This is a genomic window from Streptomyces sp. NPDC001903, from assembly GCF_042891345.1.
Classification (GTDB): Bacteria; Actinomycetota; Actinomycetes; order Streptomycetales; family Streptomycetaceae; genus Streptomyces.
The window spans coordinates 1-56596 of record NZ_JBIASZ010000019.1 but is presented as its reverse complement, the minus strand read 5'-3'; the positions used below and the strand labels follow the sequence as shown (position 1 = coordinate 56596).

At 74.5% G+C, this 56596-nt stretch carries 49 protein-coding genes and 1 pseudogene (1 of these 50 cut by a window edge); 31 read left to right on the top strand and 19 right to left on the bottom strand.

What is annotated here, in order from left to right:
* From ACFYZS_RS32485 to ACFYZS_RS32470, 4 genes and pseudogenes are all read left to right on the top strand, one after another.
* Positions 1-2535, top strand: the final stretch of a protein-coding gene (locus tag ACFYZS_RS32485; protein ID WP_389020480.1) for an amino acid adenylation domain-containing protein. Its footprint begins 2955 nt before the window's first position; the window shows 2535 of its 5490 coding nt (coding positions 2956-5490); its start codon lies beyond the left edge, outside the window; it ends in the stop codon at positions 2533-2535.
* Positions 2532-5861 (top strand): amino acid adenylation domain-containing protein, encoded by a 3330-nt coding sequence (locus tag ACFYZS_RS32480; protein WP_389020477.1) that lies wholly within the window; start codon positions 2532-2534, stop codon positions 5859-5861. Before ACFYZS_RS32485 ends, ACFYZS_RS32480 begins: the two co-directional genes overlap by 4 nt.
* Positions 5858-7375, top strand: a complete 1518-nt coding sequence (locus tag ACFYZS_RS32475) for an amino acid adenylation domain-containing protein (RefSeq protein WP_389020474.1) — start codon at positions 5858-5860, stop codon at positions 7373-7375. Before ACFYZS_RS32480 ends, ACFYZS_RS32475 begins: the two co-directional genes overlap by 4 nt.
* A 3-nt stretch (positions 7376-7378) precedes the next feature.
* Positions 7379-8128 (top strand): annotated as a pseudogene (locus ACFYZS_RS32470) (glycosyltransferase family 2 protein); the annotation flags it as partial.
* 53 nt (positions 8129-8181) lie between these two features.
* Here ACFYZS_RS32470 and ACFYZS_RS32465 read toward each other — a convergent pair.
* Positions 8182-8913 carry a sulfotransferase family protein gene (locus tag ACFYZS_RS32465; protein WP_389020471.1) on the bottom strand — a complete coding sequence of 244 codons (732 nt, stop codon included), beginning with the start codon at positions 8911-8913 and terminating at the stop codon, positions 8182-8184.
* A 260-nt stretch (positions 8914-9173) separates the two neighbouring features.
* Here ACFYZS_RS32465 and ACFYZS_RS32460 point away from each other — a divergent pair, with 260 nt between their 5' ends.
* The 4 genes from ACFYZS_RS32460 to ACFYZS_RS32445 are packed head-to-tail and all read left to right on the top strand — an operon-like array spanning position 9174 to position 14732.
* A complete protein-coding gene (locus tag ACFYZS_RS32460; protein ID WP_389020468.1) occupies positions 9174-11876 on the top strand; it encodes a penicillin acylase family protein in 2703 nt (900 codons plus the stop codon).
* 17 nt (positions 11877-11893) lie between these two features.
* Entirely contained in the window at positions 11894-12499 is a 606-nt protein-coding gene (gene cysC / locus ACFYZS_RS32455; protein WP_389020734.1) for an adenylyl-sulfate kinase, read from the top strand.
* Entirely contained in the window at positions 12496-13431 is a 936-nt protein-coding gene (gene cysD, locus ACFYZS_RS32450; protein WP_389020466.1) for a sulfate adenylyltransferase subunit CysD, read from the top strand. Before cysC ends, cysD begins: the two co-directional genes overlap by 4 nt.
* 2 nt (positions 13432-13433) lie before the next feature.
* The gene (locus ACFYZS_RS32445) at positions 13434-14732 is read left to right on the top strand and encodes a sulfate adenylyltransferase subunit 1 (protein WP_389020463.1); all 1299 of its coding nucleotides are present in this window, start codon (positions 13434-13436) and stop codon (positions 14730-14732) included.
* Here ACFYZS_RS32445 and ACFYZS_RS32440 read toward each other — a convergent pair.
* From ACFYZS_RS32440 to ACFYZS_RS32425, 4 genes are all read right to left on the bottom strand, one after another.
* Complete coding sequence (locus ACFYZS_RS32440; RefSeq protein WP_389020460.1) at positions 14713-15525, bottom strand: thioesterase II family protein; 813 nt, start codon at positions 15523-15525, stop codon at positions 14713-14715. The genes ACFYZS_RS32445 and ACFYZS_RS32440 overlap by 20 nt on opposite strands.
* Positions 15522-15896, bottom strand: coding sequence for a VOC family protein (locus tag ACFYZS_RS32435; protein WP_389020457.1), 375 nt, complete (start codon positions 15894-15896; stop codon positions 15522-15524). The genes ACFYZS_RS32440 and ACFYZS_RS32435 overlap by 4 nt, the downstream gene beginning before the upstream one ends.
* 61 nt (positions 15897-15957) lie before the next feature.
* Complete coding sequence (locus ACFYZS_RS32430) at positions 15958-18690, bottom strand: LuxR C-terminal-related transcriptional regulator (protein WP_389020454.1); 2733 nt, start codon at positions 18688-18690, stop codon at positions 15958-15960.
* Positions 18687-18932, bottom strand: a complete 246-nt coding sequence (locus ACFYZS_RS32425) for an MbtH family protein (protein WP_389020452.1) — start codon at positions 18930-18932, stop codon at positions 18687-18689. Before ACFYZS_RS32425 ends, ACFYZS_RS32430 begins: the two co-directional genes overlap by 4 nt.
* 323 nt (positions 18933-19255) lie before the next feature.
* Here ACFYZS_RS32425 and ACFYZS_RS32420 point away from each other — a divergent pair, with 323 nt between their 5' ends.
* The 4 genes from ACFYZS_RS32420 (at position 19256) to ACFYZS_RS32405 (ending at position 24363) form a co-directional block, all read left to right on the top strand.
* A complete protein-coding gene (locus tag ACFYZS_RS32420; RefSeq protein ID WP_389020449.1) occupies positions 19256-22399 on the top strand; it encodes a BTAD domain-containing putative transcriptional regulator in 3144 nt (1047 codons plus the stop codon).
* A 125-nt stretch (positions 22400-22524) separates the two neighbouring features.
* Positions 22525-22671 carry a hypothetical protein gene (locus ACFYZS_RS32415; RefSeq protein ID WP_389020446.1) on the top strand — a complete coding sequence of 49 codons (147 nt, stop codon included), beginning with the start codon at positions 22525-22527 and terminating at the stop codon, positions 22669-22671.
* The gene (locus ACFYZS_RS32410; protein ID WP_389020443.1) at positions 22668-23870 is read left to right on the top strand and encodes an enoyl-[acyl-carrier-protein] reductase FabV; all 1203 of its coding nucleotides are present in this window, start codon (positions 22668-22670) and stop codon (positions 23868-23870) included. The genes ACFYZS_RS32415 and ACFYZS_RS32410 overlap by 4 nt, the downstream gene beginning before the upstream one ends.
* Positions 23871-23985: 115 nt before the next feature.
* Positions 23986-24363, top strand: a complete 378-nt coding sequence (locus ACFYZS_RS32405) for a hypothetical protein (protein ID WP_389020441.1) — start codon at positions 23986-23988, stop codon at positions 24361-24363.
* Between the two features lie 234 nt (positions 24364-24597).
* On the opposite strand, the gene ACFYZS_RS32400 is transcribed toward ACFYZS_RS32405, so the two are convergent.
* Both ACFYZS_RS32400 and ACFYZS_RS32395 read right to left on the bottom strand, forming a co-directional pair.
* Positions 24598-25026 carry a carboxymuconolactone decarboxylase family protein gene (locus ACFYZS_RS32400; protein WP_389020438.1) on the bottom strand — a complete coding sequence of 143 codons (429 nt, stop codon included), beginning with the start codon at positions 25024-25026 and terminating at the stop codon, positions 24598-24600.
* Positions 25023-25694 (bottom strand): class II aldolase/adducin family protein, encoded by a 672-nt coding sequence (locus tag ACFYZS_RS32395; RefSeq protein ID WP_389020435.1) that lies wholly within the window; start codon positions 25692-25694, stop codon positions 25023-25025. The genes ACFYZS_RS32400 and ACFYZS_RS32395 overlap by 4 nt, the downstream gene beginning before the upstream one ends.
* 128 nt (positions 25695-25822) lie before the next feature.
* On the opposite strand from ACFYZS_RS32395, the gene ACFYZS_RS32390 reads away from it, so the two are divergent.
* From ACFYZS_RS32390 to ACFYZS_RS32360, 7 genes are all read left to right on the top strand, one after another.
* Positions 25823-26221 (top strand): MerR family transcriptional regulator, encoded by a 399-nt coding sequence (locus ACFYZS_RS32390; RefSeq protein WP_389020433.1) that lies wholly within the window; start codon positions 25823-25825, stop codon positions 26219-26221.
* A gap of 140 nt (positions 26222-26361) precedes the next feature.
* Entirely contained in the window at positions 26362-27102 is a 741-nt protein-coding gene (locus ACFYZS_RS32385) for an SAM-dependent methyltransferase (protein ID WP_389020430.1), read from the top strand.
* Positions 27103-27134: 32 nt separating this feature from the next.
* On the top strand, positions 27135-28190 hold the full coding sequence (locus ACFYZS_RS32380) for a helix-turn-helix domain-containing protein (RefSeq protein WP_389020428.1): 1056 nt from the start codon (positions 27135-27137) through the stop codon (positions 28188-28190).
* 65 nt (positions 28191-28255) lie between these two features.
* A complete protein-coding gene (locus ACFYZS_RS32375; RefSeq protein ID WP_389020426.1) occupies positions 28256-28696 on the top strand; it encodes a hypothetical protein in 441 nt (146 codons plus the stop codon).
* Between the two features lie 173 nt (positions 28697-28869).
* On the top strand, positions 28870-30129 hold the full coding sequence (locus tag ACFYZS_RS32370; RefSeq protein WP_389020424.1) for an FAD-dependent oxidoreductase: 1260 nt from the start codon (positions 28870-28872) through the stop codon (positions 30127-30129).
* Positions 30126-31346, top strand: a complete 1221-nt coding sequence (locus tag ACFYZS_RS32365; RefSeq protein WP_389020421.1) for a cytochrome P450 — start codon at positions 30126-30128, stop codon at positions 31344-31346. Before ACFYZS_RS32370 ends, ACFYZS_RS32365 begins: the two co-directional genes overlap by 4 nt.
* A gap of 96 nt (positions 31347-31442) precedes the next feature.
* Positions 31443-33332, top strand: coding sequence for an ABC transporter ATP-binding protein (locus tag ACFYZS_RS32360; protein WP_389020418.1), 1890 nt, complete (start codon positions 31443-31445; stop codon positions 33330-33332).
* Here ACFYZS_RS32360 and dacB read toward each other — a convergent pair.
* Both dacB and ACFYZS_RS32350 read right to left on the bottom strand, forming a co-directional pair.
* The gene (dacB, locus tag ACFYZS_RS32355; RefSeq protein ID WP_389020415.1) at positions 33311-34966 is read right to left on the bottom strand and encodes a D-alanyl-D-alanine carboxypeptidase/D-alanyl-D-alanine-endopeptidase; all 1656 of its coding nucleotides are present in this window, start codon (positions 34964-34966) and stop codon (positions 33311-33313) included. The two genes, ACFYZS_RS32360 and dacB, sit on opposite strands and share 22 nt — an antisense overlap.
* 143 nt (positions 34967-35109) lie before the next feature.
* Positions 35110-35844, bottom strand: coding sequence for an SDR family oxidoreductase (locus ACFYZS_RS32350; RefSeq protein ID WP_389020413.1), 735 nt, complete (start codon positions 35842-35844; stop codon positions 35110-35112).
* Between the two features lie 142 nt (positions 35845-35986).
* Between ACFYZS_RS32350 and ACFYZS_RS32345 the strand changes: the two genes are divergently transcribed.
* Entirely contained in the window at positions 35987-36568 is a 582-nt protein-coding gene (locus ACFYZS_RS32345; protein ID WP_389020410.1) for a TetR/AcrR family transcriptional regulator, read from the top strand.
* On the opposite strand, the gene ACFYZS_RS32340 is transcribed toward ACFYZS_RS32345, so the two are convergent.
* Positions 36543-37571, bottom strand: coding sequence for an alpha/beta hydrolase (locus ACFYZS_RS32340; RefSeq protein WP_389020408.1), 1029 nt, complete (start codon positions 37569-37571; stop codon positions 36543-36545). The genes ACFYZS_RS32345 and ACFYZS_RS32340 overlap by 26 nt on opposite strands.
* A 156-nt stretch (positions 37572-37727) precedes the next feature.
* Here ACFYZS_RS32340 and ACFYZS_RS32335 point away from each other — a divergent pair, with 156 nt between their 5' ends.
* Positions 37728-38183, top strand: a complete 456-nt coding sequence (locus tag ACFYZS_RS32335; RefSeq protein ID WP_389020405.1) for a hypothetical protein — start codon at positions 37728-37730, stop codon at positions 38181-38183.
* Here the strand turns inward: ACFYZS_RS32335 and ACFYZS_RS32330 are convergent.
* Positions 38180-38572, bottom strand: a complete 393-nt coding sequence (locus ACFYZS_RS32330) for a nuclear transport factor 2 family protein (RefSeq protein ID WP_389020402.1) — start codon at positions 38570-38572, stop codon at positions 38180-38182. The genes ACFYZS_RS32335 and ACFYZS_RS32330 overlap by 4 nt on opposite strands.
* A gap of 121 nt (positions 38573-38693) precedes the next feature.
* On the opposite strand from ACFYZS_RS32330, the gene ACFYZS_RS32325 reads away from it, so the two are divergent.
* From ACFYZS_RS32325 to ACFYZS_RS32305, 5 genes are all read left to right on the top strand, one after another.
* Positions 38694-39137: a MarR family winged helix-turn-helix transcriptional regulator gene (locus tag ACFYZS_RS32325; RefSeq protein ID WP_389020400.1), complete on the top strand. Its 444-nt coding sequence runs from the start codon at positions 38694-38696 to the stop codon at positions 39135-39137.
* 323 nt (positions 39138-39460) lie between these two features.
* Complete coding sequence (locus ACFYZS_RS32320; RefSeq protein WP_389020398.1) at positions 39461-40159, top strand: VanZ family protein; 699 nt, start codon at positions 39461-39463, stop codon at positions 40157-40159.
* Between the two features lie 9 nt (positions 40160-40168).
* Positions 40169-40867 (top strand): response regulator transcription factor, encoded by a 699-nt coding sequence (locus ACFYZS_RS32315; protein ID WP_389020395.1) that lies wholly within the window; start codon positions 40169-40171, stop codon positions 40865-40867.
* A 4-nt stretch (positions 40868-40871) separates the two neighbouring features.
* Positions 40872-41951, top strand: coding sequence for a sensor histidine kinase (locus ACFYZS_RS32310; protein ID WP_389020393.1), 1080 nt, complete (start codon positions 40872-40874; stop codon positions 41949-41951).
* Positions 41952-42123: 172 nt separating this feature from the next.
* On the top strand, positions 42124-42522 hold the full coding sequence (locus tag ACFYZS_RS32305; protein ID WP_389020390.1) for an ATP-binding protein: 399 nt from the start codon (positions 42124-42126) through the stop codon (positions 42520-42522).
* A 5-nt stretch (positions 42523-42527) separates the two neighbouring features.
* Here the strand turns inward: ACFYZS_RS32305 and ACFYZS_RS32300 are convergent, their stop codons facing one another.
* A complete protein-coding gene (locus ACFYZS_RS32300) occupies positions 42528-43136 on the bottom strand; it encodes a DJ-1/PfpI family protein (protein ID WP_389020387.1) in 609 nt (202 codons plus the stop codon).
* A gap of 221 nt (positions 43137-43357) precedes the next feature.
* On the opposite strand from ACFYZS_RS32300, the gene ACFYZS_RS32295 reads away from it, so the two are divergent.
* Positions 43358-44827: a DHA2 family efflux MFS transporter permease subunit gene (locus ACFYZS_RS32295; protein WP_389020384.1), complete on the top strand. Its 1470-nt coding sequence runs from the start codon at positions 43358-43360 to the stop codon at positions 44825-44827.
* On the opposite strand, the gene ACFYZS_RS32290 is transcribed toward ACFYZS_RS32295, so the two are convergent.
* Positions 44824-45585 carry a methyltransferase domain-containing protein gene (locus ACFYZS_RS32290; protein ID WP_389020381.1) on the bottom strand — a complete coding sequence of 254 codons (762 nt, stop codon included), beginning with the start codon at positions 45583-45585 and terminating at the stop codon, positions 44824-44826. The two genes, ACFYZS_RS32295 and ACFYZS_RS32290, sit on opposite strands and share 4 nt — an antisense overlap.
* Positions 45586-45594: 9 nt before the next feature.
* Positions 45595-46065: a MarR family transcriptional regulator gene (locus ACFYZS_RS32285; protein ID WP_389020379.1), complete on the bottom strand. Its 471-nt coding sequence runs from the start codon at positions 46063-46065 to the stop codon at positions 45595-45597.
* Positions 46066-46182: 117 nt separating this feature from the next.
* Between ACFYZS_RS32285 and ACFYZS_RS32280 the strand changes: the two genes are divergently transcribed.
* Positions 46183-47103, top strand: a complete 921-nt coding sequence (locus ACFYZS_RS32280) for an aminoglycoside phosphotransferase family protein (protein ID WP_389020376.1) — start codon at positions 46183-46185, stop codon at positions 47101-47103.
* A gap of 28 nt (positions 47104-47131) precedes the next feature.
* On the opposite strand, the gene ACFYZS_RS32275 is transcribed toward ACFYZS_RS32280, so the two are convergent.
* Entirely contained in the window at positions 47132-47518 is a 387-nt protein-coding gene (locus ACFYZS_RS32275) for a winged helix-turn-helix transcriptional regulator (RefSeq protein WP_389020373.1), read from the bottom strand.
* 101 nt (positions 47519-47619) lie between these two features.
* Here ACFYZS_RS32275 and ACFYZS_RS32270 point away from each other — a divergent pair, with 101 nt between their 5' ends.
* Entirely contained in the window at positions 47620-48027 is a 408-nt protein-coding gene (locus ACFYZS_RS32270) for a RidA family protein (protein WP_389020370.1), read from the top strand.
* Positions 48028-48179: 152 nt separating this feature from the next.
* Here the strand turns inward: ACFYZS_RS32270 and ACFYZS_RS32265 are convergent, their stop codons facing one another.
* Positions 48180-49280 (bottom strand): alpha/beta fold hydrolase, encoded by a 1101-nt coding sequence (locus ACFYZS_RS32265; RefSeq protein WP_389020367.1) that lies wholly within the window; start codon positions 49278-49280, stop codon positions 48180-48182.
* 87 nt (positions 49281-49367) lie between these two features.
* Between ACFYZS_RS32265 and ACFYZS_RS32260 the strand changes: the two genes are divergently transcribed.
* Positions 49368-50093, top strand: a complete 726-nt coding sequence (locus ACFYZS_RS32260; RefSeq protein WP_389020365.1) for a TetR/AcrR family transcriptional regulator — start codon at positions 49368-49370, stop codon at positions 50091-50093.
* A 197-nt stretch (positions 50094-50290) separates the two neighbouring features.
* Here ACFYZS_RS32260 and ACFYZS_RS32255 read toward each other — a convergent pair whose 3' ends face one another.
* The 3 genes from ACFYZS_RS32255 to ACFYZS_RS32245 form a co-directional block, all read right to left on the bottom strand.
* Positions 50291-50545, bottom strand: a complete 255-nt coding sequence (locus ACFYZS_RS32255) for an acyl-CoA carboxylase subunit epsilon (RefSeq protein WP_389020362.1) — start codon at positions 50543-50545, stop codon at positions 50291-50293.
* On the bottom strand, positions 50542-52206 hold the full coding sequence (locus ACFYZS_RS32250) for an acyl-CoA carboxylase subunit beta (protein ID WP_331742166.1): 1665 nt from the start codon (positions 52204-52206) through the stop codon (positions 50542-50544). The genes ACFYZS_RS32255 and ACFYZS_RS32250 overlap by 4 nt, the downstream gene beginning before the upstream one ends.
* Positions 52207-52509: 303 nt before the next feature.
* Complete coding sequence (locus ACFYZS_RS32245; protein ID WP_389020359.1) at positions 52510-53355, bottom strand: 4'-phosphopantetheinyl transferase family protein; 846 nt, start codon at positions 53353-53355, stop codon at positions 52510-52512.
* Positions 53356-53573: 218 nt separating this feature from the next.
* Here ACFYZS_RS32245 and ACFYZS_RS32240 point away from each other — a divergent pair, with 218 nt between their 5' ends.
* The gene (locus ACFYZS_RS32240) at positions 53574-56444 is read left to right on the top strand and encodes a BREX system ATP-binding domain-containing protein (RefSeq protein ID WP_389020356.1); all 2871 of its coding nucleotides are present in this window, start codon (positions 53574-53576) and stop codon (positions 56442-56444) included.
* Positions 56445-56596: the final 152 nt, after the last annotated feature.

Here is a 56596-nt window from a genome sequence, read left to right as displayed (position 1 = left end):
CGCGTTCCGGCCGCCCTGCGGCACGGTGCGATGCCGCTGTCGCTGCTGGTCGAGCGGAGCCGGGTGGCGCGCGACACGAGCCGCACCCCGCTGGTGCAGGCGCTGTTCACGCTCCAGTCGGGACCCCTGGCGGCCTTCGTCCTGGGCGATCCGGCCTCCCGGTTCGACCTGGGCGGGCTCGGGATGCGGCCGGTGGCGCTGGACCAGCCGCACGCCCAGATGGACCTCCAGCTGACCTTCGCCGAGGTGGACGGCACGCTCAGCGGGCTGCTCCAGTTCGACCGCGCCCTGTTCGAGGACGCCACGGCCGAGCGGATGGCCGCCGGGCTGTGCGCCCTGCTGGACGCCGTCGCCGCGGACCCGCAGCGCCCCGCCGCCCTGCTCCCGCTGATGCCGGCCGCCGAGCGGGCCGCCGTCCTGCTCGGCCGCAACGACACGGACGTACCGGGGACTTCGGACACCCCGGTGCACGAGCTGGTGGCCGCGCAGGCGGCCCGTACGCCCGACGCGCCCGCCCTGGCCTTCGACGACACGGAGTACGCGCTCGGCACGGCCGGGCCCGCCCCGGACGCGGACCGGGTGCGCGCCACCCGGACGCTGAGCTACCGGGAGCTGGACGCGGCCGTGAACCGGCTGGCCCGGCTGCTGCTCGCGCACGGGCTGCGGGCCGAGGAGACCGTGGCCGTGCGGCTGCCGCACGACGAGTCCATGGTGGTGGCGATGCTCGCGGTGCTGCGGGCGGGCGGCAGCTACCTGCCGGTCGACCCGCACCTGCCGGCCGAGCGGATCGCGTACCTGCTGGCCGACAGCGGGGCCCGGATCGTGATCACCGACTCGTCGGTGGAGACGGCAGGGACGGCAGGGACGACCCCGACGGCCAAGACGACTGCGACGTCCGCCGCGGCCGCGACAACCGCCGCGGCCGCGAACGGCCCGGTCCGGCTGGTCCTCGACGAGCTGGCCGGGGAGCTGGCCGCGCTGCCCGCTTCCGCGCCCGACGTCCGCGTACGCCCCGACCAGGCGGCCTACCTGCTCTACACCTCGGGCTCGACCGGGCGTCCCAAGGGGGTGCAGGTCCCGCACGGCGCCCTGGCCAACTTCCTGGCCGCCATGGTCCGGCTGCTGAAGCCCGCCGAGGGCGGCCGGCTGCTGGCCGTGACCACCTTCTCCTTCGACATCTCCGCCCTGGAGGCCTACCTCCCGCTGATCACCGGCGGCTGCTCGCACATCGCGGCGCGCCGGATCGCGGCCAGCGGGGAGCAGCTGCGGGTGCGGCTGGACTCCGGTGCCTTCTCGACGATGCAGGCGACCCCCGCGACCTGGCGGCTGCTGTGCGAGGCGGGCTGGAGCGGCACCCCGGGCCTGGCGATGGCCAGCGGCGGCGAGGCCCTCTCCCCCGGACTGGCCCGCACGCTGCTGTCGTTCGGCACGGGCACCCTGTGGAACCTGTACGGGCCGACCGAGACCACCGTGTGGTCGACCGGCACGCAGGTCACCGCGGTGCCGGGGGCCGCCACCCCGCTGGGCGCCCCCGTCGCCAACACGCAGGTGTACGTGCTCGACCCGGCGCTGGAGCCGGTGGCCCCGGGCGCGGCCGGCGAGCTGCTGATCGGCGGCGCCGGGCTGGCCCGCGGCTACCTGGGCCGACCGGGGCTGACCGCGCTGCAGTTCGTACCGGACCCGTACGGGGACGTCCCCGGCGCCCGGCTGTACCGCACCGGGGACCTGGCGCGGACCACGGCGGACGGCCGGACCGAGCTGCTGGGGCGGGTCGACAACCAGGTCAAGGTCAACGGCCACCGGATCGAACTGGGCGAGATCGACGCCGCGCTCAGCCGGCTGCCGGAGCTGAGCCAGGGCGTGGCCGTGGTGCACCGGCCCGCGCCGGACGCCCCGGCGGTGCTGATCGCGTACGTCCGCGGGAGCCGCGATTCGCGCGGCGCGGACTTCGACGAGCGGGCCGCCGCCCGCGCCCTGCGCGAGGAGCTGGCCCGGGTGCTGCCCGCCTACATGGTGCCCGCCCGCTTCGTGTGGGTGGACGCCTTCCCGCTGGGCACCAGCGGCAAGGTGGACCGGGCGGCGCTCAAGCCGCCCGCGCCGGAGCAGGAGGGGCCCGGGGCGGAGCCGGCCACCGCGACCGAGCGGGAGCTGGCGGGGATCCTCGCCGAGCTGCTCGGCACGGGGTCGATCGGCCGCACCGACAACCTCTTCGACCACGGTGCGCACTCCCTGCTGATGTCCCGCTTCGCGGTGCGCGTGCGGGAGTCGCTGGGGGCGCAGCTGCCGCTGCGGGTGATGTTCGAGACCCCGACGCTGGAGCACCTCGCGGCGGCCGTGGACGCCCTCGCCGCGGCGGACGCGGCGGCGGGGCCGGGCGGCGCGGGCGCCGGCCGGATCACCCGGATCGACCGCACCCGCCAGGTCGGCCTCGTCGCCGCGGGAGCCGCTCCCGCGGCGGCGCCGGGCGGCGGCAAGGACACGTTGCGGGCCCTGCGGGCCGCACGCCGGATCGGCAGCCAAAAGAGCGGCTCATGACGTACGTGGAGAATCCGATGGCCCTGATGCACCCCGAACAGATCATGTTCCCGGCGACGCACGCGCAGCAGCGGATCATGATCATCGAGCAGCTGTACCCGGGCGGCTCCGCCTATCACGTGCCCTTCGCGGTGCGGTTGCGCGGACCGCTCGATGCCGCCGCCCTCACCGGCGCCGTCCGGGAGGTGGTGCGCCGCCACGAGTCGCTGCGCACGGTGTTCCGCACGGTGGAGGGGGTCCTCGGCCAGATCGTCGAGGAGGACCACCTCGTCGAGGTGCCCGTACGGGACCTGACCGGCCACCCGGCCGCGGCCGACCCCGACGCGCTGGCCGCCCTGGTGGCCGAGGCGGCCGCCCGCCCCTTCGACCTCACGGGACGGCTGCTGCGCGTCGAGCTGCTGCGGCTCGCCGCCGAGGACCACGTCCTGGCCGTCACCATGCACCACCTGGTCTCCGACAGCTGGTCCTGCGGGATCTTCGTCGGCGAACTGGCCGCGGCCTACCCGGTGCTGCGGGCCGGCGGGCGGCCGCGGCTGCCCGAGCCGGAGGTGCAGTACGTCGACTACGCGGCCTGGCACCGCGAGCAGCTCGACGGGGAGCGGACCGCGGAGCTGCTCGGCTACTGGCGCGAGCGGCTCGCCGGGATGCAGCCGGTGCTGGAGCTGCCCGCCGACCGGCCGCGGCCCCCGGTGCAGTCCTACCGCGGGGCGACCCTTCCGGTACGGCTGTCCCCGCGGACCTCGGCCGCCGTGCGGCAGGCCGCCCGCGCCCTCGGGGTCACCCCGTTCACCGCCCTGCTGGCCGCCTTCCACGCGGCGGTGGGCCGCTGGACCGGCGGCGAGGACATCACCGTCAGCAGCGGGGTCGCCAACCGCACCCCGCAGGTGGAGGAGGTCATCGGCTGCTTCATCAACGTGCTGCTGCTGCGGGCCTCGCTGGCCGGGGACCCGACCTTCGCCGAACTGGCCGCGCAGGTCGGCGAGACCGTGCTGGACGGCATGCAGCACCAGGACCTGCCCTTCGACCGGCTCGTGGAGGAGCTCGCGCCCCAGCGGGACCTCAGCCACCAGCCGCTGGCGCAGGTGATGTTCCTGCTGCAGAGCGCGCCGCTGCCGGACGTGGCACTGGACGGCCTGGAGCTGTCGACCGTCCCGGTCCGCCGCAAGGCGACGCACCTGGACCTCAACGTGCAGCTGTGGGACTCCGGGGAGTGCTTCGAGGGGGTCGTCGACTACAGCACCGACCTGTTCGACGAGGCCACCGTCGCCCGGATGTGGACCCAGTACGAGACCCTCCTGGCGGCGGCCGCGGCCCGCCCCGGGGACCGGATCGGGGAGCTGCCGCTGCTGCGCCCCGAGGACGAGCACACCCTGCTCACCGAGTGGAACCGGACCGCGGCCGAGGTCCCCGCGGAGCTCACCCCGGCGCTGATCGAGGCCCGGGCTGCCGTCCACCCGCACGCCCCGGCCGTGGTCGGCGACGCGGGCACCCTCACGTACGGCGAGCTGAACGAGGCAGCCAACCGGCTGGCCCGGCTGCTGATCGAGCGCGGAGCGGGCCCCGAGCGGACGGTGGCGCTGATGCTGCCGCGCTCGGCGGAGACGGTCACGGCCGTGCTGGCCGTCCTCAAGTCCGGTGCCGCGTACGTCCCGGTGGACCCGGTGCTGCCGCCCGACCGGATCGCGTACCTGCTCTCCGACGCGGCGCCCTCGGCCGTGGTGACCACCACGGCCGTCCCCGCGGCGGTGACGGGCGCGGCCGAGCGCCTGGACCTGGACGCGCCGGCCACCCGGGCCGCGCTGGCCCGCTGCGCGGCCGGCGACGTCACCGACGCCGACCGGCGGGCCCCGCTGCGGCCCGACCACCTCGCGTACGCCATCTACACCTCGGGCTCGACGGGCCGGCCCAAGGGCGTCCTGATCAGCCACCGCGCGCTCGCCGACTATCTGGCCGCCTGCCGCCGGGACTACCCGGGCCTGTCCGGGTCCGCGCTGCTGCACTCGCCGGTCTCCGTCGACCTGTCGGTGACCACCCTGCTGGGCCCGCTGACCGCGGGCGGCCGCATCGTGCTCGGCGGGCTCGACGGCCGCACCGACGAACTGCCGGGCGGGGAGGGCCGGCTGTCCCTGCTGAAGGTCACCCCGAGCCACCTGCCGATCCTGCTGGGGCTGCCCGAGGCGTACTCGCCCACCGGGGACCTCGTCATCGGCGGCGAGATGCTGACCTCCGAGGTCCTGGACCGGTGGCGGGCGCGCTTCCCCGGCGCGGTGGTCACCAACGAGTACGGACCCACCGAGGCCACCGTCGGCTGCGTGGCCCTGCGGGTGGGCCCCGGCGAGGTGCTGGCCCCGGGCCCGGTCCCGATCGGCCGGCCCATGGCCAACTCCCGTGCGTACGTACTGGACCGCGCGCTGCGGCCGGTGCCGGTCGGGGTGGCGGGCGAGCTGTACGTGGCGGGCGAGGGGCTGGCCCGCGGCTACCACGGGCGGCCCGCGCTGACCGCCTCCGCCTTCCTGCCGGACCCCTTCGGGGAGCCGGGGCAGCGGATGTACCGCACCGGGGACCTGGCCCGCTGGACGTCCGACGGCCGCCTGGACTACCTCGGCCGCATCGACGACCAGGTCAAGGTGCGCGGGTTCCGCATCGAGCTCGGCGAGATCGAGGCGGCCCTGACGGCCCTGCCCGGAATCCGGGAGGCGGTCGTCAAGGCGGTGACGGAGACCGGCGACACCACCCTCGCCGCGTACTGCGTCCCGGACGGCGGTGGGGAGCTGGCGGTGGGCACGGTGCGGCAGCAGCTGCGCCGGACCCTGCCCGAGCACATGGTGCCCGCGCACTTCGTGGCGCTGGAGCGGCTGCCGCTCGCGGTGAGCGGCAAGGCCGACCGGGGGGCCCTGCCGCCCGTCGGCAGCGCCCGGCCGGCCCTGGACACCGGCCGGCTGGCCCCCCGTACCCCGGTGGAGTCGCTGCTGGCCGAGGTGTGGGACAGCGTGCTCCACGTCGACGGGGTGGGCGTGCGGGACGACTTCTTCGAGCTGGGCGGCCACTCGCTGGCCGCGACCCGGATCGCCGCGCTGACCGCGGAGGTCTTCGGGGTGGAGATCCCCCTGCGGGAGGTCTTCGCGGCCACCGACGTCGAGAGCCAGGCGGCCCTCGTGGAGGCGGCCGGCCGGGACCAGGGCGTGGACGTGGAGGCGATCGCGCGCCTGGCCCTGGAGATCGGCGAGCTCAGCGAGGACGAGGTGGAGCAACTGCTGGCCGGCCGGGACGGATCCGGGCCGGCGGACACGGACACGGACACGGACGCTGGAGGCGGTCGGCAATGAACGGACAGGCATGCCTGCACGAGCTCGTGCAGGACTGGGCGCGGCGGATGCCCGAGGCGCCCGCGCTGCGCTTCGAGGGCGAGCAGTGGAGTTACGGGGAGCTGAACGGGCGGGCCAACCGGCTGGCGGCGCACCTGCGCCGGATGGGCGTGGGCCGGGAGTCGGTCGTGGGCGTGCTCATGGAGCGCGGTCCGCGGCTGCCGCTGGCGATGCTCGCGATCCTCAAGGCGGGCGGGGCGTACCTGCCGATGGACCCGGCGCAGCCGGTGGACCGGCTGGGCTATCTGATGGGGGACGCGGGCTGCGAGCTGGTCGTCACCACGACCGCCCTGGCCGGGCAGGTCCCCGAGGAGGCGGCCGCGGTCTGCCTGGACGACCCGTTCACGGCGGACATGCTGACCGGGCTGTCCGCGGCCGATCCCGAACTGCCGGCGCACCCGGACCAGCTGGCGTACGTCATCTACACCTCGGGTTCGACGGGCCGCCCGAAGGGGACCCTGCTGCCGCACCGGGGCGTGGTCAACCTGACCTCGCACATGGCCCGGCAGTTCTCGATCGGGCCGGGCGACCGCTGGCTGCAGCTGACCACGCCCTGCTTCGACGTGAGCGTCCTGGAGATCTTCGGCGCGCTGACCACCGGCTCCTGCCTGGTGCAGGGCTCCTCCCTGACCCTGCTCGACCCGCGGGCGCTGGGCGCCCTGATGCGCGACGAGGGCGTCACGATCGGGGTGTTCACGACGGCGATCCTGCCGCTGCTGGATCCCGAGCAGCTGCCCGAGCTGCGCGTGCTGAACGTGGGCGGGGAGCAGCTGAGCCGCTTCCAGGCGGACCGCTGGTCCTCGCCGACCCGGATCGTCAACAACCAGTACGGGCCCACCGAGGCGACCGTGGCCTGCACCGAGCAGCGGCACGACCCCGGGCTGGGCCGACCCAAGCCGCTGATCGGCGAGCCGATGCCGAACCTGGAGGCGTACGTGGTGGGCCCGCACGGGCGCCAGGAGCCGTCGGGCGAGTTCGGCGAGCTGCTGATCGGCGGGGTGTGCCTGGCGCGGGGCTACCTGAACCGGCCGGGGCTGACGGCGCTGAAGTTCGTACCGGACCCCTTCGGCGGGCACGGCGCCCGGCTGTACCGGACGGGCGACCTGGTCCGCCGGACGGCGGGGGACGACGGCCTGGAGTTCGCGGGGCGGATCGACACCCAGATCAAGCTGCACGGGCACCGCATCGAGCCGGGCGAGGTCGAGGAGGTCCTGCTGACGCATCCGCGGATCAAGGACGCGGTGGTGGACCTGGTACGGCCGCAGGAGGCCGAAGGGGGCGGTGAAGGGGCGGGGGCCGTGCTGACGGCCTTCGTCACCGGTACGGACACCCCCTCGCTCGCGGAGGTGCACGCGCACCTGCGCACGGTGCTGCCGGTGTACATGCTGCCGGGGCGGGTGGTCGTGCTGGAGGAGATCCCGCTGACCCGCAACGGCAAGGTGGACCGCCGCGCCCTGGCCGCCGCCGCCCTCTGACGCGGAACGGTCCTGACGGGCCTGCCCGAGGGTGTGACCGCAGTGGAGCTGGAGGAGAACCTGGGGGTGTCGGGCGGCCGGAACGTCGCCTGGCGCCTCCTGCGGGAGTCCGGGGACGTCGACGTCCTGGTGGACCTGGACGACGACGGCCTGTTGGTCCAGGCGGACGTCCTGCGGCGGATCCGCGACCTGTACGCGGCGGACCGGCGGCTGGGCATCGTCTCGTTCCGGATCGCGGACGAGGCCGGCCGGACGCAGAAACGGCACGTACCCCGCCTGGGCGCGGGTGACCCGATGAGGCCCGGGCCGGTGACGACGTTCCTGGGCGGCGGACACGCCCTGTCGATGCCGATGCTGGAGGAGACCGGGGGGTGGCCGGACGCGTTCTTCTTCACGCACGAGGAGACCGACCTGGCCTGGCGGGCGGTCGACCGCGGTTGGGACGTCCGCTACGAGCCCGCGCTGGTGCTCCGGCATCCGAAGACCTCCCCGGCGCGGCACGCGGTCTACTACCGGATGACGGCGCGCAACCGGGTCTGGCTGGCCAAGCGCCACCTGCCCGCCGTCCTGGTCCCGGTGTACCTCGCCACATGGGCGGCCTACACCCTGGTGCAGCGCCCCCCGCTCGCGGGGCTGAAGTCGTGGTGGGCCGGGTTCTTCGAGGGGGTGCGGACCCCTTGTCCGCCGCGTCGCCCCATGCGGTGGCGGACGGTGTGGCGCATGACCCGGCTGGGCCGCCCGCCGGTGATCTGACCCTTCCGGCGGCCGGTGGTCGGCGCCCGAGGGCCGGCCACCGGCCGTCTTCCTCAGAGGGCGGGGGCCTCCTGGTCGACCTTCAGACGGGCGTCCCACAGGAACTCGTGGAACGGCCGGTGGTGTGCGGCGAACTGCGCCAGCTTCGGGTTGTTCTCGGCGGTGTGCCGGTAGGCGGTGCGGCTCTTGGAGAACCCGGTGCTGTTGGCGACGGCGACGTGCCAGCGGTCGGTGCGCTGCCATTCGCCGCGGGCGGTGGCGTCCCAGCTGAGCGTCTCGGGGCGGAAGGGGATGCCGACGGCGGCGCAGTACGCGGCCATCGTGGCGGCCGGCCGCTCCACCAGGTCGTCGGAGTCGACGACCACGGGCGGCTCGCCCCCGGCGGCGAGGACCGCCAGGTACATCTCGTACAGGCCCTCGATGCCGACGTCGGCGAGCTCCATGTCGGGCTGGAGGGCGTAGAAGGAGGAGACGATCTCCTCGGGGCGGCGCAGCAGGAAGGTGTGCCGGATCCCGGCGAGGAACTCCTTGTCGGCGAGGACCTCGGCGTAGCGGTGGTCGGTGGTGTCCTTGAAGAACACCGGCCGGTGGCGGGCGAGTGCGCCGATCGCGTCGATCAGCTCGCGTTCGGAGCGGACGACGGCGCCCTCGACCTCGGTCTCCCCGAAGTCCGCGACGTTGCAGAACGGCTCGTGCAGGGCGGTGATGTCGCCGTGCTGGAGCATCGACCGGAAGAACGCGGTCGAACGTGATCGTGGTGCCGCCCAGAGCGCTGTCGCCGGCATGTCCCCGCCTTCGTGTCCGGAAAAACCAAGGGTGATGTGGCCGGTCGCGCCGCTGCGGCGTCCCCGGGTGCCCCCACTCAACCGCGGGCCGCTCCCGGCCCGCTATCGGCCCGCTGCCGGGCCGCTCCCGGTGGCCGACGGCCGGCCGGTAGCGAACGGATAGCGGAACGACTGTCGGGAGATTCCCCGGCTTATGCACCGGCGGCGCGACTGCGACCGTCGGGAGCGCAGAGTTCCGCCGAGCAATGGGAACGGACGACATGAGCGATGTGATGGATCCGCTGACCCGGGCCGGCGCGCCGGGTGGGGAGGACCCCGGCGGCACCCCCCGGGAGGACGGGCCGCCGGGGGACGGGCCGCGGGAGGCCCCGCCCGGCGCGGCCGCGCCTCGGCGGGGCTCGCGCGGGTGGCGCAGGGTGCGGGTGACCGCCTGGTGCCTGGCGGTGCTGCTGGTGACGGTGGCCTGCGTGGCCGGTCTGGCGGCGACCCGGATGGTGCGGGCCTCGTACCCGCAGGTGTCGGGTGAGCTTTCGGTGCCGGGCCTGCACGGGAGGGTGACGGTGGCCCGGGACGGCTCCGGTGTCCCCCAGATCTACGCGGACGACCCGCACGACCTGTTCCTCGCGCAGGGGTTCGTGCACGCCCAGGACCGGTTCTGGGAGATGGACATCCGCCGCCACATCACCTCCGGCAGCCTCTCCGAGCTGTTCGGCGAGAGCCAGGTGGAGACCGACTCCCTGATCCGCACGATGGGCTGGCGGCGGGTCGCCGAGCAGGAGGTCGCCCTGCTGGACCCGCAGTCGCGGGCCAACCTCGACGCGTACGCGGCCGGGGTCAACTCCTACCTGGCCGGCCACAAGGGCGCGGACCTGGGGGTGGAGTACCCGCTGCTGAAGCTGGGCGGCCTGGACTACGACCCGGCGCCCTGGACCCCCGCCGACTCGGTGTCCTGGCTCAAGGCCATGGCCTGGAACCTGAACGCCACCCTCTCGGACCAGGTGCGGCACGCGCTGCTCGCCGCGACCCTGACCGACGCCCAGGTCGACTCGCTCTTCCCCACCTACGACTTCTCCCGCTGGCGGCCCATCGTCTCCCCCGGCGACAGCCAGGGCACCGTGCCCGAGGCGCCGGCCGGTCCGGCGGCCCCCGCGGCCGCGACCTCGGCGACGGCGGCCGCGTACGGGCCGATGGCCGGGGCCTCCGACGCCCTCGCCGGGATCGACAAGGTGCTCGGGCCGCGCGGTTCGGGCATCGGCTCCAACTCGTGGGTGGTGGCCGGCAGCCGCACGACGACCGGCAAGCCGCTGCTCGCGAACGACCCGCACCTGTCCCCGTCCATGCCGGGCGTCTGGTACCAGGGCGGCCTGCACTGCAACACGACCGGCCCGGCCTGCCCGTACGACGTGTCCGGCTTCGGCTTCGCCGGGATGCCCGGGGTGATCGTCGGGCACAACGGCGACATCGGCTGGGGCGTGACCAACCTGGCGCCCGCCGACACCGACCTGTTCGTGGAGCGCATCACCGCGGGCACGTACGCCTACAAGGGCGAGCAGCGGCCGCTGGAGACCCGCCAGGAGGTCCTGAAGGTCGCGGGTGGACCCGACCGCACCATCACCGTCCGCTCCACCGTCCACGGCCCGGTCGTCTCCGACGCCTTCCCCAAGGCGAAGACGCTCGCCGCCGAGGGCCGGATCCCGGGCGTGGAGCGCGAGAGCGGGGGCGGCGCCGAGTACGCGGTCGCGATGCGGTGGAGCGCCCTGGACCCGGGCCGGACCATGGACGCGGTGTTCGGGCTGGACACCGCCAAGGACTGGGACTCCTTCCGGGCCGCGGCGGCGCTGTTCTCCTCCCCCGCGCAGAACCTGGTCTACGCCGACCGGCAGGGCCACATCGGCTACCAGGCGCCCGGCCGGATCCCGGTGCGCGGCAAGGGCGAGGGCCGTTGGCCGGTGCCCGGCTGGACCGGCGAGTACGACTGGCAGGGCTTCGTGCCCTTCGACGCGCTGCCGCGCTCCTTCGACCCGGCGTCGGGCTACATCGTCACCGCGAACAACGCGGCGGCCGGCCCGCAGTACCCGTACAACCTGACGCGCAACTGGGGCGACGGCTACCGCAGCGAGCGGATCGCGCAGCTGATCGAGAAGGCGGGCAAGCTCGACGCCGCCGCGATGCAGCGGATCCAGCTCGACGACCACAACGAGAACGCGGCGGCCCTGACCCCGTACCTGCTGGCGGTCGCCCCCGGCGAGGACGCCCGCGCGGCCCAGGACCTGCTGCGCGGCTGGGACTTCGGGCAGGGGGCCGGCTCGGCGGCGGCCGCGTACTTCAACGCGGTGTGGAGCAACCTGCTGAAGCTGACGTTCTACGACGAGCTCGACGGCAACAAGGCCCAGCTGCACGTGGACGGCGGCGGTCTCTGGTACGACATCGTCCGCAAGCTGCTGACCTCGCCCGACGACCCGTGGTGGCGCAACTCCGAGGACCCGCGGGGTCTGCGCACCCGCGACGACGTACTGCGGGCCGCCATGGACGACGCCGCGAAGGAGCTGTCCGGCCGGCTCGGCGCCGATCCGGCGAAGTGGCGGTGGGGCGCCCTGCACACCCTGACCCTGCGCAACGACACCCTGGGCACCGGCGGGCCCGCGCCCGTGCAGTGGCTGCTGAACCACGAGCCGATGGAGGTCGGCGGCGGTTCGGCGACGGTCGACGCGACCGGCTGGGACGCCTCCAAGGGCTACGAGGTGAACTGGGTGCCCTCGATGCGGATGGTCGTGGACTTCGCCGACTTCGACGCCTCGCGCTGGATCAACCTGACCGGCGCCTCCGGACACGCCTTCAACGACCACTACGACGACCAGACGGAGCTGTGGCGCAGGGGCGAGACCCTCCCCTGGCCCTCGAGCCGGTCCGCGGTCACCACCGCGACGAAGGACCGCCTGACCCTCCGCCCCGAAGGAGCGTGAGCAGACCGATGACACTCATGACAACCCTCCCCGCGGCCCCGCCGCAGCCCGGCGCCCTGCCGCAGCCCGAGGCCCGGCGGTGCACCTGCTGGCCGGGGGCCACCGTGTGGCTCACCGGGCTGCCGAGCGCCGGCAAGACGACGATCGCCGAGGAGCTGGCCGGGCGGCTGCGCCGGGAGCACCGGCGGGTGGAGGTCCTCGACGGGGACCAGATCCGCAAGTTCCTCTCCGCCGACCTCGGCTTCTCCCGGGACGACCGCAACACCAACGTGCAGCGGATCGGCATGGTCGCCGAGGTGCTGGCCCGCAACGGGGTGCTGGTACTGGTCCCGGTGATCGCCCCGTTCGCCGACAGCCGCGAGGCGGTCCGCGAGCGGCACGGCGCCACCGCCACCCCCTACCTGGAGGTGCACGTGGCGACCCCGGTCGAGGTGTGCTCCGTACGCGACGTGAAGGGCCTGTACGCCAAGCAGGCGGCGGGCGAGATCTCCGGTCTGACCGGCGTCGACGATCCGTACGAGGCTCCCCAGGTCCCTGACCTGCGCATCGAGTCCCACACCCAGACCGTCCGGGAGTCGGCCTCCGCCCTGCACGCACTGCTCACCGAAAGGGGTCTGGCATGACGACGACCGTCCGGGCCGCGGAGGCGGCCGGCTCGCTCTTCGCGCTGAGCCATCTCGACGCCCTCGAATCCGAGGCCGTCCACATCTTCCGCGAGGTCGCGGGCGAGTTCGAGAAGCCGGTGATCCTCTTCTCCGGCGGCAAGGACTCCATCGTGATGCTGCACCTGGCGCTCAAGGCGTTCGCGCCCGCGCCGGTGCCGTTCACGCTGCTGCACGTGGACACCGGGCACAACTTCCCCGAGGTCCTCGACTACCGCGACCGCGCGGTGGCCAGGCACAACCTGCGCCTGCACGTGGCCTCCGTCCAGGAGTACATCGACGCCGGCAAGCTGCGCGAACGCCCCGACGGCACGCGCAATCCGCTGCAGACCGTCCCGCTCACGGAGGCGATCCAGCGTCTCGGCTTCGACGCCGTGTTCGGGGGCGGGCGCCGGGACGAGGAGAAGGCCCGCGCCAAGGAGCGCGTCTTCTCCCTCCGGGACGAGTTCTCCCAGTGGGACCCGCGCCGCCAGCGCCCCGAGCTGTGGCAGCTCTACAACGGCCGCCACGCCCCGGGCGAGCACGTCCGCGTCTTCCCGCTCTCCAACTGGACCGAGCTGGACGTGTGGCAGTACATCGCCCGCGAGAACATCGAACTGCCCGAGATCTACTTCGCCCACGAGCGCGAGGTCTTCCAGCGCAACGGCATGTGGCTGACGGCCGGCGAATGGGGCGGCCCGAAGGACGGCGAGAGCACCCAGAGGCGGCTCGTCCGCTACCGGACCGTGGGCGACATGTCCTGCACGGGCGCCGTCGACTCCGACGCCGCCACCATCGACCAGGTCATCACCGAGATCGCCGCCTCCCGGCTCACCGAGCGGGGCGCGACCCGCGCCGACGACAAGATGTCCGAGGCCGCGATGGAAGACCGCAAGCGCGAAGGGTACTTCTAGCCATGACCCCCACCACGAACGCCGCCCTCGGCGGCACCATCGCCGCCACCTCGCTGCTGCGCTTCGCCACCGCGGGCTCCGTGGACGACGGCAAGTCCACCCTGGTCGGACGGCTGCTCTACGACTCCAAGTCGATCCTCGCCGACCAGCTGGAGGCGGTGGAGCAGGCCTCGCGCGGCCGCGGGCAGGACGCCCCGGACCTCGCGCTGCTCACCGACGGCCTGCGGGCCGAACGCGAGCAGGGCATCACCATCGACGTGGCCTACCGCTACTTCGCCACCGCCCGGCGCCGGTTCATCCTCGCCGACACCCCCGGCCACGTGCAGTACACCCGCAACATGGTCACCGGGGCGTCGACGGCGGAGCTGGCCGTCGTGCTCGTCGACGCCCGCAACGGGGTGGTCGAGCAGACCCGCCGGCACACGGCGGTCGCGGCCCTGCTGCGGGTCCCGCACCTGGTGCTCGCGGTGAACAAGATGGACCTGGTCGGCTACGACGAGTCCGTCTTCGCCGCCATCGCCGCGGAGTTCGCCGACTACGCCCGCGGGCTCGGCGTCCCGGAGGTCACCGCCATCCCGGTCTCCGCGCTGGCCGGGGACAACGTCGTCGAGCCCTCCCCGCACATGGACTGGTACGGCGGCCCGACCATCCTGGAGCACCTGGAGACGGTTCCCGTGGACCACGACCCGCAGGGCGCGCCGGCCCGGCTCCCGGTGCAGTACGTCATCCGCCCGCAGAGCGCCGAGCACCCCGACTACCGCGGCTACGCGGGCCAGATCGCCTCCGGTGTGCTGCGCGTCGGGGCCCCGGTGACCGTGCTGCCGTCCCGGCTGACCACCACCATCGAGGCCATCGACACGCTCGCCGGGCCCGCCGAGGCGGCGTGGGCCCCGCAGTCGGTGACGGTGCGGCTGGCGGACGACATCGACGTCTCCCGCGGGGACATGATCGCCCCGGCCGACGGCGCCCCGCCGGTCACCCGCGATCTCGCGGCGACCGTCTGCCACGTCGCGGACCGGCCGCTGCGGGTCGGCGACCGGGTGCTGGTCAAGCACACCACCCGTACGGTCAAGGCGGTCGTGAAGGCGATCCCGTCCCGGCTGGCGCTGGACGACCCGGCGCGCCGCACGGCCGTCGAGGAGCTGCGGGCCAACGACATCGGTCAGGTCGTGGTCCGCACGGCCGAGCCGCTGGCCCTCGACGCGTACGCGCGCTCCCGCCGTACCGGGTCGTTCCTGCTGATCGACCCGGACGACGGGACCACGCTGACGGCGTGCATGGCTACGGAGCCTGCCCGCTGACGCCCGCGACGGCGCCGAGGGCGCCCGCCACCAGGGCCGTCAGCTGCTCCTCCTGCCCCTGCAGGTAGAAGTGGCCCCCGGGGAACACCCTGCTGGTGAACTCCGCCGTGGTCAGTTCTCCCCAGCTCGCCAGCGCCTCGGGCGGGCAGCCCGCGTCCCGGTCGCCGCCGAAAGCGGTGACCGGGACGCCGGTGCGTGCGGGCTCCTCGACCGGCACGTAGTCGGTCAGCAGCCGGAAGTCGGCGCGCAGCGAGGGCAGGAGCAGCTCCCGCAGCTCGGGTATGTCGTACACCTCGGGCTCGGCGCCGCCCTGCCGGCGGGTGTACGCGACGAGCGAGTCGTCGTCCAGCGCGGGCAGCTCTTCGCGGTCGCGGTGCGGGGCTGCGGTGCCCGAGACGAACAGGTGCGCGGGGGCGGCGTGCGGGGCGTTCCGGGCGAGCCGGAGCACGGTCTCGTAGGCGACGAGCGCGCCCATGCTGTGGCCGAAGACGGCGGTGGGCAGGAGGGGCAGTGCGGCGAGGGCCGCGGCGGCGGCGCCGGCGCTCTCCTCCATCGTCTCGCTGCAGGGCTCGGCCAGCCGGTCCTGGCGGCCGGGGTACTGGACGGCGAGCAGTTCGACCGCGGGCGGCAGGTGGCGGGCCCAGCCCTGGTAGGCGCTCGCGCCGCCGCCGGCGTGCGGCAGGCAGACGATGCGGGCGCGGGCGGGCTGCGGGGCCGGGGCGCCGGGGACGGTGAGGCGCTTGAGCCAGCGCGAGGTGTCCGGGCCGGCGGCGGAAGCGGTGTGCGCCGTCACCCGAGTTCCCCGCGCTCCACGCAGAACTCGTTGCCCTCGGGGTCGGCGAGGGTGACCCAGCCGCTGCCGTCGGGGCGGGTCCGGTCGTCGACCAGGCGGGCGCCGAGGGCCTGCAGGCGGGCCACTTCGTCCGCGCGGGTGCGGCCGTGCGGCTTGAGGTCGAGGTGGATGCGGTTCTTCGCCGTCTTGCCCTCGGGGACCCGTACGAAGAGCAGGGTGGGACCGCCCTGCGGGTCCTCGATGACCGCCTCGGGGTCGCCCGGCTTGTCGTCGTCGGCCAGCGGGCGGCCCAGCAGGCCGCTCCAGAACAGGCCGAGGTCGTACGGGTCGCCGGTGCAGTCGAAGGTGATCGTGCGAATGCTGGGGTACATCGTGCTTCTCCGTGGGCAGTTGGAGGTGGGACGGGCCGGCCGGCCCGTCACCCGGATGGTCTCAGGATGCCCCGGCGAGGGACTTGGCGCGGGCGCGGGGGCGGGCGACCACCGTGTTCCGGCCGATCATGTTGGCGATCTCCGCCCGTGAGGAGACCTCCAGCTTCGCGAAGATGCGGCCGAGGTGGGTCTCCACCGTCTTGTGGCTGACCCCGAGGCTGCGGGCGATCTGCCGGTTGGTGCAGCCCTGGCTGACCAGTTGGGAGATCTCGTACTCGCGCTGGCTGAGCATGTACGCCTCCTCGGCGGGCGCCGCGGGTGCGGCGGCCTCCGCGCCGGCGGCCGCGACCTCCCGGCCGAGCCGGGCGGCGGAGCAGGCGGTGGCCGTGTACGCGGCGGCGCTCAGGTGGCGGTCGGCCTGTTCCCTCTCGCCGAGCCGCGTCCGGGCCCGGGCCAGGGCCACGCGGGCCCAGCCCTCGTCGGCGGCGTGCCCGCAGGCGGCGGCCGCGGCCAGGGCCTCCTCGGCCGGGGCGATCGCCTCGGCGGGGCTCTCGGCGACGGCGGCGGCCAGCAGCAGCGCCTGGACGCGCAGCCCCGCGAGGCCGGTCCGCCCGGCGAGTTCGCGGGCCTGGTCCGCGGCGGCCCGGGCCGCGTCGGCGCGGCCCACCGCGAGCCGGGCCCCGCACAGGGTCTCGGCGAGCGCGAGCCGTTCGGCGGTGGGCAGCGGGGCGCGGAGCGGGTCGGCCAGTGCGGCGCCGGCGAGGGTCTCCAGGGCGCCGAGGGCGTCCCCGGCGGCCAGTTCGGCGGCGGCCAGCGCCAGCCGGGAGCGGTGCCACCAGGCGCCGTCGGCGGCGGCGAGCGTGCAGGCGGCCCGGGCCACCGCGACGGCCGTCTCGGGGGTGTGGACCTCCAGGGCGACCTGGGCGCGCAGGCACAGGGCCAGCGCGCGCGGCTCCTGACCGCCCGCCAGTTCGGAGCAGCGTACGGCCTCTTCGGCGCGGGCGGCGGCCTGCGGGAAGCGGCCCTGGCGCAGCAGCAGGGCGGCCAGTCCGGCGGCGAGCGCGGTGGCGGCCGGCCACTGGCCGGTGCGGCGGGCGCTGTCGAGGCCGCGGGTGAAGTGCCGTACGGCGGGCCCGTACTGCTCCAGTTCGGTCTCCAGGCGGGCCAGGCAGTCCAGGGCGCCCGGGCGCAGGGCCACGGCACGGTCGGTGAGGGTGTCGGCGATCCGGGCCGCGGCGCGGGCGTCGCGCAGGGCGGCGGAGGCCTCCCCGGCGGCCAGGTGCGCGGTGCCTCGGGCGGCGAGGGCGTGGGCGTGCAGGGCCTCGTCGGCGCCGTGCGCGGCGGCGGCCCGTACGGCCTCTTCGGCCCGGGCGAGGACCTGTGCGGGGTGGTCGGAGCCGGCCGCGGCCGCGAAGGCGGTCCACAGGGCGGCGGCGCGGTGCGGGTCGGCGCCGCCGGGGGCGGCGGCGAGCTCGGCGAGCGCGGCGTGGCGGATCTCGCGGGCCCTCGGGAGGTCCCCGGCCAGTTCGGCGAGGCGGGCGCGCGGTTCGGCGGCGTCGGCGGCCCCGACGGCCCGGCCGCTCCCGTCGAGGAGCTGCTCGCGGGCGGCGAGCGCGGCGCGGGCCAGGTCGGCGCGGCCGCTGCGGACGGCGGCGGCGGCCGCGGCGGCGAGCAGCTCCCGGCGGCGGGCCCGGTGCGCGGGGGCGGCGGGCAGCAGCCGGGCGGCGGCGGTGTACCAGGCGCCGGCCGTGGCGGGTGAGGTGGCGAGCATCTCGTCGGCGGCGGCGGCGAGTTCGGTCGCACCGGACTCGTCCCCGGGCCGGCAGGCCTGCTCGGCGTGGCGGGCGCGGCGGATCGCGGGGCGGCCGTGGGCCCGGTGGTGCGTACGGGCGCGGCCGTGCGCTTCGAGCCGCCAGCCGCCGGGCACGGCGGTGTGCACGAGCCGGGCCAGCAGGGGGTGGCGGAATTCGACGTGGCCGGGGACGGCGCCGGCGCGCAGCACGTCCGCGGCGAGGAGTTCGTCGACGGCGGCGAGGACGGCGGCGCGGTCGAGTTCGGCGACCTCGGCGAGGGCGTCGGGCTCCGCGGGTTCGCCGAGCACCGCGGCGGCGTGCGCGACCAGGCGGGCCTGCGGCCCGAGCGCGGCCACCTCGGCGAGCAGCGGGGCCGCGGCCCGGGCGGCGAAGGGGCGCGTTCCCGGGACGTCCCCGGGGCAGCCGCCGGGGCCTTCGCAGGAGGCGGCGAGCAGGGCGAGCAGGCGGGGGTTGCCGCCGCTGTCCTGGTGCAGGGTGGCCTTGTGGCGGGCGCACAGCCCGGCTCCCGCGAACTCCTCGGCGCCGGCCCGGTCGAGCGGGGCGAGGTCGAGGTGCTCGGCGTGGCGGCCGGGGTGGGCCGCGGTCAGCGCGGCGAGCAGGGCGGGCGGGCACTGCCGCGGCCGGTAGCCGAGTACGAGCAGCATCCCGTCCCGGGGCGTCTCCAGCAGCCCGGTCAGCGCCTCCCGGGCCGCCTCGCCGCACCGGTGCACGTCGTCGACGATGACGACGACGGGTGCGGCGGTCGGGGCCGGCAGCGCCGGGAGGGCCCGTGGGAGGGCCTCCGGGTTCGTGGTGCAGACGTGGGCGCCGGCACGGGCGGCCCACGCGGCGATCTCGGCGAGGAGCCGCGTCGTGCCCAGGCCCGGATCCCCCGCCACACCGACGAGGGCCGGGCCGTCGCCGAGGGCGGCGAACCGCCGGCGGACGGCCGCGAGCTCCTCCCCACGGCCGATCAGCGGGCGCATCGAGCCTGTGGTCACCGAGGCCCCGCTCCGGCGGCGGCCCCGGCGTCCTGCGCCATGGCCTGACGCAGGCTGAGCGGGCGCATGTCCGTCCAGACCTCGTCCACGTGGGCGACGCAGGCGTCCCTCGTCCCGCTGAACCCGGTGGCGCGCCAGCCCGCCGGGATCTCGCGGATCTGCGGCCAGATCGAGTACTGCTCCTCGTCGTTGACCACGACCTCGTACCGGCCCTCGTCGTCGTCCTGGAACACGGTCCCCACCTCCAGTGATTGGGCTGCTCTATGTCAGGTCAGCCTTGTTCAGCGGGGCCCGCCGCCACAACGGACGGCCGATGGAGGGTGGCGAACCCTCCCATCGGGAAAGCCGATCGGACCCGGTCGGGGCCGATGACCCTCCCGGTCGGCGCGGCCCGCCGCCTCCCGCCGCCTCCCGCCGCCGCGGCCATCGGCGCGGCCATCGGCGCGGCCGATGCCACGCATCGCGAACCCCGCACCGCGGTCCCTGGCGGGGGCCGCCGGGCGGCCCATAGCCTGCCCGCGGCCGCCCACGGACCAACGGGCCGCCGGGAATGGGGGATTCGCAGATGAACATCGGCCTTCTGGGTCCGCTGGAGCTCACACAGGACGGCGTACCGCGCCCCCTCGGCGGACCCCGCCAGCAGATCGTCCTCGCGGTGCTGGCCCTCCACGCGAACCAGGTCGCCCCGCAGGAACTCCTCGTCGACGCCATCTGGGGCGAGTCCCCGCCCGAGACGGCGCGGACCCAGGTCCAGTCGGCGGTCTCCGCGCTGCGCAAGGCGTGCGCCCGGGCCGGGCGCCCCGACGCGATCGAGACGACCGCGGCCGGCTACCGGCTGCACGTGGCCCGGGAGGAACTGGACGCGCACCTCTTCGCCCGGCTGCTCGCGCGGGCCCGTTCGTACGCCGCCGCCGGAGACCGGGCCGAGGCGGCCCGGCACCTGCGCGAGGCGCTCGCCCTGTGGCGCGGCCCTGCCCTGCTGGGCCTGGACAGCGATCCGGTGCGCCGGGGCGCGACGCTGCTCGACGAGCAGCGGCTGACGGCCCTGGAGGAACTGGCCCGCCTCGACCTGGCGCTGGGCCGGCACGCCGAGATGACGGGCGAGCTGTTCGCGCTGGCGGCGGCCGAGCCGCTGCGCGAGGGGCTGCACGCGAGCCTGATGCTGGCGCTGTACCGCTCGGGGCGGCAGGCGGAGGCCCTGGAGGTGTACCGCAGGCTGCGTTCCGTCTTCGACGAGGAGCTCGGCATCGAACCGGGCCGCGCCCTGCAGGACCTGGAGGCGGCCGTCCTGAACCGCGACCCCTCCCTCGACGCGGCCGGTGCGGCGCCGGCCGGCCCGTCGGGGGGTCCGGCCGCGGCGCAGCCGGCTCCGGCCTCGGGCCCCGTACGGCCCGAGCAGCTGCCCTCCGACCTGCCCGACTTCACGGGCCGCGGGGAGTACCTGGCCGAGCTCGTGGAGTTCCTCGGCGGCCCGGACGGGGCTCCGGGCTGTTCGGGTGGGCCCGTGCGCATCGCCGGGATCTGCGGCAAGGACGGGGTGGGCAAGTCGAGCCTGGCCGTGCACGCGGCGCACCGGCTGCGCGAGCGGTTCCCCGACGGCCGGCTGTACGCCGCCCTGGAGGGTGTCGGCGACGGCGGCGGCGACCCGCTGTCCGGGGTGCTGGCCGGCTTCCTGCGCGCGCTCGGGGTGCCCGCGCACGCGGTGCCCGAGGGCCGCGGCGAGCGGCAGGCCCTGTACCGCAGCCTGCTGGCGGGGCGACGGGTGCTGATCGTGCTGGACGACGTCGCCGACGAGGCCGCGGTCCGCGAACTCCTGCCGGGGGACGCCTGTTCGGCGGTGGTCGTCACCGGCCGCTACCCGCTGACGGGCCTGCCCGGCATCCGGCAGATCCGCCTCGACGTGCTGGACGAGGCGCACTCGGTGGAGCTGCTCACCCGCATCGCGGGAGCCGAGCGGATCGCGGGCCAGCTCCCGGCGGCCCTGGAGCTGGCCGAGTTCTGCGGCGGGCTGCCGCTCGCGCTGCGGGTGGTGGGGGCGCGGCTGGCGTGCCGGCCGCACTGGCCGCTCGACCGGCTCGTACGGCGCTTCCGCGACGAGGCGGGCCGGCTCGACGAGTTCTCGTACTGCGGGATGGAGCTGCGCTCGCACATCACGCTGGCCTACCGGGCGCTGGATCCGGAGCCGGCCCGGCTGCTGCGGCTGCTGACGCTGCTGGACGCGGCCGAGTTCCCGGGCTGGACGGCGGCCGCGCTGCTGGGCACGGATCCGGCGGGGGCGGAGGACGCGGTGGAGGAGCTGGTCCACTCGCAGCTGCTGGACCTCGTACCCGGCGGCGGGGACGGTGACGGCGCCGCCGGGTCCTGCACCACCGCCCGCTACCGCTTCCACGGCCTGATCCGCGTCTTCGCCCGCGAGCAGCTGCTGGCGACGGAGAGCACGCGGGAGTCCGCGGACGCGGTGCGCCGGGTGCTGGAGACCTGGCTGTCGCTGGCCGCGCAGGCCCACCGGCGCGAGCACGGCGGGGACTTCCTCGTCCTGCACGGCGGCGCCCCCTCGCCGCTGTACGGGCTCCCGGCCGCCGCGGCGGACGAGGTGCTGGCCTCGCCCGGCCGGTGGTGGGAGCGGGAGCACGACGCGCTGGTGGCTGCGGTGCGCCGGGCCGCCGGCTGCGGCCTGCACGAGACGGCCTGGGACCTGGCGGTGACCTGCGCCGGACACTTCGAGACCCGCGCGCACACCGAGGACTGGCGCGAGTGCGGCGAACTCGCCCTGGCCGCCTGCGAGGAGGCCGGGGACGCGCGGGGCGCGGCCGCGGCGCGCGCGAGTCTGGCCGCGCTGCACCTGTTCCGGCACCGGGCGGCCGAGGCCGCGCCGCTGCTGGCCTCGGCCGCGGAGGCCTTCCGCGTACGGGACGACCGGCACGGGTCGGCCCTCGTACGGTGGCTCTGTGCGCGCGCCGACGCTGTACGGGGCGACCACGCGGCGGCGGCCGAGGGGCACGCCGCGGCCGCGGTACTGCTGCGGGAGGCCGGGGATCGGGCGGGCGAGGCGCTCGCCCTGGCCGGGGAGGCCGCCGCGCTGCTGGAGCTGGACCGGACCGGGGAGGCGCGGGAGCTGCTGACCCGGGCACTGGGCCTGAGCCGGGAGACGGGTTCGCTGCGGGCCGAGGCGCGGACGGTGCGCGGGCTGGGCTCCCTGTACCTGCACACCGGGGAGGGCGAGCTCGCCGCCCAGGCCTTCAACTGGGCGCTGCGGATGGACCGGGCGGCCCGCAACCGCACCGGCGAGGCGCGCACCCTGCTGGGCCTGGGCCTGGTGCACGGGCGCGCGGGTCGCGCCGAGCCCGCCGAGGGGGCGCTGCTCCAGGCGCAGGCCCTGGCCCGGCGCACCGGCGACCGGGTGACGGAGGGGCGGATCGCGCTCGCCCTGGGCCGGGCCGCACTGGAGGGCGGTGCGCCCGACGCGGCCGTGGCCCATCTGGCGGCGGCGCGTGCGGTGTTCGGCTCCCTGGAGGGCGCCGGGGTCTGGCGGGGGCGTACGGCCAGCGCGCTCTTCGACGCGCACGCGGCCGCCGGTGACCTGGCGGCGGCCCTGGCCGAGGCCTCGGCGGCCGAGGCGCTGCTGGCGGCCGACCCGGCGCCGGCGGCGGCCCGCCTGCGCGCGGAACTGGCGGGCAAGCAGCTCCTGGTACGGGGGTCCGCGGGCTGAGCGGCCCTCCCGGACGGCCCCGAAGTCGGGGGTGGGCGGTGTCAATGCCGAACCGCACAACGACCGGCCGCATTCTGCATGACACCTTGTCATGATCCGTCGGCGGAACCGTCGATACGATCCCGGTGACGGACGGGCATCCCGATCAGGAGTTCGGCTTCGAGGGCCCCGTCGTCATCCCGGACGAGGAGACCGCCGGCCTCCGCGCGGTCGCGGACCCGCCCGTACTCCTCGCCCGCCCCTCGGCCCCCAGCGGAACGGACACAGCGTGAGCCCTCGCCAGATCGAGCCCAAGCAGCGCGGGTTCCTCATCGTCAACTCCCACCCCGAAGGGGCCGCGCAGACCGTGCGCCGGACCTGGGAGGCGATCCCGGCCCGCACCGACGGCCGCCGGCCGGTCGCGCTCGTCCTGGGGCACTCCGCCGGCTACGGGCTCGCGACCCTCCTGGCCGGACTGCGCCGGCACGGCATCCGCGGCATCGGCGTCGCCTACGAGGCCGCCGACACCGGGCGCCGCACCGCGACGGCGGGCTGGTACCGCACCGCGACCGCCGCCCGGCTCGCCGCCGAGGACGGCCACGACATCCGCTTCGTGAACGCCGACGCCTTCGCCGCGGACGGCAAGGCGCACGTCATGGACCTGCTGGAACAGCACTACGGACCCGTCGACCACCTCGTCTACAGCCTCGCCGCGCCCCGCCGCACCGACCCCGCCACGGGAACCGTCCACCACTCGGTGATCAAACCCCTCGGCGCCGCCTACGAGGCGCCCGCGCTCGACTTCTCCGGCGCCGACCCGAAGGTCACCCGAGCCAGGATCGAGCCGGGAACCGAGGACGAGACGCGGGCGACGGTCGCGGTGATGGGCGGCGACGACTGGGCCCTGTGGGTGCGCGCCCTGGCCGACCGCCGGCTCCTCGCGGAGAAGTTCACCACCGTGGCCCTCACCTACGTCGGCTCGGAGGTGACGGCGCCCGTCTACCGCCAGGGAACCATCGGCGCGGCCAAGGAGCACCTGGAACGGACCGCCCGCGACCTCGCCGCCTCACCCCTCCTCAAGGAGAAGGACGGCCGCGCCTTCACGGTGGTGGCCGGCGCCGCCGTCACCCAGGCGTCCAGCGCGATCCCCTCCATCGCGCTCTACACCGCCTTCCTGCGCACCGTTCTCGGCGAGCAGGGCTTCCGGACCCCGGCCGAGCAGGCCGTGGACCTGTGGGACCAGCTGGAGGGCCGCACCCCGCTGCTCCTCGACGGGGCGGGGCGGATCCGGCTGGACGGCTGGGAACTCGACGACCGGGTCCAGGACCGCGTCAGGGAGCTGTGGGCGGATCCCGAACGCGGCCTCGAGGCGGCCCGGGCCGGCGCGGACTGGTTCATGAGCCAGGTCCGGGAGCTGTACGGCTGGGACGTCGAAGGCGTGGCCTACGGCCGGCCGGTCGAGACCGACGTGGCCTGGCCCGCACCGCGGTAGACCGGCCCGGGCGCCCGCGGGACCGGGCAGCGGCCGGCGGATAGCAGGCGGGTAGCGGGCGGCGGCACGCTGCGGGCACCGGGGCAGGCGGCCCCGCTCGCAGGAAGGCACCCGCATGCCCCGTACCGCCCCGCCGGCCCTCCCGTACGAGGCCGCCGCGCAGCTCTGCGCGGCGGCGGCCCAGACCCTGCTCGTGCCGCGCGTCAGCTCGGCGACCGTGCTGGGCACGGGCGCGGCCGTGGCGGCCCACCTCACGGCGCTGGTGCGCGAGGTGCCCGGCCTCGGCAACATCACGGTCCATCCGGGCCCGGCCCGCTGGCCGCACGCCGAGGCCGCCGCCGCGGCCGCCGCGCAGGGCACGGTGCTGACCACGGCCGCCTCCCGCGAGCGGGCCCTGCTGGGTGCGGACCTGGTCGTCCTGACGGGCCCCGGGCTCCCGGTGGACCGCGCCCTCCTGGCCCCGTCGGCGGTGGTCGTCGAGGCGTTCCGATGACGGCGCGGACCGCGGGGAGTGCGGCGGCGCAGCGGTGGCCCGGGGCCGCCGCCGGAGGTCCCGGCCCGGCTCGCCGGCACAGGGGGTGTCGTCAAAGTCCCTTCTGGCCGGCGGGGTCCGGCACGCGCGCTCGCCGCGTTGTCGTCGGTCGACGACGCGAGCGTCGCCTCCCTCCTCCGCCTTGCGATCGCACGCACCAGACCCCGCCGGCCCCGCCCTCACGGGCGGACGAAGCTACTTCGACGACACCCCCCAGGCCGGACCGGCCGCTTCGGCGCGGGTGAGTTCGACGATCGTCTCGATGCCGAGGGCGTACGCCGGGACTCCCGCGGTGAGCAGGGAGGTCTCGGCCACGCCGACGAGGTCGGCGATGTCGGCTCCGGCGTGCAGGGCTCCCCGGGCGTGGATGCGCGCCGGGTCGGCCCGGCCGAGGGCGAGGAGCTGCCCGAAGTGGACGAGCTGCTGTACGCGCCCGCCGAGCGCGTTGTCGGTCAAGACGATGTGCCGCAGCTCGGAGACCGCCTCCTCCGTGTGGAGCCGGCCGTGGGCCAGGGCCAGCCGCAGGCGGGCCTCGACGCCGGCCGGGACGGCGCCGAGCGTGGCGCGGTAGCGGTCGCGCACGGCCTCGGCCCGCGGGGCGAGGGCCTCCTCCGGGGTCCTCACGACGCCACCCGCGCGATCGAGGCCCGTACGGTCTCCAGCGCCCCTTCGGGGAAGTCCACGGCCCCGCCGATGGCCGCCGCGGCGAGCTCGGCCTCGGCGCTCTCCTCGATGGCCACCACGAGGTGGGCGGTGTCCGCCGGGTCCGGGCCGAACACCAGGAGGCCGTGGTTGGCGAGCAGGACCGCGGCGGTCGTCGGGCTCTGCGTCAGGGCGTCGACGACGCCCCGTACCGATACGTCCGACCCGCGCGGCCCCCAGGGCACCACCGGCACGTCCTCGGCCTGGCCGAACCGCAGCATCGGCTCGGTGCGGCAGGGCAGCGGCCGGTGGGCCACGGCGAAGGCGGTGGCGGAGGGCGAGTGGGTGTGGATGACCGAGCCGGCCCGCGGGCGGGCGCGGTAGACGGCGCTGTGCATGGCGATGATCTCCATGCTGACGGAGCGCAGTTCCCCTTCGAGGACCTGTCCGTCGAGGCTCACGGTCGCCAGGTCCTCGGCCCGCAGACCGCGGACGAAGCCCGGGGTCAGCATGAAGCGTTCGGCGTCGAGCCGGACGCTCAGGTTGGCGTGGCCGGAGTGCGACATCACCCCCGCCTCGAAGAGGCGCCGGGAGGCCTCCACGAGCTGGTGGGCCTCGTCCCGTATCTCGGGTCGTACGTCTGTGGTCATGGCTGTCTCGGCTCCAAACGCCGCGGTCGGCGGCCCCCGATGGGCGGCCGTCCCGTACGCGGCCCACTCTTCAACTTGAACTAAGGTTCAAGTCAAACGTCGGCGAAGCGAGGGGAGGCGAGCGGAAGATGCCGGACCCGCGCATGACGATCGGGCAGCTAGCCGGGGCCACCGGGGTGCCCGCTTCGGCCATCCGGTACTGGGAGCGCCACGGGCTGCTGCCCCAGCCCGAACGGCAGAGCGGGCAGCGGCGCTATCCGGCGGGGGCCGCGGAGCGGATCGTGCTGCTGCGCAAGTGCCAGCAGGCGGGCCTGACCCTGGCCGAGATCCGCGAGCTGCAGCAGGACCAGCCGCGCCGCCAGGCGATGATCCGTACGAAGGTCGCCGAGATCGAGCAGCGCCTGGTCGACCTCGACCACGCCCACCAGCTGCTGACCCACGCCCTGCGGTGCAGCAGGACGGACATCGTCGGCTGCCCGAACTTCCGGGAGCAGATGGCCGCGTGGCGTACGCCGCCGTCGCCGTGACGCCACCGCCCGAAGCCGCTCGCAGACGTCCGAAGATGTCCGAAGACGTCCGAAGACGTCCGGAGACCGATCGAAAACCGCTCGAAGATCGCTTGAAATCGGCGTGCGCTGCGTGCGTTTGGTTTGAGACGCTGCCCCCAATGAACCGTGAACAGATTTCCGAGATCGCCCACGCCGACCACCCGATCAAGGCCCCGCTCGACGACGAATCCGTACGCCGGCTGCTGGAGCGCGGGCTCCCGCGGGGCGACGAGCGCGTCCTCGACCTCGGGTGCGGCAGCGGAGAGTGGCTGCTGAGGGCACTGGCCGCACGGCCGCTCGTACACGCCGAGGGCGTGGACATCTCCGAGGAGGCCCTGGCGCTGGCCGCGAAGGCGGCCCAGGACCGCGGCGTCGAGGAACGCCTGACCCTCCACAAGACCCCGGCCGCGGACTTCGCTTCCCCGCACCCCTTCGACCTGGTGCTCAGCGTCGGGTCCACGCACGCCTTCGGGGGGCTGCTCCCCACCCTCGCGGCGGCGCGCGAGCACCTGGCCCCCGGCGGCAGCGTCGTCATCGGCGACGGGTTCTGGGAGCGCACTCCGTCCGCGGAAGCCGTCGACATGCTCGGCGAGTTCGCCGACCTGGCGACCACGGTGGACCGGATCGTCGCCGAGGGGTGGACCCCCGTCGAGGGGCACGTCAGCACGCGCGCCGAGCTTGACGCGTACGAGTGGTCCAACTGGGGGTCGCTGGCGTCGTGGGCCCTGGACCACCCCGACGATCCGGACAGTTCCCAGGTGCTCGAAACGGCGAACACCCGGCGCTCCGAATGGCTGCACACCTACCGCGAGACCTGGGGCTTCGTCACCCTCGTCCTGCGCCGGACGCCGGGACACTAGGCCGCTCCTCACAGCCGAAGCAGGGGGATCGCATGGGGCTGCCTGCCGCGTCGGACGCTGTCGGGTCAGGCGAGGCAGGGTTCGAGTGGTTCCGCGAGATGCTGTCCGCCCGGGTGATGCCGGTCATGCTCGAAACCTCGGACGTGGCCGGCTTCCGGGCGGGCATCACGGACCTGGACCTCGGGGTGGTGCAGCTGACCGCCGTGTCCTGCTCACCGGTCCTCTCGCGCCGCACCTCGACCGATGTCCGTCGTGGCGATCCCGAGCACGTGCAGGTGGCCCTCATCGCACAGGGCAGGCTCGTGATCGCTCAGCGGCGCAACGAATCGCTGGTCGCGGGCGGACTGGTGGTCACGGACACCTCACGGCCGAGCCGTGCGTCCCGCACGGGCGGGATGATCCACACGGTCGGTCTGAGGATTCCCCGCCAGGACCTGGCGCTGAACGCGGACCGGGTGGACGGCCTCCTCGCGCGAAACCTGGCGGCGGACACGGGCTCGGGGGGCGTCCTCGCCGATTTCCTCAAGACGCTGCTCGCACACGGGCCGCACTGCCGCCCGGAGGAACGGCGCGCCCTGGGTGCCGTGGCCCTCGATCTGGCCACCGCGTTCCTCGCCCAGCAGCTCGGTGACCCCGGCCAGGCGCCTGCCGAGGCCCGCGCGCAGGAGACGCTGCGGCGGATCCACCGTTTCATCGAGAACAATCTCGACGACCCCGACCTCAGCCCCCAGGTGATCGCCGACCGGCACAACGTGTCCCTGCGGCACCTGCACGCCCTCTTCGCCGACGAGCCCCTGACCGTCTCGGCACGCATCCGCAACCGCCGGCTGGAGCGCGCCCGCACCGACCTCGCGTCCGCGGAAATGCGCGGTCAGCCCGTCCAGGCGATCGCGGTCCGCTGGGGCTTCTCCAGCGCCACCGGGTTCAGCCGGGCCTTCCGCGAAGCCTACGGCGTCACCCCGACCGAACACCGGGCCGTCTCCCTGGCCGCCCCGCAGCACGCAGAGCACATCAACCCGGCACTCCACGCACACCACCGCGCACGGTCCCGTCCTAGGTTTTCCGCTGGAGACGGCACCACCGAGTGAGCCGCGCGGATGCGGCCGCAGCGTGTGCGCCGATGGCTGACGAATCGTCAAAGGGGAGACAACTCATGTCCGGAACATTCGGCAAAGTGGCGGCCGCGGCGGCCGTGGCGACGGCGGTCGTGGCACTGGCGGGGGCGCCCGCGAGCGCGGCGGACACGGCGTACAACATGCGCAGCGTGTGGCTCGACGGCGTCCCGCGGTGGACCGACGCCGACGCCTGCACGACCAGGAGCATGACGCTGGCCAGCGGCAACTACACGTGGACGCAGATCTTCGGGAACATCTACACCCCGAGCCGCGACCTCTACCTGGCCGCGGGCACCTACACGTGGACGGACTGCATCCGCCCGCAGGACGGCGACCGCCCCGGGGAAGCCGGCTACTACCTGCAGACGTCCAGCCTGTCCAAGCCGGGTCTGGACACGGCCTACCTCAACGACCCGGTCAAGCACCGCTGGTCGGCGGGCACGTACACCTTCGGCTCGCAGCTCGTCCCGCACTTCTGATCGACGGCCGCGCCGGTCACGGCCACCTGCACACGGCTGTGACCGGCACCGGTTTCGGCCGGGTATCGGCCGACTCGCCATGAGCTGCCGCAACCGCCGTCCCGGGTGGGGTATACGTCGTCCAGGGCGCCCGAGGGCTCGTCCCGGGCCGGCCGGTGAAGGGAGTGGTTGCCGTGGAGCGTACGGCCTGCTGTGTGGTGGGAGGCGGGCCCGCCGGGATGGTGCTGGCCCTGCTGCTGGCCCGGGCCGGGGTGGAGGTCACCGTGCTGGAGAAGCACGGTGACTTCCTGCGCGATTTCCGCGGCGACACCGTGCACCCGTCGACCCTGTCGCTGCTGGACGACATCGGCCTCGCCGAACGGTTCGCCCAGCTGCCGCAGCGGCGGGTGACCTCGGTGCAACTGCCGATCGGGCCCGACCGCTCGCTCATCACGGTCGGGAACATCGCGGCGCTCCACGGCAAGTACAACTACATCGCGATGGTGCCGCAGTGGGACCTGCTCGACCTGCTCGCCGACGAGGCCCGCAAGGAGCCGACCTTCCGGCTGCGCATGGACACCGAGGCCACGTCCTTCCTGATGGAGCGCGGCCGGGTCGCGGGCGTGCGGTACCGGACCGCGGACGGCGCCACCGGCGAGCTCAGGGCCACGCTGACCGTGGCCTGCGACGGCCGCGGCTCCCTCGCCCGGGTGCTGCCCGAGCTCGGCCTGGAGAGCTTCCCCTGCCCGATGGACGCCTGGTGGTTCCGGCTGCCGCGCCACGAGAGCGACCCCAGCGGGCTCGTGGGGGGCCTGGGCGAGCGGTTCTTCAGCGCGCTCATCGACCGCGGTGACTACTGGCAGATCGCCGGGCTCATCCCCAAGGGGACCGACGCCGAACGCCGCGCCGAGGGCCTGGAGCGGTTCATGACCCGGTTCACGGACGCCGTGCCGTGGCTCGCCGACCGGGCGCACTCCGTCGCCTCATGGGACGAGGTCAAGCTGCTCGACGTACGGCTGGACCGGCTGCGCCGCTGGCACCGGCCGGGGCTGCTGTGCATCGGCGACGCCGCCCACGCCATGTCGCCGGTGTTCGGCATCGGCATCAACCTCGCCGTGCAGGACGCGGTGGCCGCGGCCCGTTACCTGGTGGGCCCGCTCCGCGAGGGGACCGTGGGCCTGCACGACGTACGCCGCGTACAGCGCCGCCGGATGCCCACGACGGTGGCCACACAGGGCATGCAGCGCCTGGCCCACGCCCAGGTCATCGAGCCGCTACTGGCCGGCCGCGACCCGTTCGGCCATCCCCGGCGGGCGAAGCGGCTCACCGAGCTCGTCACCGACTCGCGGTGGCTGAACCGGGTGCCGGCCTACTTCATCGGGTACGGGGCGCTGCGCGAGCGGCCGCCGGCGGAGTCGATGCGCGGCGGCGACACGGTGCGGGAGGTGTCGTGAGCGAGGATCCGGTCCTCCTCCCCTACGGCGACCCGGCCTTCCTCGCGGACCCGTTCCCGCTCTACCGGCAGCTGCGCGAGGACGGCCCGGTGCGCCGGGTCGTCATCGCGGGGGCTCTGGAGGCCTGGCTCGTCACGCGCTACGAGGACGGGCTCGCGGCCCTGTCCGACTCCCGCCTCAGCAGCGACGTACGCGACGCCGCGGACACCCGGCTCCTGCGGCAGCTGCCCGACACGGAACGCGAGTCGATGCTCGGCAACATGCTGCGCAGCGATCCGCCCGACCACACGCGCCTGCGCCGGCTGGTCTCCAAGGCGTTCACCGCCCACCGGGTCGCCGGGATGGAGCCGCGGATCCAGGCGGTCGCGGACCGGCTGCTGGACTCGGTCGCCGCGGCCGGCCGCGCCGACCTCGTCGCGGACTTCGCGCTGCCGCTCCCGGTGACGGTGATCAGCGAGCTGCTCGGCGTACCGGTGGACGAACGGCACGAGTTCCAGCACTGGACCGACCGCATGATCATGCGGGGCGCGGAGCCGCCGGACCCCGCCGTGGTGAACGAGGCGTGGCGGCACATGCGGGGGTACGTCGCCGAACTCATCGGCGCCAAGCGGGCGGAGCCCGGCGAGGACCTGCTCAGCGCCCTCGTGACCGCCCGGGACGAGGAGCAGCGGCTGTCCGAGGACGAGCTGGTCGCCATGGTGTTCCTGCTGCTGGCCGCCGGCTACATCACCACGGTCAACCTGATCGGCGGCGGCATCGCCATGCTGCTCGCCCACCCCGACCAGCTGGAGCGGCTGCGCTCCGAGCCCGGCCTGCTGCCGGGCGCGATCGAGGAGTTCCTGCGCTACGACGGCCCGGTCAGCCCCGGCATCGCCCGCTTCGCGCGGGAGGAGCTGGAGATCGCGGGCGTGCGCATCCCGCGCGGTGCGACCGTGCTGGTCGGCTCGGCCGTCGCCGACCGCGACCCGGGGCGGTTCCCGGATCCCGACCGCCTGGACATCACCCGGCCGGACAACGCCCACCTGGCGTTCGGGCACGGCATCCACTACTGCCTGGGGGCTCCGCTGGCCCGTCTGGAGGGCCGGATCGCCATCGGCACCGCCCTGCGGCGCCTGCCCGGTCTCGCCCTCGCGGTCCCCCCGGCGGAGATCCCCTGGCGCCCGGGGGGTCTGCGCGGCCCCCTGACCCTGCCGGTGACGTTCACCCCGGGCGGGTAGGGGGCGGTTGTCACCCACACGGAAAACGCTTGGACGGCGCGGACGGCGTCGCGGGAGACTGCGACCTCCGTGACCGAGCGACTACGTAGGGTGGCCATGAAAGCGTCTGCAACACGAGGGGGTCCGCCAGGCAGGGGACCGGTGGTCCTCGCACTCCGCTACTACGGGCGGGAGTTGGCGCGGCTGCGGTGGCTGACGGCGCCCGCCATGCTGATGCCGGCCATCGGCAACATCGGCATCAGCTACATCGCCCCGCTGGTCGTCGCCAAGCTCGTCGCACGCATCGCCGACGACGACGCCACCGGCATCGGCCTCGGCGCCGCGCTCCCGTACGTCCTGGGCTTCGCCGGTGTCCTGCTGCTCTCCGAGGCGGCCTGGCGGCTCGGCCTGCACTGCCTGAACCGGGTCGACGCCCTCGGCATCGAACGGCTGTACATCGTCGGCATGGAAGAGCTGTTCGCGAAGGACGCCGCGTTCTTCCACGACAACTTCGCCGGGTCGCTGACCAAGCGGGTGCTGAGCTTCGCCTCTCGCTTCGAGGAGTTCGTCGACGCGCTGACCTTCTCCGTCGTGGGCCGGTTCGTACCGCTGCTGTTCGGCTCGGTGGTGCTCTGGCGCTACGAACCGCTGCTCGTCGTGGCGCTCCTGGCCATGATCGCGGTGACGGGGGCCTGCGTGCTGCCCCTCGTGCGGCGCCGCCAGGCGCTCGTGGACCGGCGCGAGGAGGCGATCGCCCGGGTGTCGGGGCACGTCTCCGACAGTCTCATGAACATGGACACGGTCCGCGCGTTCGCCGCGGAGGAGCGCGAGGCCGCCGAGCACCGGTCCCGGGTCGCGCACTCGCGCGCGCTCACGCTGCGCTCGTGGGACTACGGCAACCTGCGCATCGACACCGTCGTCGCGCCGATGTCGGTCGTGACCAACGCGCTCGGACTGCTGATCGCCGTCACGATCGCCGGGGGCGGGAGCGGGGGCGGGGGCGGGCACGGCGTGGAGGCGGTGGTGGTGGCCTTCACGTACTTCTCCAACGCCACCAGGATCATGTTCGAGTTCAACCAGATCTACCGCCGTCTGGAGAGCTCGATGACGGAGGCCGCGCAGTTCACGCAGCTGCTCCTGACGCCGCCGACCGTGCTCGAGCCGCAGTCCCCGGAGCCGGTGCCGGAGCCGGCCCGGGCCGGCGAGGTGTGCTTCGAGAAGGTGGACTTCGCCCACGCGGGCGCGGAGCCGCTCTTCGAGGGGCTGGACCTGGACGTGCCGAGCGGGGCGAAGATCGGGCTGGTGGGCCGGTCCGGCGGCGGCAAGACCACCCTCACCCGGCTGCTGCTGCGGATGACGGACATCGACGCGGGCCGGATCCTGATCGGCGGCCGGGACATCAGCAGGCTGCGCCAGCGCGACCTGCGCGGCCTGATGGCGTACGTGCCGCAGGACCCGGCGATGTTCCACCGCACCCTGCGGGAGAACATCGCGTTCGCCCGGCCCGGGGCCACCGAGGCCGAGATCCGGCGCGCGGCCGAGGCGGCGCACGTCACGGAGTTCGCCGACGCACTGCCCGACGGGCTCGACACGATGGTCGGCGAGCGCGGGGTCAAGCTCTCGGGCGGGCAGCGCCAACGGGTCGCGCTGGCCCGGGCGATCCTGCGCGACGCGCCGATCCTGCTGCTGGACGAGGCGACCAGCGCGCTGGACTCCGAGAGCGAGATCCTCGTACAGGAGGCGCTGTGGCGGCTCATGGAGGGGCGGACCGCCCTCGTGGTCGCGCACCGGCTGAGCACGGTGGCCCACATGGACCGGCTCGTCGTCCTGGACCGCGGCCGCATCGTCGAACAGGGCACGCACCACGAGCTGCTCGCCCGCGAGGGCACGTACGCGAAGCTGTGGCAGCACCAGTCGGGCGGTTTCCTCGACGAGGACCCGGACGGCCTCGGGAGCCCCGCGCCTCCCTCACCGCCCTCGCCGCGTCAGGGCGATTCCTGGAGGTAGGCGGCGATCAGGGCGAGGTCGTTGGCGATGGAGAGGATGTCGGCCGGGTTCGCGGTCGGGGTGGCGGCGCCGTTGACGCCGGCGTAGAAGGTGTCGAAGCGGCCGCCGCCCTTGTCGAGGTAGCCGGCGATGGTGATGGCGCCGACGGCGAGCCGGTCGTTGAGGGCGTCCCCGCCGACGGCCGCCCCGGTCTTCGCGAACACCTTCCCGCGCGCCGGACAGCTGCGGCAGTTCTCGGCGAGCAGCCCGTCCACGCCGAGGACGGGCAGGGCCTCCCGGAAGCGCCACGCGTCCGGGGTGCGCTGCCAGTACGCCAGCATCTGCACCAGCGCCTGCGGCGTGGCCCGGTCGGCCGGATTGCCGCCCCGGCCGTCCATGAGCTCCGCCTGCCTGCGGTCGACGCCGGCCCGGTCCAGGAAGGCGGCGAGCACCGGGAAGCCGTCCTCGCACTGCGTACTGCCGGCGGAGACGGCCATCAGGCAGATGCCGAGGTTGGCGCCCAGGTTGTGGCTGACCTTGAGGATCAGCTTGGCGTACTGCTCGTACGGGGGTGAGGTGTACGCGGCCACCCGCGGGCGGCCGGCGTAGTCGCGCGGGAGCCGGGCGGCCGGGTTGGGACCGGCCGGGTCCGCGGTGACCCGTACGCCGGCCCGGGCGAGGGCCTCGATCAGCGCGGTCCGGCCGAACGCGGCCGGGTCCGTGATCGGGGCGGTGCGCAGCAGGGGTTCGGAGTCGGCGGCGATGGTGCCGGAGAGCCTGATCCGGGTGCCGCCTTCGGTGGCGGTCACGGTGACGTTCGTGGGTTTTCCGGCGGCGACGGTCTTGACCGTGGAGGTGACGGCGTACGGGGCGACCTTCGGCCGCCAGTCGAGCCGGGCGTCGGCGCCGGGCCGGTCTCCGGGCGTGGTGAGGAGGTCGACGAGGTTGTCGTTGATGATCAGGGGGGTCGGGGTGGGGTCGAGGATCGGGTCGGGGGCGAAGAGGCGGCTGTCGACGATGACGTCGCCGTCGACGCGGGTGATCCCGGAATCGCGGACCTGGCGGGCGAGCTGGTCGATGCCGGCGAGGGGGTTCTCGGGGGTGAGGGTCGCGCCGGGGAAGTCGTTGGCGTAGGTGTGGTCGAGGTCGGTGTACGCGACGGTGCCGTCGGGGCGGGTCCGGCCGCCGAGGGTGAGGTCGCCCTGGGCGACGAGGTCGAGGTCGCCGGTCAGCGTGGCGCCGGTGCGCTGCCCGACGGCGTAGAGGGGGGTGACGAAGCGGTGGTCGGTGCCGAGGGTGCGCCAGGTGCCGGAGACCGCGAAGAGCTTCGCGGTGGAGCCGGGGATGAAGAACTGCCCGGGGAAGAGGCTGTGCAGCACGCGTCCGCCCGCGGGCTCGGTCTGCAGGAGGCCCCATTGGGCGTGCCGGTACTCGGGCTTGCGCATGATCTCGGCGATGCGCGGATCGAGCGCGGCCCGGGAGGGCGAGGGGGTCGGGGCCGGGGTCGGGGAGGGGGCAGGGGTCGGGGAGGGGGCAGGGGCCGCGCGGGCGCCCGTACCCGAGGCGAGGGCCACCAGCAGCAGGGCGGCGCAGGCGGCGGCCGCCCGGTGCCGGAGCGCCGCGACACGTACCGGATGTCCCACAGCGTGTCCCACAGCGCGCTCCGTTCGTCGCGGCTGCATCTCCCGAGGCCTGCGAACAGGGTGGCACGGCCCGGTCCGCCCCGCACGTCACCCGTATGCGTGCGCTGGGTCGCGCCTTTCGGGTCGGTGGATGAGTGGACCGGCGGATCGGCGGATCAGTCCTGGGCGGTGGGGCGGACGACGATGTCCCCCACGTCGACGTTGTCCGGCTGCTCGACGGCGTAGGCGATGGCGCGCGCGATGGCGTCCGGCGGGATCGCGATCGCGTCCATGCGGTCGCGGACCTGGTCCCGCATCCGCGCGGGCATGGAGTCCGGGAAGTCGGTGCTCGTGACACCCGGCGAGACGACCGTCACGCGCAGGCTGTCGCCGGCCTCCTGGCGCAGGCCCTCGGAGACGGTGCGGACGGCGTTCTTGGTGGCGGCGTACACCGCCTGGAGCGGGACGATGCGCAGTCCGGCCGTGGAGACCGTGTTGACGAAGTGCCCGGTGCCCTGCTCGCGGAAGACCGGCAGCGCGGCGGCGATCCCGTACAGCACGCCCTTGAGGTTGACGTCGATCATCCGCTCCCAGTCCTCGACGCGGACCTCGTCCAGAGGGGAGATCAGGCCGACCCCGGCGTTGCTGACGAGGACGTCCAGCCTGCCGAAGCGGCGGCGCGCCAGTTCGACGAGGCCGGTCAGGTCCTCGCGCACCGTGACGTCGGTGCGCGTCCACGCGGCTTCGCCGCCGGCCGCTTCGATGCGGGCGGCCAGGGCTGCGAGCCGCTCCGTGCGGCGCGCCCCGAGGACGACCTTGGCGCCGCGTTCGGCGAGCAGCAGGGCGGTCGCCTCGCCGATCCCGCTGCCGGCGCCCGTGATCGCCACGACCTTGCCTTCGATTCCCGACATGTTCGGCAGTCCTTCCGGAGGGATACGGGCAGGCCAGGGCATACCCTAGAGTCAAGTGGAGGCGCCACCACTTAGTCAAAGCTAACCGGGCGCGCCTCCACTTAGCAAATGGCGAGAACGAGAGAGAGGACGGCGGCCGCCGATGACCCCGGACGCAGCACGCCCGCTGAGAGCCGACGCGCGACGCAACAGGGACAAGATCCTGGCCGCGGCGGTACGGGTGTTCACCGAGGAGGGGCTGGACGCGCACCTCGAGCGGATCGCCCGGGAGGCGGGCGTGGGCACCGCGACCCTGTACCGCAACTTCCCCACCCGCGAGGCCCTCGTCGAGGCGGCCTACCGCAACGAGGTGGCGCAGCTGCGCGACGCGGTCCCCGGACTGCTGGCGGCGCAGCCGCCGTACGAGGCGCTGCGCGCGTGGACCCGCCTCTTCATGGACTACGCCACGGCCAAACTCGGCATGGCCGACGCCCTGCGCGCCATCGCCGCCTCGGGGAGCAACCCGTACGCCCACAGCCACGAAATGATCCAGACCGCCATCACGGCGCTGATGGACGCGTGCGCCGAGGCCGGGGCGATCCGGACCGACATCAGCGCGACGGACCTCTTCGCCGCCCTCGCCGGCATCGCCCTCACCTCGGCCAAACCCGACCAGCGCCCCCAAGCCGAACGCCTGCTGGACCTCACCCTGGACGGGCTCAGGAAGCCGGTGCGGGGCGGGTGAGGAGGCGGTGGAGCCAGTGGGTGCGGGTCTCGCGGGCGGCCAGGGTGAGGGCGGCTTCGGGGGCCAGGCCGTCGAAGCCGTGGCAGGCGCCGGGCCAGACGTGGAGTTCGGCCTGGCCGCCGGCCTGCCAGATGGCGTTCGCGTACGCCACGTCCTCGTCCCGGTAGATCTCGGCCGATCCGACCTCGATGAAGGCCGGCGGGAGTCCGGAGAGGTCCGTGGCGCGGGCGGGGGCGGCATGGGGCGGCAGGTCCGCGGCGCCGTGGAGGTCGCCCAGCAGGGCCTTCCAGCCGGTGGTGTTGGAGGTGAGGTCCCAGACGCCGAGGCCGGTCATCTGGCGGCTGGAGAAGGTGGTGCCGCGGTCGTCGAGCATGGGGCAGAGCAGCAGTTGGCCCAGCGGGACGGGACCGCCGCGGTCGCGGGTGAGGAGGGCGAGGGCCGCGGCGAGGCCGCCGCCGGCGCTCTTGCCGCCGATGACGATGCGGTCGGGGTCGATGCCGAGTTCGCCGGCGTGAGCGGCCGCCCAGACGAGGCCCGCGTAGCAGTCCTCCAGGGGTTCGGGGTACCGCGCCCGCGGCGCGAGCCGGTACTCGACGGAGACGACGGCCAGTTCCAGCGGGAGGGCCCATTCGCGCAGGATCCGCGGCAGCACGGACCAGGCGTTGCCCATGACCATGCCGCCGCCGTGCACGTAGTAGAGGAGGGGCAGGGGCCGCCCCGCGAGGCCGGAGGGGCGCGCGCCGACGAGCGTGACGGCGGGGGCGTCCGGCGGCCCGGGGACCTGGAACTCCGTCACCTCGAAACGGCCGCCGGCGCGCAGGTCCTCGGCCGTCGGGCGGGGCCGGGACGCGGCGTCCCGCTCCTGCCGGGCGGCGAGGTTCTCCGGGGTGATCGGCTCCCGCGACTCCTCGTCCAGGGCCGCGAGGGCGGCGGCCAGTTCGGGGTCGAAGGGGGGTACGGGCAGCCCCGCCGGCGACTGGTTTCCGTGTCCGATGAGAGCCATGCGGCGTATCCCATCACACCGTCATACGGCCCTGGTCGAACGGCACATGACAGCTGTCATACGGCACACGTGACCCGGAGCTCTGCCCCGGCGCCCCGCCCCCCGGAAGGATGGTGGCCGTCACACGGACATCACACGGGCCACGGGGGCAGCAGCATGAACATCCTGCAGAAGAGGACCGAAGACGCACCGGCCGAGGCGGTCGACTCCGGCGCCACGGCTCCGGCCGACCACCGGCTTCCGCTCTGGTTCTTCGGCTTCGAGGGCGTGCTCGCGGCAGCCTTCGACATCCTGAAGGCGTTCCCTTCGGTCTGGCCGGCGCTGCTGGTCCTGCTGGCCGTGAACATCGTCGTCTCGCTGACGGTGATGCGCGGGCGGCTCCGGCTCGCCAAGGCGCTGTGGCGCGGCAAGGAGACCCGCAAGGTCGCCCTCGCGCTCGTCGCCCTCCGGGTCGGCAGCCACTTCGCCCTGAACGCACTGGGCCTGGCCGTGACCTCGACCCCGGGGCACCTGCTCTTCGCCCTCGTCATGAGCGCGACGACGGTCGGCCTGCTGGCCTACTCCCAGGAGACCGCCGTCCGCGCCCTGCACCCCTCGACGGAAACGCCCTAGCGGGCGCTGCCGATGTTGCGGTCGGCGGCGGAGCCCTCGAGCATCAGGGTGGTCTCCTCGATGCGGTCGAACCGGCCGTCGGGGGCGAGGTCCGCGAACACGTAGACCTCCATGCGCACGGTCGAACCGTCCTTCTTCGTGATGTGGGCCGTGTGCCGGTCGGCGTACTTGCCGCCGTCGTACAGCTCCTCGTGCACCACGACGTGGCCGTCGGCCACGACGCCGCGCACGTGCTTGATGTGCTCGATGAACCCGGCGCGGTCGGCCCATTCCCCGTCGGTGCGCTGGCGGTACTCGGGGGTGAAGTGGCGGTCGGCGGCCTCCTCGACTGTGATGTCGCGGCTGAAGATCAGGTCGTTGAGAGCGGCCTCGATACCGGTGCGGTTCATGGGATTTCCTTACGGGGCGATGGGACGGGCGAGGGAATAAGGAGGAGAAATGCGTGCGACTCGCACGCTTCTCCTTCACTGTAGCACCAACAGCGTGCGCAGCGCACGCTATTCTTGGGGTGTGGAGAACCAAGCAGGTCACGAGATCGCGGACGCGCTGGGCATGCTGCTCAGGCGCAGCACGCGCACGCAGCTGCACCGGCGGATCACCGAGGGCATGGGCGAGGGGGTGGACGAGCTGACGTACCCGGTCCTCAGCACCCTGGCCCGAACCGGACCGCGCAGCGCCGCCGACCTGGCCCCCGACGTCGGGGTCGACCGCTCCGGCGTCACCCGCCGCGCCTCCCGGCTGGAGGCCGCCGGCCTCATCCGCCGCGAGCCGGACCCCACCGACGGGCGCGCCCACCTGCTCGTCCTCACCGAGCGGGGCCGGGCCGCGGTGGAGGAACTGCGGTCCCGGCTGGCCTCGCACATCACGGCGAGCCTGTCCTCGTGGCCGCCGGGCGAGGCCGAGCGGTTCGCCCACGACCTGCGCCGGTTCATGACCGAGGGGCCGTTCTCCTAGGGGGTGTCCGCAAAGTAGCGCCGTGCGCCCGCAGGGCGCTCCCGCGGCGTCCGGTGCGTGCTCTCGGTGTGCCGGGCGGAAGCCCGCGTACTGGACGTACTCGGGATTTCGCCCGGTGCGCCGAGAGCGCGTGCCGGGCGCCGCGGGGCAGGCGGGACTTCGCGGACACCCCCTAGGGGTGTCCGGCCTCCGCGCGTTGTCCGGCCTCCGCGCGAGTCCGGCCTTCCCCGCCTGTCCTGCGGACCGGCCCGGGCCGGCGCATATCGCGGGCGTATCGAAAAGCGCATACGCCACCGCAACGGCCCCGCGTCTGCAATGACGGCATGAACCACAACGCCTCCCCGTCACCGCCGCCCCGCCGCGCGCGCGGGATCCTGCTCCTCGGCCTCGCGGTCCTCGGCCTGGCGGGCGCCGCGTTCGTCCTGCGGCGGCCGCTCATGATGTCCGCTCCGATGTGCATGGCCGGTCGCTGGCACGGCTGCTTCGACACCTTCAACGGCGTGGTGCTCATGACGCTGGTCGCGCTGCCGCCGGCCGTGCTGGTGGCGTGGGCCCTGGCCCGCCGTCGGCGTGCCGCCGGCGCCGCGACGGCGTGGCGGACCTCGCTGGCCGAGGTGGGCATGGTCCACGGGACGGTGCCGTTCCTGTGGCTGACCATGATGCCGGGCGCCGCGCCCGGCATCGCCCCCGCCCGGGTGAGCCTGGTACCGCTGCGGGACCTGGTCACGATGGGGCCGCTCGGGATCGCCGGCAACCTGCTGGTCTTCGCGGCGCTGGGGTTCTTCGCCCCGATGCGGTTCGCGGCGGCGGCGTCCGTGCCGCGGATCCTGGCGCTCGGGGCGGGCTGCTCGGTCCTGGTCGAGACCGCGCAGTACGTCCTGCGGCTGGACCGGGTGTCCTCCGTCGACGACGTACTGGTCAACGCCGCCGGCGCCGTACTGGCCGGGCTGGCCTCGCGCCGCTGGTGGCGTACGCCTTCGCACACGCCCGCGCATACGTCGGCGATATGTTCCGCTGCTTAGGCTTCGTCCATGCGCGTACTGATCGTCGAGGACGAGCCCTACCTGGCCGAGGCCGTCCGTGACGGTCTGCGGCTGGAGGCGATCGCCGCCGACATCGCCGGCGACGGCGAGGCGGCCCTGGAACTGCTCGGCGTCAACTCCTACGACCTCGCGGTCCTCGACCGCGACATCCCCGGCCCCTCCGGCGACGAGGTCGCCCGGCGCATCGTCGCCTCCGGCAGCGGGATCCCGATCCTCATGCTCACCGCCGCCGACCGGATCGACGACAAGGCCTCCGGGTTCGGGCTCGGCGCCGACGACTACCTCACCAAGCCGTTCGAGCTGCGGGAGCTCGTCCTGCGGCTGAGGGCCCTCGACCGCAGGCGCGCGCACGCCCGGCCCCCGGTACGCGAGATCGCGGGCCTGCGGCTCGACCCCTTCCGCCGGGAGGTCTTCCGCGACGGACGCCACGTCGCGCTCACCCGCAAGCAGTTCGCCGTGCTGGAGGTCCTCGTCGCCGCCGAGGGCGGGGTCGTCAGCGCCGAAGAGCTGCTGGAACGGGCCTGGGACGAGAACGCCGACCCCCTCACCAACGCCGTGCGCATCACCGTCTCCGCGCTGCGCAAACGGCTCGGCGAGCCGTGGATCATCGCCACGGTGGCGGGCGTCGGCTACCGGATCGACACCGGTACGGACCCCACCGGCGCCGCCGCCCGTACGCATGGATAGACGCATGGACAGACGCCCCGGGCTCAGCGCCCGGCTGAAGCTCACCCTCAGCTACGTCGGGTTCCTGGCCGTCGCCGGCGCCCTCCTGCTGGCCGTGGTGTGGGTGTTCCTGCTGCGCTACGTACCCGACAACTCCAAGGGCCTGCTCGGGATCTCGCCCAACCGCTACCTCCTGGTGCACACCTTCGCCCCCGCCGCGGCCGTGGCGATGGCCTTCCTGCTCGTGTTCGGCCTCGTCGGGGGATGGATCCTCGCCGGCCGGATGCTCGCCCCGCTCATCCTGATCGGCGACGCGGCGCGCAAGGCCGGGAGCGGGTCCCTGTCCCACCGGATCCGCATGGAGGGCCGCCAGGACGAATTCCGTGAACTCTCCGACGCCTTCGACTCGATGCTCGGGCAGCTCGAGTCCCACGTCGCCGAGCAGCAGCGGTTCGCCGCGAACGCCTCCCACGAGCTGCGCACCCCGCTGGCGATCTCGCGCACCCTCCTCGACGTCGCCCGCAAGGACCCGGCTCGGGACCGGGGCGAACTCATCGAGCGCCTGTACGCGGTCAACACGCGGGCGATCGACCTCACCGAGGCCCTCCTGCTGCTCAGCCGCGGCGACAGCGGCTCCTTCCGCCCCGAGGGCGTCGACCTCTCCCTCCTGGCCGAAGAGGCCGCGGAAACGCTGCTCCCCCTCGCGGAGCAGCGCCGGATCACGCTCGACGTCACCGGCGGGGCGGCCCCCACCACCGGCTCCGCGGAGCTGCTGCTGCGGATGGTGACGAACCTCGTCCAGAACGCCGTCGTCCACAACCTCCCCGCCGGCGGCGCCGTGACGGTCCACACCGAGGCGTACGGCGACACGAGCGTGCTGCGGGTCGAGAACACGGGCCCCCGGCTCCCGCCGGAACTGGTGGCGACCCTCACCGAACCCTTCCGGCGCGGAACGGAACGCGTACGGACGGACGAGCACGCCGGCGTCGGTCTCGGCCTGGCCATCGTGCACAGCATCGTCCGCGCCCACGACGGGACCCTCGGCCTCCTCCCCCGCCCCGACGGAGGGCTCCTCGTCACGGTCCGGCTCCCCGGCACGCCGTAGCACCGCGCCGGACCGGACCGGGCGGGGCGAGGCGGCTGGCCGGCCGGCCAGCCGAAGGGACGAGTCGCGGGCGGCCGGGATCGGCCGTCCGGGCGGTGCGACCGAACCGGTGGCGGACCTAGCGTGGAAACACCGCAACCGCAGGGGGGACCTGCTGGGATCGGAGGCACCCGTGCCTGCTCACCGCCTTGACATCACGCTCGCCGCCACGCCCGAGGCCGCCCGTTCGGCCCGGCGGGCCCTGTCCGAAGCCGGCATCGGCAGCGCGCTCGCGGACGACGCCCGCCTCCTCGTGACCGAAGCGGTCAGCAACGCGGTCCGGCACACCGTGAGCACGCACATCCGGATGGTGGTCGACTTCGAAGCGGGGAGCGACAGGCTGCTGTGCGCCCTGCGTGACGAAGCTCCCCACCTCGGCCCCGCGCACCAGGCCCCCGCGGGCTGCCCGAAGCGCGAGTCCGGGCGGGGGCTCGGGCTGATCGCCGCCCTCAGCCAGTCCTGGGGCGTGGCCACGGACGGGGCCGGCAAGTGGGTCTGGTTCTGGCTCGGCGCCTCCGCGAACCGCGCCTGACGCGGTCAGACCCGTACGGGCCGCTCCGCGCGGACGGCGCGCAGTGCACGCTCCACCGTCTCCTGCTGCTCGCCCACGGGGGCCGCGTAGCCGATGGCGCCGCGCGCGGCCTCCTCGCCGAGCGTACGGGTGATCACCCATGTGGCCAGGTACTGCGAGGCCAGGCAGCCGCCGGCCGTGGCGATGTTGCCCTCGGAGTGGAAGGGGGCGTCCAGCACGGTGACGCCGCAGGCCTCGACGTACGGCCGGCTCGTCAGGTCCGCGCACGCCGGCATCCCGCCCAGCAGCCCGAGCCGGGCGAGGACCAGCGCGCCGGAGCACTGCGAGCCGATCAGCTGGCGCTCCGGGTCCAGGGGCAGCATGGCGAGCAGCCGGTCGTCGGCGACCACGTCGCGCGTCTTCACCCCGCTGCCGATCAGGACGACGTCGGCGTCGGGGATGAACTCCATGGGGCGCTGGCCGGTGACCTCGACGCCGTTCATCGAGGTCACCACGGGCGTCGGCGTGGTGATGAAGGCTTCCAGGCCGTCCTTGCGGCACCGGTTGATCAGGGCCGACGCGATGAAGCTGTCGAGCTCGTTGAACCCGTCGAAAGTGACCACCGCTACCTGCATCACGACCTCCTGAGCATGACGTTCGAGGGACCAGCCTCTCAGCTGCGCGGGGAGGGGTCACCGGCCAATCCGCGGGGATTGGCCCGTTCACAGGCCTCCTCACGGGATCTCGGATCCATCTTTTTTGATGCATCACTCTTGATGCATCAAAAAAGATGGACTACTTTCGAGCCGTGGCCACCGGAGAGTGCCGGGGGCGGGGACGCAGGAGTGGGGACGACATGCGCAAGTGGGCCGGCAATCCCTGGGCGGTCCTGGTGACCGTGTCACTGGGGTTCTTCATGACGCTGCTGGACCTGACCATCGTGAACATCGCCATCCCGGAGATGATCGACGCCCTGGGGGCTTCCCTGGACCAGACCCTGTGGGTGGTCAGCGGCTACGCGCTGGTGCCGGCCGTACTCCTGATCACCGCGGGACGGCTCGGCGACCTGTGGGGGCCGCGCAGGCTCTTCGCCTGCGGCGTGGCGGTGTTCACGCTGGCCAGCGTGGCGTGCGGGCTCGCGCCGAGCGCGGGCCTGCTGATCGCGGCCCGCGGACTGCAGGGGCTGGGGGCCGCGCTGCTGGCGCCGCAGACCATGGCGCTGATCGTCTCGGTCTTCCCCGCGCAGCGGCGCGGCACCGCCATGGGCGTCTGGGGGATGGTCGCCGGACTCGCCACGCTGTCGGGGCCCACGCTGGGCGGCATCCTCGTGTCGACCGTCGGCTGGCGGTGGATCTTCCTGGTCAACGTGCCGATCGGCGTGGCCGCGCTGGTGCTCACGTACCTGGTGGTGCCGGACGTGCGCAACGGGCGCGGCCGCACGTTCGACCTCGTGGGGGTGCTGATCGCGACCGGCGCGCTCTTCTGCCTCGCGTTCGGGCTGCAGGAGGGCGAGCGGTACGGGTGGGGCGCGGGGATCTGGGGGCTGCTGGCCGCCGGGGTCGCGCTGGCCGCGGGGTTCCTCGTACACCAGCGCGGGAAGCAGGACCGTGAGCCGCTGGTGCCGTTCGCGCTGTTCCGCGACCGGAACTTCACCGTGATGACCGCGCTCGTGGCGCTCGTGTCGATGGCGATGATCGGGCTGGTGCTGCCGTTCAACCTGTACCTGCAGACGGTACTGCACATGAGCGCGCTGCAGGCGGGTCTGGTGCTCGCGCCGTCCTCGCTCGTGTCGATGGCGGTGGGCCCCTTCGCGGGGCGGCTGTCGGACCGGATCGGCGGCAAGTTCCTGCTGATGGCCGGGCTTTCGCTGTACGCGGCGGGGATGGTGGCGATCGTGCTGATCGCCGGGCCCGCGACGCCCTGGTACCTGTTCGTGCCGGCGACGGCGGTGACGGGCCTGGGGGTCGGGTGCGTGGTGGCGCCGATGTCGACGGAGGCGATGCGGAACGTGGAGCCGCGGCTGGCCGGTGCGGCCTCCGGGGTGAACAACACGGTCCGTCAGATCGGCTCGGTCATCGGGGCGGCCACGGTCGGGGCGCTGCTGCAGGGGCGGCTGGCCGCGGAACTCGCCGCGGGGAAGGCGTACGCGGATGCCTTCGTCGCCACCCTGCACATGACGGCGGCGCTGCCGATCGCGGCCCTGGGCGCCGCGTTGCTGCTGTGCCTGCTCGTACGCAACCACACGAAGAACCCGGCCCCCGCCCCGGCCCCCGCCCCGGCCCCCGCCCTCACGGGCGGACGAAGCTACTTTGACGACACCCCCTAGGCGGACGAGGCCGGCACCTCGAGGGTGAAGAAGAGGAAGCAGGTTCCGGTCGACAGGGCTTCGAAGTCGTCGGGGAACAGCTCCCGCGCGGCCGGGTCGGGCCGCGGCTCGGTGAGGGCGGAGAGGCGGAAGCCGGCGGCGGTGAAGGCGTCGGTCATCGCGTGCAGCGGCTTGCGCCAGAACCTCATCGGGACGGACCGCCCGCCGAACGTCCAGTCGAAGGCATAGCTGGTGGTCGCGAAGTAGTCGGGCCGGGGTTCCCGAGCCGTGTAGGCCACGAAGGGGTGGTCCACCGAGGCGATCAGCCGGCCGCCGGGCCGGAGCACTCGCCGCAACTCGGCCAGCGCCGGCCCCCAGTCCTCCAGGTAGTGCAGCACCAGCGACGCGACGACGTCGTCGAACGCGCCGTCGTCGAACGGCAGGCGGTCGCCCAGGGCGGCGACGTGCAGCGCCGCGTCGCCGCCCAGCCGCCGCCTCGCCAGCGCCACCATCGCGGCGCTGGCGTCGATGCCGGTGACGACCGCTCCGCGGTCGCGCAGTGCGGCGGACAGGGGACCCGAGCCGCAGCCGGCGTCCAGGATCCGACGGCCGGTCACGTCCGCGGCGAGGGCCAGCATCGCCGGCCGCTCGTAGTACGCGTTCACGAGGCTGTTCTCGTTCTCCGCCGCGTACGCCTCGGCGAAGCTGTCGTAGTCGTTCACCCGGGCCGCATCCGCAGGCCGGGCGGGGCTCTCGGGCGGTTCGGTCAGGCGATCCATCGTCGCAACCTAGCGGGTATCCGCGGCGTCCGGGGTGAGGCGGGCCAGCACGTCGGGCGAGAGGCGCTCCGCGAGGGCCTCCAACAGGGCGACGACCTCGGCGAGTTCGGCGGGGTCGCGGGTACCGAGCGCGGTGGACAGGGCCCCCTCGACGGAGGCGGAGGCGACCTCCGCCCGCCGGTCGGACATCTCGGGGTCGCGCCGGACGAGGGTGCGCCGCCGGTCGCGGGGGTCGGTCGCGGTGACCACGGAGCCGGTCTCGCGCAGCCGGGCCACGCAGGCGGACACGGCGCTCTGCGGCAGGCCCGTGCGGACGGCGATCTCGCCGACGGTGGTGTCGGGGTGGGCGTAGACGTCGAGCATCACGATCAGGACCGATCGCGTGCTCGTCGTGCGCTTGCCGACTCCGCCGGTCGGGATGGCCTCCTCGCCGATCTTCATCAGCGTCCGGCCCAGCAGGAAGAGCTGCACTCCGTTCATGGGCCCGACCTTACATCAGAACAGATGTATCGAATTTGATGGGTTCTTCCCGCTTCGCGGCCCGCACCGCCGAAAACCCGTGGCACGGCCACCCATGTCGCGGGTACGGTCCGCCCCATGCCTGGCACGAACACGAAGATGCACGCCGACGAGGTCGACATCGACGAGACGCTCGTCGAGCAGTTGGTCGCGGCGCAGTTCCCGCAGTGGGCGGGGCTGCCCGTACGGAAGGTGCGCTCGGCCGGCACCGACAACGCGATGTACCGGCTGGGCGAGGACATGACCGTACGCCTGCCCCGCATCCCCGACGCCGAGGGCCAGGTCGCCAAGGAACAGCGGTGGCTGCCGCACCTCGCACCCCACCTGCCCCTGCCCGTACCCACCCCGCTGGGACAGGGGGCTCCGGCCGAGGGATACCCCTTCGCCTGGTCCGTCTACCGGTGGCTCGACGGCGACAACCTCCACGACCGACCCCTGACCGAACTGCACGAAACCGCCGCCCGGTTGGGCCAGTTCGTCGCGGCGCTCCACCGCATCGACACCACCGGCGCACCGCGCTCCTTCCGCGGCGGCCGGGTGGACACGGCCGACACCGAGGTCCGCGCGGCGATCAGGGACCTGGGCGCCGACGGCACGCTGGACGCGGAGGCCGCAACCGCCGCATGGGAGGCGGCCGTTCGCGTACCGCAGTGGGAGGGCGCACCCGTCTGGCTCCACGGCGACCTGCTGCCGGGGAACCTCCTCGGCCACCGGGGCCGGCTCAGCGCGGTCATCGACTTCGGCGTGGTGGGCGTCGGCGACCCCGCGTGCGATGTCATGCCGGCCTGGACCCTGCTGACCGCCGACACCCGCGAGGCGTTCCGCGAGGCGGTCGGCGTGGACGACGCCACATGGGCCCGCGGCCGCGGCTGGGCCCTGCGCTTCGGCCTCACCGCGGAGCACTACTACCGCGTGACCAACCCCGTCCTGGCCGCGGTCGCCCGCCGCGCCTCGGCGGAGGCCATCGCCGACCACCACGGCCAGCACCGGCGCTCCTAACGCACCGCGACACCCCTGCTCTCCGGCGTCACTCTCCGGCGTCGAAGCGGCGGCACGAGGCCTCGATCTCGCCGACGTACCGGTGCGTCCAGTCGCACAGCCCCTCGATCGTCGCGCGCAGCGCCCTGCCCGGCTCGGTGAGGGTGTACTCGACCCGCGGCGGCACGGTGGGGTACACGGTCCGCTCCAGCAGTCCGTAGCGCTCCAGCATGCGCAGGTTCTGGGTGAGCATCTTGTGGCTGATGCCCTCGACCGCGTCGCGCAGTTCGCTGAAGCGCAGGGTGTCGTCGCCGATGGCCTCGATGATCAGGAGCGCCCATTTGTTGGCGACGCCGGAGAAGATCTCCCTCCCCAGGGAGTCGGCGCGCCGCAGGTCCGCCTCGTCGCGCATGCCACTGAGCCGCTTGGTCACCATCAGGTTCCCCAGTCACCGAAAAGTGCGTTCTTCCATGTCATCGACCACTCTCCTACGGTGCCTGGGTAACCACAAGAGACCGTGACAAGGAGGCCCGCATCATGGCCGTCACCCTGGTGAACCCCGCCGGACTGCCCGAGATCCCCGTCTACCGGCAGGTGTCGATCGCGTCCGGCTCGAAGCTGGTCTTCGTCGCCGGGCAGGTCGCCTGGGACGCCGACGGGGCCACGATCGGCGAGGGCGACCTCGCGGCCCAGGTCGAGCAGTGCTACCTCAACGTCGCCACCGCCCTGGACGGGGCCGGCGGCTCCTTCGAGGACGTGGCGAAGCTGACCGTGTACGTCGTCGACTGGACCCCCGACAAGATGCCGCTGCTGCTGGAGGGGATCACCCGGGCCGCGGCGAAGCTGGGCGTCAGCCCCGTCCCCCCGGCCAGCCTGCTGGGCGTCGCGGCGCTCGACGTGCCCGAGCACCTGGTCGAGATCGAGGCCACCGCCGTCCTCGACTGAGGTGCCGGGTGCGCCGTGGAGGTCGGCGAGTCGGCGAGGCGCCTCCCGGCCGCGGCGGCCCCGGCCCGGCCGCGACCCCGCCCCGGCCGCAGCGCCCCCGGCCCCGCCCCGCCCCGCCCCGCCCCGCCCCGCCCCGCCCCGACAGCGCGTTCTCACACGGTCCGGCCGGCCACCACCGGGCGGACCCGGGTCAGCATCAGCTCCAGGAACCGGTCCGGGTGGCGGAACGCGGCGAAGTGGCTCGCGTCCTCGATCAGGGCGAACTCCTTGACCGGGGCCTCCACCTCGTCGAAGAACGCCCGCGCGCGCCCGGGCGGGGTGATGACGTCCCGGTCGCCCTGGAAGACGAAGAACGGAACCGCGAAGCGCGTGCCGTCGGCGCGGTCGTCGAAGGCGGCGAGGCCGGGGGTCAGCCGCGCGGAGAACTTCATGCCCGCGAAGTACTGGCCGATCTCCCGCAGCGAGTGCAGCGGGGAGAGCCAGAGCGAGCCCAGGACGACCCGCTTGAGGGTGTCGAGCGTCAGGGGGTCGGAGGTCACGGTCAGCTTGTCGTACGCGGCCCGCTGATCGGCCGTCAGCCCGTGCGGGTCGCCGCCCGTTTCCTGCGCCGCGGCGGCGTCCTCGTGCCGGCCGGCCGCGCGCAGCCGGGCGAGCAGCGCCTCGTGGACGGAGGTGTCGCGGCCGGCGTCCAGGATGTTCTGGTCGGTGCCGACGTACGCGCAGTACAGCTCGGGGTGGCTGCGGGCCAGGCGCAGCCCGAAGACGCTGCCGAGCGAGCTCGCGACGAGGACGACCCGGTCGGCGCGGAGCCGCTCGCGGGCGTACCGGGTGACCTCGAGGGCGTCCTCGTACAGCCGGGTGAAGCTCATCTCGCCCTGCCCCTGCGGGCCGGAGCGGCCGAAGGTCTTGCCCGAGCCGCGCATGTCCCAGCGCACGACCGTGAAGTGCTCCTCCCAGGAGCGGGTGCGCGCGCCGAAGATCGAGTGGGAGGCGCCGGGTCCGCCGTGGATCTCGACCATCACCGGGTTGGCCGTGTCCTCGCCGCGGATCGAGATCCACTGCTCGATGCCGCCGATCCGGACGAATCCCTGCTCGTCGATGCCGTTCGGGCCGTCGATGCGCAGGAGCCGGGCGCCCCTCGCGCGGCGCACGGCGCGGTGGCCCAGCAGGCCGGTGACCGGCGCGGCGAGGAGGACGGCGGAGGTGGCGAGGACGGTGGCGAGCATGACGGACCCCCAGGAACTGTGTATCACTTAAGCGATTCTGTTTATGTTATAGACAGTTCTGAGGTGTGCCGTCAACGGGTCCGGTGCGCGCAGCCATCCAGAGGAGCGGGCCACATGCCCAGGAGCAGGGACGAGAAGCGTGATCCGGCGGTCAGCCTGGCGCTCCTGTGGGGAGAGCGGGGACAGCCCAGGCGCGGCCCGAAGCCCTCGTTGAGCGTCGAGCGCATCGTGGAGGGCGCGCTCGCCATCGCCGACGAGGAGGGGCTGGACGCACTGTCGATGCAGAGCGTCGCCGCGCGGCTGGGCGTGACCACCATGGCGCTGTACCGCTACGTCCCCGGCAAGGCCGAGCTGCTCGACCTGATGGTCGACGCCGCCTTCGGGCCGGCTCCCGACGTCGCCGCCGTGACGGGGGGCTGGCGGCCGCGGCTGGAGGTGTGGGCGCGGGCGTGCTGGGAGGAGTACCGGCGCCGGCCGTGGATGGTGGCCGCCACCGGGATGCGCCGGCAGCTCATGGGCCCCCGTCAACTGGCGTGGCTCGACTCTGCCCTGGCCGCGCTGGCGGACACGGGGCTCCCGTACGCGCAGCAGCACGCGGCCTTCCTGCTGCTCGTCGGGCACGTACGCGGTCTGGCGCAGCAGCTCGTCGACGACGACGCGGAGGGGCGGGAGGAGTGGAACCGGCTCACGGCGGAGGTCTGGGAGCGGCACGGCGACCGCTTCCCCGCGCTGACCGCGGCGATCGCGGGCGGGGCCTTCGCCCCGCGTGCGGGCGATCCGCTCGACTTCGGGCTGGAGCGGATCCTGGACGGCGTCGCCGCGCTGATCGAGCCGCGCTGATCGGGTGTGGCGGCATGCCCGGGTCGGGAGGGGGTGCCCCGGGCATGCCGCCGACCGCCCGGCCTGGGGGGGGTGGCCGGGCGGCGTGCGGGATCGTCCTTCGCGTGGGGGGCGGGCGGTGGGTGAGGGCCGGGGAGTGTCGTCAAAGTAGCGTCGGCCCCCCGAAGGGCGACCAGACGGGACTTTGACGACACGACCTACGAGGCCCAGGCGCCCGGCGCGATGAAGGACGGTCGGGGGCGCAGGGGCAGCTTGTGCACCCGGGCCTCCGTCTGTGGGGTCTGCGCCTCGTTCCGGAGCCGGATCCGGGCGGTGAGGAGCACGGCCAGGGCCGCGACCTCCTCCGCCGTCGGATTGCCCTTGGTGATGCGGATCGAGGCCGCGAGGGCGAGGGCCGACACGTCGCCGGCGGCGTCCGGGGTGGGGCCCGGAGCCGGCGCGGGGGCGCTCACAGGGGCACGTTCCCGTGCTTGCGGCTCGGCTGCTGCGTGTGCTTCGTACGCAGCATGTCGAGCGTGGAGATCAGCCGCGCACGCGTCTCGGCCGGGTCGATGACGTCGTCCACGAGGCCGCGCTCGGCCGCGTAGTACGGGTGCATCAGCTCGGTCTGGTACTCCTTGATCTTCTGCGCGCGCGTGGCGTCCGGATCGTCCGAGGCGTTGATCTCGCGCCGGAAGATGACGTTCGCCGCGCCCTCCGCACCCATCACCGCGATCTCGTTCGACGGCCAGGCCAGCGCCACGTCCGCGCCGATGGAGCGGGAGTCCATGACGATGTACGCGCCGCCGTAGGCCTTGCGCAGGATCAGGGAGATCCGCGGGACGGTGGCGTTGCAGTACGCGTACAGCAGCTTCGCGCCGTGCCGGATGATGCCGTTGTGCTCCTGGTCGACGCCCGGCAGGAAGCCGGGGACGTCGATCAGCGTGACCAGCGGGATGCTGAACGAGTCGCAGAACTGGACGAAGCGGGCCGCCTTCTCGGAGGCCTGGATGTCCAGGACGCCCGCGAGGTGGGCCGGCTGGTTGGCGACGATGCCGACGACGTGGCCGCCGAGGCGGGTCAGCGCGCAGACGACGTTCTGGGCCCACTGGGCGTGGACCTCGAAGTAGTCCCCGTGGTCCGCGACCTCCTCGATGAGGTCGCGGATGTCGTAGCCCTGGGTGGGCTTGGCCGGGACCAGGTCCAGCAGGCTCTCGCAGCGCCGGTCCACCGGGTCCTCGAGGTCGCCGGCGGGGGCGAGTTCGCGGTTGTTGGAGGGCAGCAGGGACAGCAGGTGGCGCACGTCCTCCAGGCAGCTCTGCTCGTCGTCGTACGCGAACGCCGCCACGCCCGAGGCTCCGGCGTGGCTGTCGGCCCCGCCGAGGTGCTCCATCGTGACGGCCTCGCCGGTCACGGCCTGGACCACGTCCGGGCCGGTGATGAACATCTGCGAGGTGCCGCGCACCATGAAGACGAAGTCCGTGAGGGCGGGCGAGTACGCGGCGCCGCCGGCGCACGGGCCCAGGATCACGGAGATCTGCGGGATGACGCCCGAGTTGCGGACGTTGCGCTGGAAGATGCCGCCGTAGCCGGCGAGCGCGGTGACGCCCTCCTGGATACGGGCGCCCGCGCCGTCGCACAGGCCCACGATCGGGGCGCCGGCCGCCTCGGCCAGGTCCATCAGCTTGTGGATCTTCTCGGCGTGCGCCTCGCCCAGCGCGCCGCCGAAGATGCGGAAGTCGTGGGCGTAGGCGAAGACGGTGCGGCCGTGGACCTTGCCCCAGCCCGTGACGACCCCGTCCGTGTGCGGCTTCTTGTCCTCCAGGCCGAAGCCCGTGGCGCGGTGCTTGCGGAGCTGCTCGACTTCGTTGAACGTGCCTTCGTCGAAGAGCAGTTCGATCCGCTCGCGGGCGGTCAGCTTGCCCTTCGAGTGCTGGGCAGCGGTGGCGCGCTCGCTCGGGCCGGCCTCGGCCAGCGCCCGTACGGCGTGCAGTTCCGCGGTGCGCTCGCGCAGGGAGGCGAAGCGGGTCTCCTCCCGGCGCGGGGAGATCGCGGCCGCGGGTCGGGAGTCCGCAGCGGGTCGGGAGTCCGGCGCGAGTACGGTCTCCAGTGGTCTTTCCTCGACGATGCTCATACGGGCCCTTTCGACACAGAGGCACCGGGTCCGGCCGGTGTCGCGTCGCCCAGCTTCACCGGGGGCGCTACAGCTTGGCTTGATTCCGGCCCGGGAGCGGGTCGAGCTCCCCGGGCCGGGGCCCGCCGGGCGGGACCCGACGGGGGGTCGGACCTGGGTCGGACGCGGAATCGGACGCGGAGTCGGACGCGAGGTCGGACGCGGAGTCAGATGCGGGTCGGACGCAGGTCAGACGCGGGTCGGACGCAGGTCAGACGCGGGTCGGACGCGGGTCGGACGGGGAACGGGTGGCGCGGGCGGGGGTCAGACGGGGTCCAGCAACCCGGAGACCATCGCGACGAAGCCCTCGTCGAGCATGGTGGACACGGCCGTGTCCCGGGACGGGTCGAGTCCCGCGTCGTGGCAGGCGACGCTGACGAGGTACCGGCCGAGGACGGGGTAGGTGCCGAAGGCCCACTCGCCGTGGGCGGCGGGCGTGCCGTCGGGGGCGAGCAGACCGGTGTCGCCCGTACTCCCCGCGGCGAAGCCGAACTCGGAGAAACCCATCCGCAGGCCCTGGCCGAGGGCCTTCGTGTACGCCTCCTTCAGCGTCCACAGGCGCAGCATGCCGGCGCTCTGCTCCGCCTCGGGGAGGGCGGCGAGCTCGGCGCGCTCGGCCTCGGTGCACACCTGGTTCTGGAGCAGGGAGAACGCCAGCCTGCGGTCGGCGGGTTCGGTGTCGATGCCGATGCGGCCGTTGCGGCTGATGCCGACCGCGATCAGGTCGTCGGTGTGGGTGAGGCTGAGGTCGATCTGGTCCAGGCCGCGCAGGTACGGGCGCCCGCCCGGCTTGTACGAGAGGTCCAGCTTGGCGGGGTCGGTCCCGAGGGCGGCGGCGGCCGTGTAGCGGACCGCGAGCCGCGAGGCGAGGAAGCGGAACCGGATGGTCGGGTCGGTGGTGTGGCGGTAGCGCTGCCAGTCCCGGCCGAGGAGGTGCCGCAGGGCGGGCTCCGCGAGGGCGGCGGTGAGCCATTCGCCCCAGGTGGTGTGGACGGAGGCGTTGCCGCGCAGGGCCATGCCCTCCCGTACGGCCTCCCAGGGTCCGGCCGGGCCGGTGACGTGGACGGGCGCCGTGATGCGCTGCGGCGTGTCGCATCGGGGGTCTTCCATCGGCATCGGCATCGCCCTCTCGTGACAGGTGTTTCCGCTGGCGGCGGCGGTGACGTGGCGCTGTCACGCTCGGCGCCCCGGGTCGAGGAATCCTCGAAGTCCGCTTGAGGAGCACCACAGACCGCACCGCGGAACGATCGGTACCGGCTCGCAGCCGCGGCTCCCGGCCGCCGGGGGCGGCCCGGGAACCGGCCCCGCGGAGCAGGGGGCTCCCCCGCGTGCCGGCGGACACCCCCTGGGGCCACCCCGCAGGGCCTGGGGTCTTTCTGCTCCGTCTGCGCTCGACCACCCCTGTAGGCGCGGCTTCGACCCTGACCGGGGTGAGGGGTGGAGTTCCGATGACGGGGGCACGCGTGACGCTGGTGGGCAGGGAAGCGGTGATCGGAGCGCTGGACACGGCGCTCGCGGAGTGCGCCGAGGGAGGCGCGCGGATCGTGCTGGCCGAGGGCGCCACCGGCTGCGGCAAGAGCGCGCTGGCGGACGCGGCCGCCGAACGGGCGCGCGGGGCGGGGGCGTTGGTCCTGACCGCGGTCGCCTCCCCGGAGGAGCGCCACGTGGCCCTCGGTGTGCTGCGGCAACTGGCGCACGGGGAGGAGGGCTTCGCCCTGCCCCTGCCCCTGCCCGCCGCCGACGGTCCGGGCACGCCGCCCGCGCGGGTGGAGGCCATGCAGGCCTTCTGCGCGCGGCTGCGGGAGCTGAGCGCACAACGGCCCGTCGTGCTCGTCGTCGACGACATCCAGCACGCCGACGGCGCCTCCCTCCAGTACCTCCAGTACCTGGCCCGGCACGCCCGTACGGCGGCCGTGCTGACCGTGCTGACCGGCACCGCGCACGCCGAGGACCTCGACCCGGTCTTCACCACCGAGCTGATGCGCCAACCGCACTTCGCCCGCCTGCGCCTGGACCGCCTCACCCCCGCCGGGGTGGCCGCGGCGCTCGCCGCCCTCCGGCCGCCCGCCACGGCCACCCCGGCCGGCGGGACCGCGCCCGGCGACGGGACCGCGCCGAGCGGCGGGCTCCCGCCCGTCGCCGATCTGCACCGCATCAGCGGTGGCAACCCGCTGCTGCTGCGCGCCCTCGTCGAGGAGACCGGGGCCGGACGGCCGCCCGCGCCCGAGGCGGGCGGCCCGTACGCCCAAGCCGTCGCGACCTGCCTGCACCGGAGCGGCCCCACCGCCCTCGCGGCGGCCCGTACGGCGGCCGTACTCGGTGAACAGGCCACCCCGGACCGGGTCGTACGCCTCCTGGGCGGCTCCCCGGCGGCCACCCGGCGGGCCCTGGCCGCCCTCGAGGCCGCGGGCCTCGTGGACATCGCGGCCGGGCCGGACGGCGCCCGGTTCCGGCACCCCGCCGCGCGGGCCGCCGTACTGGAGGACACCGGCTCCGGGGCCCGCGCGGACCTGCACCGCCGGGCCGCCCGGCTGCTGCGCGAGGACGGCGCGCCCGCCACCACCGTCGCCGGGCACCTGCTGGCCGCGTCCGCCGACCACGCCCCGTCGGACCCGGCCGCGCCGGACCACGCCGCCGGCGACCCCGCCGACGTGGAGGTGCTGCGCGAGGCCGCCGAGGACCTGCTCGTCGACGGCGACGCCCACCTCGCCACGCGCCTCCTCGAACTCGCCCTCCGGGCGGGCGCCGACGCGCACGCCCGTCACGGGATCCGGCTGCGCCTGGCCCAGGTCGCGGCCCGCTTCGACCCGGCGGCCGCCGAACGCCGGCTCAGCGCCCTGCTCGAAGCCCACCGCCGCGACGCACCGCCGCACACCGAGCACACCCGGCTGCTCGTCGGACTGCTGTACGCGCAGGGGCGGATCGGCGAGGCCGCGGCACTCGACGCCGCCGGAGCCGACGCCGACGCCGGCGCGGGGGCGGGCGCGGGCGCGGGTGCGAGTGCGGCGACGGCGTTCGACACCGATCTCGATACGCCCGGGGCCGTCAGCGAGCGGTTGCTGCAGGGGACCCGGCTGGCCGACGCCACCGTCACCCCGCTCGCCCAGGCCGTACGGTCCCTGACCGCCTCCGATCAGCCCGACCGCGCCGTCTCCTGGAGCCGGAAGCTGCTGGAGGAGGCCGAGCGGGCCCACGCGCCCGGCTGGGTCTCGCTGTTCGCCACCCTCCACGCCGAGGCCCTGCTGCGCCTCGGCGACCTCACCGGGGCCCACGCCCACGCCACCGCCGCGCTCCAGGCCCTCCCCGACCGGACCGGCAGTGCCTTCCACTGCGCCCCGACGGCCGTGCTGATCCGGGCGTGCAGCGCGCTGGGCCGCTTCACCGAGGCCTCACGGCTGGCGGACCGCCAGCTGCCGCCGCGGCTGCCGGCCAGCCTGCACGGGCCGGCGTACCTGCGCGCCCGCGGCCTGCACCGCCTCGCCGTCAACCAGCCCCACGCCGCACTCGCCGACTTCCTCGAAAGCGGCCGCCTCCTGGCGGACTGGGGCATCGACCGCCCCGCCCACCTCCCCTGGCGCACCGACGCCGCCGAGGCCCTGCTGCGCCTCGGCGAGGCCCGGCAGGCCGAGCAGCTCGTCCTCGACCAGCTCGCCCACCCCGACGCGCGGCGCCCCTGGGTACGCGGTGTCTCCCTGCGCCTGCGCGCCCTCACCGGCGAGCCCCGCCGTCGGACCGCCCTGCTGGGCCAGGCCGTCGAGGAGCTGCACCGCTCGGGCGACCGCGTCGAGACGGCCCGGGCGATGGCCGATCTCGGCCGCGCGCTCCAGTCCGAGGGGTCCGCCAAGGGCAACACCATGGTCCGCAACGCCTGGAACCTCGCCAAGGACGGCGAGGCCCTCGCCCTGTGCCGGGAGATCCTCCCGGACGCGCCCCTCACCGCGCCCGTACGCGACCGGGCGCCGGCGGGCGGTCGGACGGCGGCCGGCGGCGGCGGCGGCGGCGCCAAGTTGAGCGGGTCGGAGCAGCGGGTGGCCACGCTGGCGGCCCAGGGGCTCACCAACCGGGAGATCTCCGCGAAGCTCTTCCTCACGGTGAGCACCGTCGAACAGCACCTCACCCGGGTGTACCGCAAGCTCAAAATCAGCTCGCGCGGCGATCTGCCGATGGACCTGACCCCCGTCGGCCGGACGGCGGTCTGAGGCACCGCCTGGTGCGGGGTACACCTGCCAGGGGGTGTCGTCAAAGTCCCTTCTGGCCGGCGGGGTCTGGCACGCGCGCTCGCCGCGTTGTCGTCGGTCGACGACGCGAGCGTCGCCTCCTCCCCCTGCCTTCGGCGGGGGGACCCCCACCT

What these genes read in the sequence shown, in the direction of transcription:
- ACFYZS_RS32480 (WP_389020477.1), top strand. Translation starts at nt 2,532, where the DNA reads ATGACGTACGTGGAGAATCCGATGGCCCTGATGCACCCCGAACAGATC.
- ACFYZS_RS32475 (WP_389020474.1), top strand. Translation starts at nt 5,858, where the DNA reads ATGAACGGACAGGCATGCCTGCACGAGCTCGTGCAGGACTGGGCGCGG.
- ACFYZS_RS32465 (WP_389020471.1), bottom strand. Translation starts at nt 8,913, where the DNA reads ATGCCGGCGACAGCGCTCTGGGCGGCACCACGATCACGTTCGACCGCG.
- ACFYZS_RS32460 (WP_389020468.1), top strand. Translation starts at nt 9,174, where the DNA reads ATGAGCGATGTGATGGATCCGCTGACCCGGGCCGGCGCGCCGGGTGGG.
- cysC (WP_389020734.1), top strand. Translation starts at nt 11,894, where the DNA reads ATGACAACCCTCCCCGCGGCCCCGCCGCAGCCCGGCGCCCTGCCGCAG.
- cysD (WP_389020466.1), top strand. Translation starts at nt 12,496, where the DNA reads ATGACGACGACCGTCCGGGCCGCGGAGGCGGCCGGCTCGCTCTTCGCG.
- ACFYZS_RS32445 (WP_389020463.1), top strand. Translation starts at nt 13,434, where the DNA reads ATGACCCCCACCACGAACGCCGCCCTCGGCGGCACCATCGCCGCCACC.
- ACFYZS_RS32435 (WP_389020457.1), bottom strand. Translation starts at nt 15,896, where the DNA reads ATGTACCCCAGCATTCGCACGATCACCTTCGACTGCACCGGCGACCCG.
- ACFYZS_RS32420 (WP_389020449.1), top strand. Translation starts at nt 19,256, where the DNA reads ATGAACATCGGCCTTCTGGGTCCGCTGGAGCTCACACAGGACGGCGTA.
- ACFYZS_RS32405 (WP_389020441.1), top strand. Translation starts at nt 23,986, where the DNA reads ATGCCCCGTACCGCCCCGCCGGCCCTCCCGTACGAGGCCGCCGCGCAG.
- ACFYZS_RS32395 (WP_389020435.1), bottom strand. Translation starts at nt 25,694, where the DNA reads ATGACCACAGACGTACGACCCGAGATACGGGACGAGGCCCACCAGCTC.
- ACFYZS_RS32390 (WP_389020433.1), top strand. Translation starts at nt 25,823, where the DNA reads ATGCCGGACCCGCGCATGACGATCGGGCAGCTAGCCGGGGCCACCGGG.
- ACFYZS_RS32385 (WP_389020430.1), top strand. Translation starts at nt 26,362, where the DNA reads ATGAACCGTGAACAGATTTCCGAGATCGCCCACGCCGACCACCCGATC.
- ACFYZS_RS32380 (WP_389020428.1), top strand. Translation starts at nt 27,135, where the DNA reads ATGGGGCTGCCTGCCGCGTCGGACGCTGTCGGGTCAGGCGAGGCAGGG.
- ACFYZS_RS32375 (WP_389020426.1), top strand. Translation starts at nt 28,256, where the DNA reads ATGTCCGGAACATTCGGCAAAGTGGCGGCCGCGGCGGCCGTGGCGACG.
- ACFYZS_RS32360 (WP_389020418.1), top strand. Translation starts at nt 31,443, where the DNA reads ATGAAAGCGTCTGCAACACGAGGGGGTCCGCCAGGCAGGGGACCGGTG.
- ACFYZS_RS32350 (WP_389020413.1), bottom strand. Translation starts at nt 35,844, where the DNA reads ATGTCGGGAATCGAAGGCAAGGTCGTGGCGATCACGGGCGCCGGCAGC.
- ACFYZS_RS32345 (WP_389020410.1), top strand. Translation starts at nt 35,987, where the DNA reads ATGACCCCGGACGCAGCACGCCCGCTGAGAGCCGACGCGCGACGCAAC.
- ACFYZS_RS32340 (WP_389020408.1), bottom strand. Translation starts at nt 37,571, where the DNA reads ATGGCTCTCATCGGACACGGAAACCAGTCGCCGGCGGGGCTGCCCGTA.
- ACFYZS_RS32335 (WP_389020405.1), top strand. Translation starts at nt 37,728, where the DNA reads ATGAACATCCTGCAGAAGAGGACCGAAGACGCACCGGCCGAGGCGGTC.
- ACFYZS_RS32330 (WP_389020402.1), bottom strand. Translation starts at nt 38,572, where the DNA reads ATGAACCGCACCGGTATCGAGGCCGCTCTCAACGACCTGATCTTCAGC.
- ACFYZS_RS32320 (WP_389020398.1), top strand. Translation starts at nt 39,461, where the DNA reads ATGAACCACAACGCCTCCCCGTCACCGCCGCCCCGCCGCGCGCGCGGG.
- ACFYZS_RS32315 (WP_389020395.1), top strand. Translation starts at nt 40,169, where the DNA reads ATGCGCGTACTGATCGTCGAGGACGAGCCCTACCTGGCCGAGGCCGTC.
- ACFYZS_RS32310 (WP_389020393.1), top strand. Translation starts at nt 40,872, where the DNA reads ATGGACAGACGCCCCGGGCTCAGCGCCCGGCTGAAGCTCACCCTCAGC.
- ACFYZS_RS32300 (WP_389020387.1), bottom strand. Translation starts at nt 43,136, where the DNA reads ATGCAGGTAGCGGTGGTCACTTTCGACGGGTTCAACGAGCTCGACAGC.
- ACFYZS_RS32295 (WP_389020384.1), top strand. Translation starts at nt 43,358, where the DNA reads ATGCGCAAGTGGGCCGGCAATCCCTGGGCGGTCCTGGTGACCGTGTCA.
- ACFYZS_RS32290 (WP_389020381.1), bottom strand. Translation starts at nt 45,585, where the DNA reads ATGGATCGCCTGACCGAACCGCCCGAGAGCCCCGCCCGGCCTGCGGAT.
- ACFYZS_RS32285 (WP_389020379.1), bottom strand. Translation starts at nt 46,065, where the DNA reads ATGAACGGAGTGCAGCTCTTCCTGCTGGGCCGGACGCTGATGAAGATC.
- ACFYZS_RS32280 (WP_389020376.1), top strand. Translation starts at nt 46,183, where the DNA reads ATGCCTGGCACGAACACGAAGATGCACGCCGACGAGGTCGACATCGAC.
- ACFYZS_RS32275 (WP_389020373.1), bottom strand. Translation starts at nt 47,518, where the DNA reads ATGGTGACCAAGCGGCTCAGTGGCATGCGCGACGAGGCGGACCTGCGG.
- ACFYZS_RS32270 (WP_389020370.1), top strand. Translation starts at nt 47,620, where the DNA reads ATGGCCGTCACCCTGGTGAACCCCGCCGGACTGCCCGAGATCCCCGTC.
- ACFYZS_RS32260 (WP_389020365.1), top strand. Translation starts at nt 49,368, where the DNA reads ATGCCCAGGAGCAGGGACGAGAAGCGTGATCCGGCGGTCAGCCTGGCG.
- ACFYZS_RS32250 (WP_331742166.1), bottom strand. Translation starts at nt 52,206, where the DNA reads ATGAGCATCGTCGAGGAAAGACCACTGGAGACCGTACTCGCGCCGGAC.
- ACFYZS_RS32245 (WP_389020359.1), bottom strand. Translation starts at nt 53,355, where the DNA reads ATGGAAGACCCCCGATGCGACACGCCGCAGCGCATCACGGCGCCCGTC.